This is a genomic window from Flavobacterium sp. RSSB_23 (assembly GCF_051547145.1).
Lineage (GTDB): Bacteria > Bacteroidota > Bacteroidia > Flavobacteriales > Flavobacteriaceae > Flavobacterium.
Map to the genome: position 1 here is coordinate 115,344 of NZ_JBPTTO010000001.1, position 57,552 is coordinate 172,895.

At 35.3% G+C, this 57,552-nt stretch carries 56 protein-coding genes and 1 other RNA gene (2 of these 57 running past the window's edge); 27 read left to right on the plus strand and 30 right to left on the minus strand.

Features of this window, described 5'->3' with window-relative positions; translation table 11 throughout:
• The 4 genes from ACSVH9_RS00560 to ACSVH9_RS00575 form a co-directional block, all read left to right on the plus strand.
• Nucleotides 1-15: the final stretch of a hypothetical protein gene (locus ACSVH9_RS00560; RefSeq protein ID WP_438062013.1), read on the plus strand. 483 nt of this gene lie to the left of the window's left edge; only the last 15 of its 498 coding nucleotides appear in the window; the start codon falls outside the window, past its left edge; it ends in the stop codon at nucleotides 13-15.
• A gap of 60 nt (nucleotides 16-75) precedes the next feature.
• On the plus strand, nucleotides 76-693 hold the full coding sequence (locus ACSVH9_RS00565) for a porin family protein (RefSeq protein ID WP_438062014.1): 618 nt from the start codon (nucleotides 76-78) through the stop codon (nucleotides 691-693).
• Nucleotides 694-770: 77 nt separating this feature from the next.
• The gene (gene xerD / locus ACSVH9_RS00570) at nucleotides 771-1,682 is read left to right on the plus strand and encodes a site-specific tyrosine recombinase XerD (RefSeq protein WP_438062015.1); all 912 of its coding nucleotides are present in this window, start codon (nucleotides 771-773) and stop codon (nucleotides 1,680-1,682) included.
• A 77-nt stretch (nucleotides 1,683-1,759) separates the two neighbouring features.
• A complete protein-coding gene (locus ACSVH9_RS00575) occupies nucleotides 1,760-3,265 on the plus strand; it encodes a PAS domain-containing sensor histidine kinase (RefSeq protein WP_438062016.1) in 1,506 nt (501 codons plus the stop codon).
• 54 nt (nucleotides 3,266-3,319) lie between these two features.
• Here ACSVH9_RS00575 and rny read toward each other — a convergent pair whose 3' ends face one another.
• From rny to ACSVH9_RS00595, 4 genes are all read right to left on the minus strand, one after another.
• Nucleotides 3,320-4,885, minus strand: coding sequence for a ribonuclease Y (rny, locus tag ACSVH9_RS00580; RefSeq protein WP_438062017.1), 1,566 nt, complete (start codon nucleotides 4,883-4,885; stop codon nucleotides 3,320-3,322).
• A gap of 48 nt (nucleotides 4,886-4,933) precedes the next feature.
• Nucleotides 4,934-5,040: non-coding RNA, 6S RNA (ssrS, locus tag ACSVH9_RS00585), on the minus strand.
• Nucleotides 5,041-5,091: 51 nt separating this feature from the next.
• Nucleotides 5,092-5,382: a cell division protein ZapA gene (locus ACSVH9_RS00590; protein ID WP_064714474.1), complete on the minus strand. Its 291-nt coding sequence runs from the start codon at nucleotides 5,380-5,382 to the stop codon at nucleotides 5,092-5,094.
• A 2-nt stretch (nucleotides 5,383-5,384) separates the two neighbouring features.
• A complete protein-coding gene (locus ACSVH9_RS00595; RefSeq protein ID WP_438062018.1) occupies nucleotides 5,385-5,675 on the minus strand; it encodes a hypothetical protein in 291 nt (96 codons plus the stop codon).
• Nucleotides 5,676-5,849: 174 nt separating this feature from the next.
• Here ACSVH9_RS00595 and ACSVH9_RS00600 point away from each other — a divergent pair, with 174 nt between their 5' ends.
• The 3 genes from ACSVH9_RS00600 to ACSVH9_RS00610 all read left to right on the plus strand — a co-directional run bounded on the left by ACSVH9_RS00600 (nucleotide 5,850) and on the right by ACSVH9_RS00610 (nucleotide 10,840).
• On the plus strand, nucleotides 5,850-7,550 hold the full coding sequence (locus tag ACSVH9_RS00600) for a M23 family metallopeptidase (RefSeq protein WP_438062019.1): 1,701 nt from the start codon (nucleotides 5,850-5,852) through the stop codon (nucleotides 7,548-7,550).
• A gap of 62 nt (nucleotides 7,551-7,612) precedes the next feature.
• A complete protein-coding gene (locus ACSVH9_RS00605) occupies nucleotides 7,613-10,024 on the plus strand; it encodes a TonB-dependent receptor (protein WP_438062020.1) in 2,412 nt (803 codons plus the stop codon).
• Between the two features lie 93 nt (nucleotides 10,025-10,117).
• On the plus strand, nucleotides 10,118-10,840 hold the full coding sequence (locus ACSVH9_RS00610) for a hypothetical protein (RefSeq protein ID WP_438062021.1): 723 nt from the start codon (nucleotides 10,118-10,120) through the stop codon (nucleotides 10,838-10,840).
• Here the strand turns inward: ACSVH9_RS00610 and ACSVH9_RS00615 are convergent, their stop codons facing one another.
• The 5 genes from ACSVH9_RS00615 to ACSVH9_RS00635 all read right to left on the minus strand — a co-directional run bounded on the left by ACSVH9_RS00615 (nucleotide 10,841) and on the right by ACSVH9_RS00635 (nucleotide 16,805).
• Nucleotides 10,841-11,542, minus strand: coding sequence for a hypothetical protein (locus ACSVH9_RS00615; protein ID WP_438062022.1), 702 nt, complete (start codon nucleotides 11,540-11,542; stop codon nucleotides 10,841-10,843).
• Nucleotides 11,543-11,596: 54 nt separating this feature from the next.
• Nucleotides 11,597-13,444 (minus strand): ABC transporter ATP-binding protein, encoded by a 1,848-nt coding sequence (locus ACSVH9_RS00620; RefSeq protein WP_438062023.1) that lies wholly within the window; start codon nucleotides 13,442-13,444, stop codon nucleotides 11,597-11,599.
• Nucleotides 13,445-13,521: 77 nt separating this feature from the next.
• Nucleotides 13,522-15,249: a phospho-sugar mutase gene (locus tag ACSVH9_RS00625; RefSeq protein WP_438062024.1), complete on the minus strand. Its 1,728-nt coding sequence runs from the start codon at nucleotides 15,247-15,249 to the stop codon at nucleotides 13,522-13,524.
• 56 nt (nucleotides 15,250-15,305) lie between these two features.
• A complete protein-coding gene (locus tag ACSVH9_RS00630; RefSeq protein WP_438062025.1) occupies nucleotides 15,306-16,262 on the minus strand; it encodes a glycosyltransferase family 2 protein in 957 nt (318 codons plus the stop codon).
• A 9-nt stretch (nucleotides 16,263-16,271) separates the two neighbouring features.
• Nucleotides 16,272-16,805, minus strand: a complete 534-nt coding sequence (locus tag ACSVH9_RS00635) for a DUF4199 domain-containing protein (protein ID WP_438062026.1) — start codon at nucleotides 16,803-16,805, stop codon at nucleotides 16,272-16,274.
• Between the two features lie 242 nt (nucleotides 16,806-17,047).
• Here ACSVH9_RS00635 and ACSVH9_RS00640 point away from each other — a divergent pair, with 242 nt between their 5' ends.
• From ACSVH9_RS00640 to ACSVH9_RS00650, 3 genes are all read left to right on the plus strand, one after another.
• Nucleotides 17,048-17,299 (plus strand): type B 50S ribosomal protein L31, encoded by a 252-nt coding sequence (locus tag ACSVH9_RS00640; protein WP_159682559.1) that lies wholly within the window; start codon nucleotides 17,048-17,050, stop codon nucleotides 17,297-17,299.
• 151 nt (nucleotides 17,300-17,450) lie between these two features.
• Entirely contained in the window at nucleotides 17,451-18,626 is a 1,176-nt protein-coding gene (locus ACSVH9_RS00645) for a GlmU family protein (RefSeq protein ID WP_438062027.1), read from the plus strand.
• Between the two features lie 173 nt (nucleotides 18,627-18,799).
• On the plus strand, nucleotides 18,800-20,437 hold the full coding sequence (locus ACSVH9_RS00650; RefSeq protein ID WP_438062028.1) for an ABC-F family ATP-binding cassette domain-containing protein: 1,638 nt from the start codon (nucleotides 18,800-18,802) through the stop codon (nucleotides 20,435-20,437).
• 54 nt (nucleotides 20,438-20,491) lie between these two features.
• Here the strand turns inward: ACSVH9_RS00650 and ACSVH9_RS00655 are convergent, their stop codons facing one another.
• From ACSVH9_RS00655 to ACSVH9_RS00665, 3 genes are read right to left on the minus strand one after another with little or no spacing between them, the layout of a single operon-like run.
• Entirely contained in the window at nucleotides 20,492-21,649 is a 1,158-nt protein-coding gene (locus ACSVH9_RS00655) for an ABC transporter permease (RefSeq protein WP_438062029.1), read from the minus strand.
• A gap of 2 nt (nucleotides 21,650-21,651) precedes the next feature.
• The gene (locus ACSVH9_RS00660) at nucleotides 21,652-22,605 is read right to left on the minus strand and encodes an HlyD family secretion protein (RefSeq protein WP_438062030.1); all 954 of its coding nucleotides are present in this window, start codon (nucleotides 22,603-22,605) and stop codon (nucleotides 21,652-21,654) included.
• 31 nt (nucleotides 22,606-22,636) lie between these two features.
• A complete protein-coding gene (locus ACSVH9_RS00665) occupies nucleotides 22,637-24,037 on the minus strand; it encodes a TolC family protein (RefSeq protein ID WP_438062031.1) in 1,401 nt (466 codons plus the stop codon).
• A gap of 156 nt (nucleotides 24,038-24,193) precedes the next feature.
• Between ACSVH9_RS00665 and ACSVH9_RS00670 the strand changes: the two genes are divergently transcribed.
• Entirely contained in the window at nucleotides 24,194-25,321 is a 1,128-nt protein-coding gene (locus ACSVH9_RS00670) for a hypothetical protein (protein ID WP_438062032.1), read from the plus strand.
• Between the two features lie 36 nt (nucleotides 25,322-25,357).
• Here ACSVH9_RS00670 and ACSVH9_RS00675 read toward each other — a convergent pair whose 3' ends face one another.
• Nucleotides 25,358-25,642: a GNAT family N-acetyltransferase gene (locus ACSVH9_RS00675; protein WP_438062033.1), complete on the minus strand. Its 285-nt coding sequence runs from the start codon at nucleotides 25,640-25,642 to the stop codon at nucleotides 25,358-25,360.
• A gap of 243 nt (nucleotides 25,643-25,885) precedes the next feature.
• Between ACSVH9_RS00675 and ACSVH9_RS00680 the strand changes: the two genes are divergently transcribed.
• Nucleotides 25,886-26,560: an alpha/beta fold hydrolase gene (locus ACSVH9_RS00680; RefSeq protein WP_438062034.1), complete on the plus strand. Its 675-nt coding sequence runs from the start codon at nucleotides 25,886-25,888 to the stop codon at nucleotides 26,558-26,560.
• Between the two features lie 40 nt (nucleotides 26,561-26,600).
• Here ACSVH9_RS00680 and ACSVH9_RS00685 read toward each other — a convergent pair whose 3' ends face one another.
• Nucleotides 26,601-27,116 carry a DUF2892 domain-containing protein gene (locus ACSVH9_RS00685; RefSeq protein WP_438062035.1) on the minus strand — a complete coding sequence of 172 codons (516 nt, stop codon included), beginning with the start codon at nucleotides 27,114-27,116 and terminating at the stop codon, nucleotides 26,601-26,603.
• Between the two features lie 168 nt (nucleotides 27,117-27,284).
• Here ACSVH9_RS00685 and rpmH point away from each other — a divergent pair, with 168 nt between their 5' ends.
• Nucleotides 27,285-27,446 (plus strand): 50S ribosomal protein L34, encoded by a 162-nt coding sequence (gene rpmH / locus ACSVH9_RS00690; RefSeq protein WP_008464848.1) that lies wholly within the window; start codon nucleotides 27,285-27,287, stop codon nucleotides 27,444-27,446.
• 123 nt (nucleotides 27,447-27,569) lie between these two features.
• Nucleotides 27,570-30,422, plus strand: coding sequence for a carbamoyl-phosphate synthase large subunit (gene carB / locus ACSVH9_RS00695; protein ID WP_438062036.1), 2,853 nt, complete (start codon nucleotides 27,570-27,572; stop codon nucleotides 30,420-30,422).
• Between the two features lie 102 nt (nucleotides 30,423-30,524).
• On the opposite strand, the gene ACSVH9_RS00700 is transcribed toward carB, so the two are convergent.
• Genes ACSVH9_RS00700 through ACSVH9_RS00720 form a run of 5 tightly spaced genes read right to left on the minus strand, consistent with a single transcriptional unit; the run spans nucleotide 30,525 to nucleotide 33,989 of the window.
• Entirely contained in the window at nucleotides 30,525-31,370 is an 846-nt protein-coding gene (locus ACSVH9_RS00700; RefSeq protein ID WP_438062037.1) for a sulfurtransferase, read from the minus strand.
• 9 nt (nucleotides 31,371-31,379) lie between these two features.
• A complete protein-coding gene (locus ACSVH9_RS00705; RefSeq protein WP_438062038.1) occupies nucleotides 31,380-32,033 on the minus strand; it encodes a hypothetical protein in 654 nt (217 codons plus the stop codon).
• Entirely contained in the window at nucleotides 32,023-32,661 is a 639-nt protein-coding gene (locus tag ACSVH9_RS00710) for a CatB-related O-acetyltransferase (RefSeq protein WP_438062039.1), read from the minus strand. The genes ACSVH9_RS00705 and ACSVH9_RS00710 overlap by 11 nt, the downstream gene beginning before the upstream one ends.
• A gap of 34 nt (nucleotides 32,662-32,695) precedes the next feature.
• Complete coding sequence (locus tag ACSVH9_RS00715; RefSeq protein WP_438062040.1) at nucleotides 32,696-33,583, minus strand: dienelactone hydrolase family protein; 888 nt, start codon at nucleotides 33,581-33,583, stop codon at nucleotides 32,696-32,698.
• Nucleotides 33,584-33,611: 28 nt separating this feature from the next.
• Entirely contained in the window at nucleotides 33,612-33,989 is a 378-nt protein-coding gene (locus ACSVH9_RS00720) for a hypothetical protein (RefSeq protein WP_438062041.1), read from the minus strand.
• Between the two features lie 140 nt (nucleotides 33,990-34,129).
• Here ACSVH9_RS00720 and ACSVH9_RS00725 point away from each other — a divergent pair, with 140 nt between their 5' ends.
• The 9 genes from ACSVH9_RS00725 (at nucleotide 34,130) to ACSVH9_RS00765 (ending at nucleotide 43,702) form a co-directional block, all read left to right on the plus strand.
• Entirely contained in the window at nucleotides 34,130-35,089 is a 960-nt protein-coding gene (locus ACSVH9_RS00725) for an ion channel (protein WP_438062042.1), read from the plus strand.
• Between the two features lie 66 nt (nucleotides 35,090-35,155).
• Entirely contained in the window at nucleotides 35,156-36,052 is an 897-nt protein-coding gene (locus tag ACSVH9_RS00730; protein ID WP_300977393.1) for a MerR family transcriptional regulator, read from the plus strand.
• 24 nt (nucleotides 36,053-36,076) lie between these two features.
• A complete protein-coding gene (locus ACSVH9_RS00735) occupies nucleotides 36,077-37,543 on the plus strand; it encodes a phytoene desaturase family protein (protein ID WP_438062043.1) in 1,467 nt (488 codons plus the stop codon).
• Nucleotides 37,544-37,546: 3 nt separating this feature from the next.
• Complete coding sequence (locus ACSVH9_RS00740) at nucleotides 37,547-38,386, plus strand: phytoene/squalene synthase family protein (RefSeq protein WP_298295881.1); 840 nt, start codon at nucleotides 37,547-37,549, stop codon at nucleotides 38,384-38,386.
• A gap of 24 nt (nucleotides 38,387-38,410) precedes the next feature.
• Nucleotides 38,411-38,851, plus strand: coding sequence for a sterol desaturase family protein (locus ACSVH9_RS00745; protein ID WP_438062044.1), 441 nt, complete (start codon nucleotides 38,411-38,413; stop codon nucleotides 38,849-38,851).
• 168 nt (nucleotides 38,852-39,019) lie between these two features.
• On the plus strand, nucleotides 39,020-39,481 hold the full coding sequence (locus ACSVH9_RS00750) for an SRPBCC family protein (RefSeq protein ID WP_024981256.1): 462 nt from the start codon (nucleotides 39,020-39,022) through the stop codon (nucleotides 39,479-39,481).
• On the plus strand, nucleotides 39,481-40,776 hold the full coding sequence (locus tag ACSVH9_RS00755) for a cryptochrome/photolyase family protein (protein ID WP_438062045.1): 1,296 nt from the start codon (nucleotides 39,481-39,483) through the stop codon (nucleotides 40,774-40,776). The genes ACSVH9_RS00750 and ACSVH9_RS00755 overlap by 1 nt, the downstream gene beginning before the upstream one ends.
• A 39-nt stretch (nucleotides 40,777-40,815) precedes the next feature.
• Nucleotides 40,816-41,382, plus strand: a complete 567-nt coding sequence (locus ACSVH9_RS00760) for a helix-turn-helix domain-containing protein (protein ID WP_438062046.1) — start codon at nucleotides 40,816-40,818, stop codon at nucleotides 41,380-41,382.
• Between the two features lie 106 nt (nucleotides 41,383-41,488).
• Nucleotides 41,489-43,702 carry a heavy metal translocating P-type ATPase gene (locus ACSVH9_RS00765; RefSeq protein ID WP_438062047.1) on the plus strand — a complete coding sequence of 738 codons (2,214 nt, stop codon included), beginning with the start codon at nucleotides 41,489-41,491 and terminating at the stop codon, nucleotides 43,700-43,702.
• 107 nt (nucleotides 43,703-43,809) lie between these two features.
• Here ACSVH9_RS00765 and ACSVH9_RS00770 read toward each other — a convergent pair whose 3' ends face one another.
• From ACSVH9_RS00770 to ACSVH9_RS00805, 8 genes are all read right to left on the minus strand, one after another.
• Nucleotides 43,810-45,231 carry an SDR family oxidoreductase gene (locus tag ACSVH9_RS00770; RefSeq protein WP_438062048.1) on the minus strand — a complete coding sequence of 474 codons (1,422 nt, stop codon included), beginning with the start codon at nucleotides 45,229-45,231 and terminating at the stop codon, nucleotides 43,810-43,812.
• Between the two features lie 210 nt (nucleotides 45,232-45,441).
• Complete coding sequence (locus ACSVH9_RS00775; protein WP_438062049.1) at nucleotides 45,442-46,125, minus strand: SDR family NAD(P)-dependent oxidoreductase; 684 nt, start codon at nucleotides 46,123-46,125, stop codon at nucleotides 45,442-45,444.
• A gap of 111 nt (nucleotides 46,126-46,236) precedes the next feature.
• On the minus strand, nucleotides 46,237-46,521 hold the full coding sequence (locus tag ACSVH9_RS00780) for a TIGR03643 family protein (RefSeq protein ID WP_315140257.1): 285 nt from the start codon (nucleotides 46,519-46,521) through the stop codon (nucleotides 46,237-46,239).
• A 38-nt stretch (nucleotides 46,522-46,559) separates the two neighbouring features.
• Nucleotides 46,560-48,044 (minus strand): deoxyribodipyrimidine photo-lyase/cryptochrome family protein, encoded by a 1,485-nt coding sequence (locus ACSVH9_RS00785; protein ID WP_438062050.1) that lies wholly within the window; start codon nucleotides 48,042-48,044, stop codon nucleotides 46,560-46,562.
• 3 nt (nucleotides 48,045-48,047) lie between these two features.
• Entirely contained in the window at nucleotides 48,048-49,352 is a 1,305-nt protein-coding gene (locus tag ACSVH9_RS00790) for a DASH family cryptochrome (protein ID WP_438062051.1), read from the minus strand.
• Nucleotides 49,307-49,462, minus strand: coding sequence for a DUF2256 domain-containing protein (locus tag ACSVH9_RS00795; protein WP_298295851.1), 156 nt, complete (start codon nucleotides 49,460-49,462; stop codon nucleotides 49,307-49,309). Before ACSVH9_RS00795 ends, ACSVH9_RS00790 begins: the two co-directional genes overlap by 46 nt.
• Nucleotides 49,463-49,464: 2 nt before the next feature.
• Nucleotides 49,465-50,772, minus strand: a complete 1,308-nt coding sequence (locus ACSVH9_RS00800) for an ABC1 kinase family protein (protein WP_438062052.1) — start codon at nucleotides 50,770-50,772, stop codon at nucleotides 49,465-49,467.
• Nucleotides 50,773-50,844: 72 nt separating this feature from the next.
• Entirely contained in the window at nucleotides 50,845-51,507 is a 663-nt protein-coding gene (locus ACSVH9_RS00805; protein WP_438062053.1) for a TetR family transcriptional regulator C-terminal domain-containing protein, read from the minus strand.
• A gap of 116 nt (nucleotides 51,508-51,623) precedes the next feature.
• On the opposite strand from ACSVH9_RS00805, the gene ACSVH9_RS00810 reads away from it, so the two are divergent.
• Nucleotides 51,624-52,538, plus strand: a complete 915-nt coding sequence (locus ACSVH9_RS00810) for a TIGR01777 family oxidoreductase (protein ID WP_438062054.1) — start codon at nucleotides 51,624-51,626, stop codon at nucleotides 52,536-52,538.
• Between the two features lie 87 nt (nucleotides 52,539-52,625).
• Here the strand turns inward: ACSVH9_RS00810 and ACSVH9_RS00815 are convergent, their stop codons facing one another.
• Complete coding sequence (locus tag ACSVH9_RS00815) at nucleotides 52,626-52,976, minus strand: iron chaperone (RefSeq protein WP_438062055.1); 351 nt, start codon at nucleotides 52,974-52,976, stop codon at nucleotides 52,626-52,628.
• Between the two features lie 3 nt (nucleotides 52,977-52,979).
• Entirely contained in the window at nucleotides 52,980-53,363 is a 384-nt protein-coding gene (locus tag ACSVH9_RS00820) for a lysozyme inhibitor LprI family protein (protein ID WP_438062056.1), read from the minus strand.
• 152 nt (nucleotides 53,364-53,515) lie between these two features.
• Here ACSVH9_RS00820 and ACSVH9_RS00825 point away from each other — a divergent pair, with 152 nt between their 5' ends.
• From ACSVH9_RS00825 to ACSVH9_RS00835, 3 genes are all read left to right on the plus strand, one after another.
• Nucleotides 53,516-53,659, plus strand: coding sequence for a hypothetical protein (locus ACSVH9_RS00825; RefSeq protein ID WP_438062057.1), 144 nt, complete (start codon nucleotides 53,516-53,518; stop codon nucleotides 53,657-53,659).
• A 568-nt stretch (nucleotides 53,660-54,227) separates the two neighbouring features.
• Nucleotides 54,228-55,505: a dicarboxylate/amino acid:cation symporter gene (locus ACSVH9_RS00830; protein ID WP_438062058.1), complete on the plus strand. Its 1,278-nt coding sequence runs from the start codon at nucleotides 54,228-54,230 to the stop codon at nucleotides 55,503-55,505.
• 148 nt (nucleotides 55,506-55,653) lie between these two features.
• The gene (locus ACSVH9_RS00835; RefSeq protein WP_438062059.1) at nucleotides 55,654-57,072 is read left to right on the plus strand and encodes an APC family permease; all 1,419 of its coding nucleotides are present in this window, start codon (nucleotides 55,654-55,656) and stop codon (nucleotides 57,070-57,072) included.
• A 349-nt stretch (nucleotides 57,073-57,421) separates the two neighbouring features.
• Here the strand turns inward: ACSVH9_RS00835 and ald are convergent, their stop codons facing one another.
• A protein-coding gene (ald, locus tag ACSVH9_RS00840) for an alanine dehydrogenase (protein ID WP_300978446.1) crosses the window boundary here: on the minus strand, nucleotides 57,422-57,552 show its 3' end. 1,000 nt of this gene lie beyond the right edge of the window; the window shows 131 of its 1,131 coding nt (coding positions 1,001-1,131); its start codon lies off the right edge, out of view; it ends in the stop codon at nucleotides 57,422-57,424.

Sequence of the window (57,552 nt, forward strand, 5' to 3'; positions counted from 1 at the left end):
GCTTTTAATTTGTAATTTTTTTATTTTATCATATAAATCTCCCCTAAAAAGGAGGTTTTTTTTAATTTTAAATCTATGAGAAAAATTATTTTAACTGCTGTTGCAGTATTTGGATTTGCATTTGCTAATGCACAAGATACAAGATATGGATTTAAAGGAGGTTTGAATTTGTCCAATTTGAGTGGTGACATCGAAGAGAATTCAACTAAAGTTGGCTTTCATTTAGGTGGTTTTGCTCAAATTAAAGTCTCAGATAAATTTAGTATTCAACCTGAACTTTTGTATTCTGAGCAAGGTACTAGCTTTAATAATGTTGATGCTGATTTTAACGGTTCTATTTATACAGCAAATGTAAAATTGAAGCTTTCTTACATTAATATACCCGTAATGTTTAAATTTTACGTTGATAAATCTTTCCATTTTGAGGCTGGGCCTCAGTTAGGGATACTAACTACTGCAAAAACAGCTACTAAGATTAATGGTTTTGATCAAGAGGTAAAACAAGATGCAAAAGATTTTTTTAAATCAACCGATTTTGGATTAAATTTTGGAGTTGGTTATGATTTTACAAATCATCTATTCGCTAGTTTTAGATATAATTTAGGAATGTCAAATATTGCTAAAACTGTTCAAGGTGATGATTCTAAAGTAAATACTAGTGTTTTTATGTTTTCATTAGGTTACAAAATTTAATAAACTTGTATTTTGTCTTAATGACCTCCCCTAAAAAGGAGGTTTTTTTATGCCTTAAAATTGCCTTTCTTTGTAGTATGAGTTGGAGTAATTATATCAAGCAATATCAGTCGTATCTTAAAATAGAAAGAGGTTTGTCGACCAATACTATTGCGAATTATACTTTGGATATCGAACGTCTTTGTTCTTTTTTGCAGAATCGAAGTATAGTCGTGTCACCTCTTATTATCAATGAAGAAACAGTTCAGCAGTTTATTTATGAGGTTGCTAAAGAAGTTAATGCGAGATCTCAAGCTAGAATTATTTCTGGACTAAAAAGTTTTTTTTCGTATTTGATTTTTGAAGACTATAGAGCAGATAATCCAATGGAGTTGATAGAATCACCAAGGTTGGGGAGGAAATTGCCTGATACTTTATCTATTGACGAGATTGATGACTTGATTTTAGCGATTGATTTAACATCAAACGAAGGAGAACGCAATCGCGCTATGCTCGAAACTTTATATGGTTGTGGACTTCGTGTTTCTGAATTGGTTGGGTTGAAAATTTCGGATCTTTTTTTTGAAGAAGGCTTTATTAAAATTCACGGAAAGGGCAACAAACAACGTTTTGTTCCCATTGGCGAATTGGCTCAAAAATATATTACCATTTATAAAGAGACTATTCGTGTTCATATGCCTATTCAAAAAGGCTTTGAAGATACTTTGTTCTTAAACCGACGAGGGCGACAATTGACCAGAGCGATGATTTTTACAATAATTAACAACTTAGCCGATTTGATTGAGCTAAATAAAAAAATTAGTCCTCATACATTTAGACATTCTTTTGCGACTCATTTGTTGGAGAATGGAGCTGATTTGCGTTCAATTCAGTTGATGTTAGGACATGAATCAATCACCACAACTGAAATATATGTGCATTTAGACCGAAAATTTTTAAAACAGGTCATGCATTCATATCATCCTCGAAAAGATAAATTTATAGATTGATTTTAACTAAATCACTGCAAGATGTTAGTTTAATTAAAACTTTTACTATTTTTAGCAAAAGAAAGTCTATATAACTGATGATATTTACAAAAAATAGAGACCCAGAAGATTTAAATAAACTCTACGAAAGCTTAATTAAGCAACTTCCAAATATTATTTTTCAAATTAGAGTTAACAAGGAACGCCAAATTGCGTTTGATTTCCTGAGTAAACCAATCGATTTTTTTAATGAATTCTCTTTTAATGAGTTTATTGAGGATTCTTATAAGCTGTCTAATTATACGATTTATGAACCAGATTTAAAAGGATTTATAGATTCTTACGAAAATGCAATTGCAAATATTGAGGTTTGGGATATCGAATTTAGATTGTTGTTGCCAGATAGTGGTTATAAATGGATTAAGATTGAAGCTACCCCAAAGAAAAACGACCTTGATGAGATTGTCTTTTATGGTTTAATTTCTGACATAACAGATGTAAAAGAGCAAGAAATTAGAATGCGATTGGCAGACGAACGGTATCATTTTGCTGTACAAGCTTCGGATAGAGGGGTGTGGGATTGGGATTTGGTTACAGGGAAAGTCTATTATTCTTCCGAATCGATGAAGATTTTAGAATTGACAGAATCTGATTTGGTAGCTACCCCGGAAGAATGGGATGAGCGAGTGCATCCTGATGATAGAGGAGAATATTATGGCAATATAAACCTTCATTTCGACAATAAAATACCCTTTTACGAAACTTGTCATCGTGTTTTGTGTAATGGTCGCTACAAATGGATTTTAGATAGAGGAAAAGTGATTGAGCGTGATGCAGAGGGTAAACCATTGCGAATTGTTGGAACGCATACTGATATTTCTGACCAGAAGGAGAAGGAATTGGAGTTGGCTAAAATGCTTGAAATTTTGAATACACAAAATAACAAGCTACTGAATTTTGCCCATATAGTTTCTCATAATTTGCGTACCCATAGTGGAAATATTAAATCTTTATTGGATTTGCACAAAGAAGAATTATTGTCAGATTTAGATACCTTGAGTAATATTCAAATCGTTTCAGATGAGTTGTTTTCAACTATAGAAAACTTAAACGAATTAGTCAGTATTCATACGGTAAAGGATAAAGAAATTGAGGAATTAAACTTGAATGTTTATATCAACAAAGTTTTAGATGTTTTACACGATTCGATTAAGCAAAAAGATATAGTGGTGTTGAATTACATCCAGAGTAGTGTAACCATTGAATGTTTGCCAGCGTATTTAGAAAGTATTTTGCTAAACATAGTCACCAATGCAATTAAATATTCTGATACTAAAAAAGTATCTAAAATTATTTTTACATCAGATGTAAATGATGATTATGTTGTTCTGAACATAAAAGATAATGGTTTAGGTATTGATTTGAATAAATACAAAGATTCCATTTTTGGTTTGTATAAAACGTTTCATAAAAACAATGATGCACGTGGCGTCGGATTGTATTTAACGAAAAATCAAATTGAGAATATGGGAGGAAAAATAGAAGTAGAAAGCACCTTGCATGTGGGGTCGACTTTTAAAATTTATTTTAAGAAATCGAACTAATAATGCATAAAAAAGGCTTCCCTTAGGAAGCCTTTTTTATGTGTTTAATATAAATTATTTAGCAATATTTACTGCTCTAGTTTCTCTAATTACAGTAACTTTTACTTGTCCTGGATAGGTCATTTCAGTTTGAATTTTTTGAGAAATTTCGAAAGATAAAGTTGCTGCATTGTCATCAGAGACTTTTTCACTTTCTACGATTACACGTAATTCTCTACCGGCTTGAATAGCATATGCGTTTTTAACACCGTTAAAGCCATAAGCTACTTCTTCTAAGTCTTTTAAACGTTGTATGTAAGAATCTAATACTTGTCTTCTAGCGCCTGGTCTAGCTCCAGAAATCGCGTCACAAACTTGAATGATTGGTGATAATAATGATTTCATTTCGATTTCATCATGATGTGCGCCAATTGCGTTGCATACCTCTTCTTTTTCACCGTATTTTTCAGCCCATTGCATACCTAATAAAGCGTGTGGTAAATCACTTTCTGCATCAGGCACTTTTCCAATATCATGCAGTAAACCTGCTCTTTTGGCAAGTTTAACATTTAGTCCTAATTCAGCAGCCATAATTCCACAAAGCTTAGAAACTTCACGAGAGTGTTGTAATAAGTTTTGTCCGTAAGAAGAACGGTATTTCATTCTACCTACCACTTTAATCAATTCAGGGTGTAATCCGTGGATTCCTAAATCGATAACAGTACGTTTACCAACTTCAATGATTTCGTCATCAATTTGTTTTGTTGTTTTTGCTACAACTTCTTCAATTCTTGCTGGGTGAATACGTCCATCGGTAACTAATTTGTGTAAGGATAAACGAGCAATTTCTCTTCGAACAGGGTCAAAGCAAGAAAGAATGATAGCTTCTGGAGTATCGTCAACTATGATTTCTACACCTGTAGCTGCTTCTAGCGCTCTGATGTTTCGTCCTTCACGACCAATGATTCTACCTTTAACATCATCAGATTCAATGTTGAAAACAGACACACAGTTCTCAACCGCTTCTTCAGTACCAACACGTTGAATGGTGTTGATGATTATTTTCTTAGCTTCTTGTTGTGCAGTAAGTTTAGCCTCTTCAATCGTTTCTTGAATGTGAGACATCGCTTTTGATTTAGCTTCAGATTTTAATCCTTCTACTAATTGTTCTTTAGCCTCCTCTGCAGACAATCCAGATATTACTTCTAGTTGTTGTAATTGGCTTTTGTGTAATTTCTCAACCTCTAGTTGTTTTTTGTCAAGTACTTCGATTTTTGCTTGGAATTCTGCTTTTTTAGCTTCGAAATCATCATTGATTTTCTTTGCCTTAGACAGTTCACTCGAAACTTGAGATTCTTTATCGCGAACTCTTTTTTCTACTTCAGCTACTTTTTTGTCTCTAGCTAAAATTACTTGTTCGTGCTCAGATTTTAATTCAATGAACTTTTCTTTTGCTTGAAGAATTTTATCTTTTTTAATGTTTTCAGCTTCTAAATTGGCGTCTTTTAAAATTGAAGCAGCTTCTTTTTTAGCGTTCTTAATTAAATTAGAAATGTTACTTTTTTCGATAATCTTGGCGATACCAAAACCAGCCGCAATACCTATTATTCCTGAAACAATTATTAATAATGTACTATCCATTTTGTTTAAATTATATATATAAAAAAACCTACATTAGTGGGATTGTATAAACTCGAAAAGACAAGTTTTGAGCTAACTCGTTGTTCAAGCTTCCAAACTGAATTGGCTTGCTATAGTAACGATGATTCGCTCATTCTAAATTGTTAGTGTTGAGTTTATCAAATAAGAACTAATGTAGGCAGTATCTTAATTTTTGTAAGAACGATTTAATCGAGATATTGGTCCAAAACAGCATTGATTTTTTGCAATCGGTCGATGGTTTCACTACCATTCATTGCATTATCAATTTGTTTTTGTTCCACTTGGGAGGCAAACTGTAAAGCACACATGGCTAAAACATCTTGTTTGTCTCTTACGGCGTAATTTTCTTCAAATTGCTTAATCATCATATCAATTTTTTTTGAAGCACTTCTGAGTCCTTCTTCTTGAGAGGCGTCTACCGTTAAAGGATAAACCCTGTCTGCAATCGATATCTTTATTTTAAGCTTTTCTTCCATTTTTAATCTGATAGCTGCGCTATACAGTAATCAATTTCACGAATTAATGAATTTATTTTAAGCTTTGTATCTCTTTTATTGTCTTCACTGCCTAGCAATGCATTGGCGATTTTGAGTGTTTCATATTGCTTTTTTAGCAATTCAATCTCTTCAGATTGATGGGCTATGATTTGTGTTGCATCAGTTAATTTAGCTCTCAATTCTAGATTGTTTTTTTCTAGAAATTGCATTTTAGAAAAAAGCTTTCCAATCTTATTTTCAAGAGTATCAATTATTTCTGCAATTACACTCATTTTTTAACCAATTCATTTCTTAATCTTACAAAGTTAGTATTCCTTTTTATTATTGCAATATTTTATTGTCTTTTTTGTGCTAAAATATTTAATTGTCTAATAATCAGATTTTTGATGTTTTTATTTCTTTTTTTAATTTTTAACAGTTTTGGTTACCTTAGCAAAAAGATTCGAATGAAGTTATTGTATTTTTTGCTGTTTTTTTGTTGCGTTTTGACTGCGCAAAATCAGTACCCAAAAGATTATTTTCGTTCACCATTAGATATTCCGATGCAATTGTCGGGTAATTTTGGTGAATTGCGCCCCAATCATTTTCACGCTGGGTTTGATTATAAAACACAACAGCGTGAAGGTTTGCCTGTTTATGCAGCTGCAGAAGGTTATGTTTCTAGAATCAAAATCTCAACTTTTGGCAACGGAAAGACCATTTATATTACTCATCCTAATGGTTACACGACTGTTTATGCACATTTACAAAAGGCAGTTGGGCCAATTCAAGAAGTAATAAAAAGACGGCAATACGAAGAAAAATCATTTGAAGTAGAACTTTTCTTTAAACCAAATGAGTTAGTTGTGACCAAAGGACAGCTAATTGCTCTTTCTGGAAATACGGGTGCATCAGAAGGTCCACACCTTCATTTTGAAATACGAGATTCTAAAACCGAATTTATTATCAATCCTTTATTCTTTGGATTTGATTCTTTTTTGAAGGATACCAAAAAACCACAGGTTACTGCGGTTTATGCTTTTCCTTTGGATAGCCAAACTAGCGTGAATCAGTCTTTACGTCCAGTACCAATTAATTTGACCCTACAAAAAGACGGTACTTATCTTGCAGACCCTGTTATGGCGAATGGAAAAATTGGTTTTGGAATCATTGCCACTGATATGGATGATGTTTCCTTTAATAAAAATGGTGTTTTTGGGGTACAAGCATTTTATAATGGAACGCCTACTTATGCCTATCAATTTGGGACTTATTCTTTTGATGAAATGCGTTACATCAATGTTTTAATTGATTATGCAAGATATAAGAAATCTCAACAACGTATTCAGCGATTGTATCGAACCGAACCATTCGATTTAAGTATCATAAAAACCGATAGTAATAATGGTGCGATATCTGTAGTTCCAAATTTGTCGGGTACTTATCGTATTGAGGTTGCTGATTATTTTAATAACAAAACACTTATCACAATTCCTATCGCTTATGATACAAAAGCTACTGTGATTCCAAAAGAAGTTACTCCTTCGAATTATTTTATAAAAGCAAAAAAAGAATATATTTTTGAAAAAGATAATTGGATGGTCACTTTTCCAGCGAATACTTTTTATAATGATTTTGATTTGAATCTTTCTGTAGACAATAAGGTGTTGACCTTGCACGATGATACCGTTCCAGTGCATTCTAATTTTGTTATTCAAGTTCAGGATACTACACATACTGCATCAGAAAAGGAAAAAATGTTTTTGGGTAGAGTAGAAGGTGGACGTATTTCGTACAATTCAACCACTGTAAAAGAAAATACCTTTACAGCTAAGGTAAAAACCTTAGGGAAATATGGTCTTGTATTGGATAATGTAAATCCTGTTATCAAAATTAATAAACCTATAGAAGGAAAATGGATTACTGCTCAAAAAGAGTTGAAACTCTCTATCTATGATGCTTTGTCTGGAATAAAATCGTACAATGCCTATTTAAATGACCAATGGATTTTGATGGAATACGATAATAAAACTAGACAACTCACTCACGATTTTAGTGATGGAATCGTTGCGGAAGGAGCTAATATTCTTAAAGTAATTGTAGTGGACCAAATGGGAAATTCTACTACCTTTGAAACTCGTTTTTTTAGAAGTCAAATAATTAAATAGCTCTTCGCTTGAAAGTATTCCAAATCTGCCTTTTTTTTACCCTTGTTTTTATCGGGTCGCCTATGTTTTCTCAAAAAGGAAAACTACAAGGATTTATTTTAGACGATAAAAAAAATCCTGTCAATGATGTGAATATAACGATTCAAGGACTGACTTCACAATCCAATGCTAAAGGATTTTACTCGTTAGCGATTCCCTCAAATGAAAAAGTAGCGGTTGTTTTTAGTCATATTTCTTTTAAAAAAGCTACATTAATCTTGACTGTAATTCCAAATGAAGTGGTTGATTTTAATTTGGTTTTAAGCGAGAAAGAAGAGCAGATGGGGGAGGTTTTTGTAAATGCCAACAATAAAAAAAGCGTTCAAGGGATTTTGACCATAGAACCAGCCACATTAAAGAATATTCCGGGAGCCAATCCTGGAATAGAAAATGTTTTGAAATCTTTGGCAGGTGTAAATTCTAATAATGAATTGAGCTCACAATACGCAGTTCGTGGCGGAAATTACGATGAAAATTTAGTGTATGTTAATGAAGTAGAAGTGTACCGTCCTTTTTTGATTCGCTCAGGGCAGCAAGAAGGCTTAAGTTTTACGAATACGGATTTGATTCAGAATATCGATTTCTCAGCAGGTGGTTTTCAAAGTAAATTTGGTGACAAGTTATCTTCTGTTTTGGATATAACCTATCGAAAACCTACTCAATTTGGGGCAACGGTAGAAGCTAGTTTTTTAGGAGGAAGCGCTTCTTTGGATGTGATTTCAAAAGACAAACGTTGGACAGCAATTACGGGTGTTCGTTACAGAAATAATAGTTTATTAGTGAATAGTCAAGAAACACAAACTAATTATACCCCATCGTTTGTTGATGTACAAACAGCCATCAATTTCCAAGTTTCTTCAAAATGGCAATGGAGTTTTTTAGGAAATATTTCTCAAAACAAATACAATTATGAACCTCTAACGCGACGAACTAATTTTGGAACGATAGATAATCCTCAAGCGTTATTGATTTTTTATGAAGGGCAAGAACGTGACCAGTATCAAACATTTTTTGGAGCAATAAAAACTACTTTTAGAGCTTCGGATGTGTCAACGTATAAGTTTATTGGTGCTGTTTTCCATACTTTAGAAAAAGAACATTTTGATATTTTGGCTGAATATCGATTGGCGGAAGTAGATACCAACATTGGCTCTGAAACTTTGGGAGATGTTTCGTTTTCAAGAGGAATTGGTTCGCAATTGAATCATGCTCGAAATGATTTGGATGCCTTAATTGCTAATGCAGAGTTTAAAGGTATTCATGATTGGAAAAACAATCTTGTCGAATGGGGAGTAAAATACACTCGAGAATCTATACGAGACAGAATTAGTGAATGGGAAGTAATTGATTCTGCTGGTTTTGCTCTAAATCCTCCGCGTTTTTTACCTAAAAAAGACGAGCCTTATACAATTTACAATGGCCCTTTGGCTCCTTACCAAGATGTTAGAGCAATTAACTTCAATACTATCAATCGTTTTTCAGGATATTTGCAATGGAGTCGTAAGGCCAATTTAGGAACTAGTTTGGTTTGGTATAATTTGGGAGTTAGAATGCACAGTTGGCAAGTTTTAGGGGGCTATGTTTCTGGTGACCAACAATTCACCGTTAGCCCAAGAGCTCAGTTTACTATTAAACCCAATACTAAGGCAAATCTTTTGTTTCGATTGTCTGGAGGAATGTATCATCAACCGCCGTCCTATAGGGAACTTCGTGATAGTGATGGGATAGTTCAACCAAATGTAAAAGCACAGCAATCAATACATGTGGTGTTTGGGAACGATTATGGTTTTAATTTATGGAATCGCCCTTTTAAATTGGTTACAGAACTTTATTATAAATCATTGTCTGATGTCAATACCTATACTATCGACAATGTTAGGATTCGTTATCAAGCCAATAATGATGCAAAAGCATATGCGCAAGGAATTGATGTGAGATGGAATGGAGAATTTGTTCCGGGTACTGAATCATGGATAAGCTTTGGCTATCTAAAAACCGAAGAAAATAGTAGTGGAAAAGGATTTATAGCTCGTCCTACAGATCAACGATTAAAATTTGCAATGCTTTTTCAAGATTATATGCCGAATATTCCGAGTGTTAAATTGTATCTCAATTTGGTATACAACACAGGTTTGCCCGGCGGTTCTCCATCATATGCAGATCCTTATTTGTATCAAAGCCGACTTAGAGATTACCGAAGAGCCGACGTTGGCTTTTCAAAACTTCTGGTTGATAGAAGTAATTCTAGACAATATGGTAAGTGGGCCAATAGTTTTCAAGAATTGGCCATTGGAGTTGAAGTATTTAATATCTTTAATAATCAAAATGCTATTACCAACACTTGGGTGCGTGATGTGTATACCAAAAATCAATATGGGATACCTAATTATATGACGACTAGAGTTTTTAACATCAAGTTGAATGCACGTTTTTAACTACTTTAGGCTTACTATTTACACCCAATTTAAAAACATTAACTATTAGAGTTTAGTAGAATTGTTTACTTTTGAAAATAAATTACAATTAGGATGAATAAAAAATTGATTATTGGAAGTTTGTTTTTTGTTCTTTTGATAGTTAGCTGTCAAAAAGAAGTAGAAAAACCCAAAGTGATATATGACAGTTCGTCAAAAAACACAATGGCACCAAAGCTAGATTCTTCAAAAGTTGAAATTGCCGATTTACCAGTTGTAATGGAAGGAACAGACTATTTGATTCATCCGATAGGAGATTTACGTATTTATGAAAGAGGTACTAAGTCCAAATATGGTTCTTCAGCTGTAAATGATGTTAGCTTTACTATTAGTAATGTAGCTCAATATGAAATAACAGGTTTTTTACAGAACTTAAAATTTCAAAAAATTGATTCAGATTCAATTCATTCCTTAACTGATAAACCTATTTTGATTGAAACCGCGACTTATTTGAAAACAGTTTCTGATCGTATCAAAAAGCAAATTTTGGTCTATACAATGGTTGATGCGGATACCAATAGAGATGGTAAGTTGGATACTAATGATATTAATACGTTGTATTTGAGTACAATTAGCGGAGAGAAGTTTACAAAAGTTGCAACTGATTTAGAAGAATTAATTGATTGGAATTTGGTAGAAGCTTCTAATCGTTTGTATTTCAGGACTATTGAAGATACTAATAAAAACGGACAGTTTGATCAAAAGGACGTACTACATTATAACTATATTGATTTGAATAAAAACGATTGGAAAGTTATTCGTTATTCTCCTATATAATTATATCAGAATGTCACTTTCTAAATCGGACTTTTCGATAGAAATATCAAATCCCAATTTTGCTACCAATTGAATAACTAAATTTTTGTACCAATTCTCTGATTTGGGGTGAATGTATATCTTTTCAATTAATAGATTAACATCTACATTGATTTTTAGGCCATCATTCAGTTTTAAGTTGTTTTGAGTTACATCATTTATAATTCGTACTTCTCTTTCATACTGAAAACTTTTTCTTTTGTATAAAAAAGGGAAAAATAAATCATCAAAAGGGATGTATTCTTTTTTGTAGTCAATATAATTTACCTCACCAATATATTGCTGAAAATGCTCTTCAGGCTGCAATGCCTTTTGCAATCTTCCTATTGTTGATTGAATGGCTAATCCTTCACTGTTTTGGGTGAAAATTTGCCACATCGCAAAGGATTCGTATTCGTTAATATGCCAGCTGCTAATTGCTACCTTTTCACGATGCGTTTTGTAGTAATTTAAAAAGTCAGGATTGTCAATTGAAAGTTTTCTGATTTCCTCAAAAGTAGGTTCGCTAAAAGTGCCTTCGTATTGGTCTTCAAATTTGTCGGACCTAGACATGAATAATTTTTTGGATAATAATAAATCTAAAAATTTAGACAAGTCTAGGTATTTCCAGACAATAGTTTCAGGGTCTTCAGGTAATTTTATATTGGGGTTGTCTAAATACATTTGTGAAATTTAAAAAAGACTAAAATCTAGTTTAAAGATACAAATCATTTTAGACTATTCAAGGGATTGCATGGTTACTAATTTGTTATAAGTGCCTTCAAGAGCAATCAATTCTTCGTGAGTACCTTGCTCAACTATTTTTCCTTTTTTCATTACTACAATGACATCTGCTTTTTGAATAGTAGAAAGTCGATGTGCAATAACAATAGAAGTTCTGTTTTGCATCATGTTTTCTAAGGCAACCTGAACAAATTTTTCGCTTTCAGTATCCAATGCTGATGTTGCTTCATCAAGAATCATGATTGGGGGATTTTTTAGCACTGCTCTTGCGATAGACAAACGTTGCTTTTGTCCTCCAGATAATTTATTACCGCTATCGCCAATATTGGTATGAATTCCATTAGGAAGGTCCTTTACAAATTCATAGGCATTCGCAATTTTAAGAGCTTCAATTATTTCTTCGTCAGTGGCGTTTTGTTTGCCAAGTGCAATATTGGCTTTAATCGTGTCATTGAACAAAATACTGTCTTGGGTAACCAGACCAATCAGACTTCTCAAAGAATGTAAATCAAAATCTTTAATGTCATGATTATCTATAGCAATGGTTCCTTCATTTACATCATAAAAACGAGTGAGTAAATTGGCAATCGTACTTTTTCCACTTCCCGATTGTCCTACCAAGGCCACTGTTTGCCCTTTTTTTACTTCTAAAGTGAAATTTTTCAAAACGTTCTCGTCTTCATATCTGAAGTTGATGTTTTTGATAGCGATACTGCTTTCAAATGTGTGTTTTTGAATAGCATTTTCTTTTGAAGTGATTTCGTTTTCAACTTCTAAAACGTCAAAAACTCTTTGTGCTGCAGCCAATCCACCTTTTACTTGATAGGATGCTTTTGAAATAGCCTTAGCTGGAGTTAGGATGTTGTATGCAAGTCCCATATATGCTAAGAATTTTGCTCCATCTAATAAAGCTTTTCCATTAGGAAGTTTATCGGTTAAAACCATTTGGCCTCCAAACCAAAGCAAAACACAAATTGTGATAATTCCTAGGAATTCACTCAAAGGTGTTGCTAAATTATTTTTCTTTCCTATGCTGTTGGATAAGTTTAAAATACGAGAAACAGAGTTGTTGAATTTGTCTTGAAAACTTTGCTCTGCATTATAGCTTTTAACTACTTTAAGACCAGATAATGATTCTTCTACAATAGAAATTAAATATCCGTTCTCTGCTTGTACTCTTTCAGATTTTGTTCTCAGCGATTTTCCTATTTTAGAAATCAAGATTCCGGCAACAGGAATAAAAATAAATACGAATATTGTTAACTTAAAACTAATAGAAATCATTGCAATCAATGTGAAAATGATTGTCATTGGTTCTTTTACTATAAGTTCTAAGATAGAGAAGAAGGAATTTTGAACCTCGTTTACATCACCAAGCATTCTTGCCATTATATCTCCTTTTCTTTTCTCAGAATAGTAGGATACTGGCAAATTTATAATTTTTACGTACATAGCATTCCTTAGGTCTTTTAGAACGCCATTCTTTAAATGCAATAAATGATTCGAAGCAAGGAAGTTAAATAGGTTTTTGAATAAAAAAGTAATGATTACAATTCCAATAACCAAGATGAGGGCAAACTGAGGTCCGTTTTGTTCCGATAGCAAAGTGATATAGTAATACAGGTATTCCTTCGCATATTTTGTGATTTCAAAGATAGAAGTGTAAACGGGTTTTTGTGTTACTTTTTCAGAAGTGTCAAATAACACATTCATCATTGGTATTAAGGCAATGAACGACAGGGTGCTGAACAATGCGTATAGGATATTAAAAATTACATTCCATATTACATGCGAACGATATGGGGTTGTAAAAGGAATTATTTTTTTGAAATTGTCGTCCATCGGGATAAGTTTTAGGCATCAAGACCCGATTAGGACTATGTCTTATCGGGTCTATCAGAAAAATAGGTGTATTTGTATTAGTTCAATTGCATTGCTGCAATAATGTTTTTTATTTTTTGATTTAAAATGTTTTCTACGGCATCAAAATCGGTAGCTGTTTCTAAATCGGCATTTACACTGATGTAAAATTTAATTTTAGGCTCGGTTCCACTTGGTCTAGCGCAAATTTTTGAACCATCTTCAGTATAATATATAAGTACATTTGATTTTGGAATATCCATAGTCAATTCTTCGCCAGACAACAAATTTTTAGCAACTGAAGATTGATAATCTTCTACCATAATTACACGTTGACCGTTGATTTCTTTTAAAGGATTTTCACGAAGATCAATCATCATTTGATTAATGGCTTGTAAACCGTCCATTCCTTTTTTGGTTAGCGAAACTAAATGTTCTTTGTAAAAACCGTGATCTGCATAAAGATTGATTAACTCTTTGTAAACGGAGCTGCCGCTTGCTTTTGCTTGTGCAGCCACTTCACAAATTAGAAGCGTTGCAGCCACGGCATCTTTATCTCTAACGGCATCGCCTACCATAAAACCAAAACTTTCTTCTCCACCACCAATGAATTGTAGTTCAGGGAAATCTTTAATCATTTTGGCAATCCATTTGAATCCAGTCAAACCTACTTTGCATTCCACACCGTAGGCTGTAGCAAGTTCCATCATCATTGGAGTTGAAACTATAGTTGACCCAACAAATTGTTTGCCGTTAATTTTTCCAGCTTGTTTCCATTTTTCTAATAAGAATGCGGTCATCAAAATCATCGTTTGATTTCCGTTTAACAAGACCATTTTTCCATCGTTATTTCGCACAGCAACACCAAGACGATCACAATCAGGATCTGTACCTACTACGATATCTGCATTTGTTTTGTCAGCTAATGCCAATGCCATTGTTAGCGCTTCTGGTTCTTCTGGATTTGGTGACTTTACGGTTGGGAAATCGCCATTTGGTTCAGCTTGTTCCTCTACAATATGCACATTTGGATATCCTGCTTTGGAAAGTGTTTCAGGAATAACTGTTATAGAAGTTCCGTGTAATGAGGTGAAAACAATGTTTAAATTCTCTTTAGCAGTTGCTGGAGTATTAAAGCTTGCATTTTCTATAGAGGATTGTATGAATGCTTGATCAATTTCTGTATCTATAAAATGAATTAAGTCTTCGTTAGCCGTGAAATTAATTTCATCATATTTCAGATTCTCAATCACATTGATGATTTCTCCGTCTTGAGGAGGAACGATTTGTCCGCCATCTTGCCAATATACTTTGTATCCATTGTATTCTGGAGGATTGTGAGACGCAGTTAGCACAATTCCACAATGACAGTTCAGGTGTTTTAAGGCAAAAGACAATTCTGGTGTAGGACGTAAATCTGAAAAAAGGAACACTTCGATTCCGTTGGCAGAAAATACATCTGCTACAACTTTTGCTAACGTTTTACTATTGTGACGACAGTCAAAAGCAATGGCTGCTTTTATTTGCTCACCTGGAAAAACGCTTTTTAAGTAATTGGACAAACCTTGGGTACTTTTTCCTAAAGTATATTTATTAATTCGGTTGTCGCCAACTCCCATAACACCTCGCATTCCTCCAGTTCCAAACTCTAAGTTCTTGTAGAAACTTTCTTCCAAGTCTTTTGGAGCTGTTGTCATTAATTCTCTTACAGCGTCTTGTGTAGCTGAGTCAAATGTTGGAGTAAGCCATACATTTAATGCGTCTAGGATATTTTGAGGAATGTACATTTTATATTGATTTTATATGAAACAATAAATTGTGTTTAGATTGTAATGATATATAGTTATAAATTGATTTGATTCGAAATTTTATATCGCGCTTCATTGTTTTTTGTCCTTAGTATAATCTCGCCAAGGAAGCCAGCAAGAAACAATTGTGTTCCTAAAACCATTGTTGTTAAGGCGATATAAAACCAAGGATTATTGGTGACCAAAGTGTATTTCATATCGTTATACATATGATACAATTTGGAGATTCCGATGTAAGCTGCAGCTATAAAGCCGATAATAAACATTAAAGAGCCTATTGCGCCAAAAAGATGCATAGGTCTTTTGCCAAAACGAGATAAAAACCAGATGGTAATCAAATCCAGAAAACCATTAATGAAACGGTTCATACCAAATTTGGTTTCTCCGTATTTTCTAGCTTGATGTTGTACAACTTTTTCTCCAATTTTTCCAAAACCAGCATTTTTAGCCAAAACTGGAATATATCGGTGCATTTCGCCAGAAACTTCAATGTTTTTGACTACTACATTTTTATAGGCTTTTAATCCGCAGTTGAAATCATTCAGTTCTACGCCTGATGTTTTTCTAGCGGCCCAATTGAATAATTTGGAAGGAAGATTTTTGGCTACAACCGAGTCGTAGCGTTTCTTTTTCCAACCCGAAACCAAGTCATATTTTTGTTCGGTAATCATGTTGTATAACCCCGGAATTTCGTCAGGACTATCTTGTAAATCGGCATCCATAGTGATGATTACGTCACCTTTGGCTTGAGCAAATCCAGCATGTAACGCTTGTGATTTGCCGAAGTTTTTCATAAAACGAATCCCTTTTACGTTGGGATTTGTTGTAGCGAAATTTTCAATAATGGTCCAAGAATTGTCGGTACTTCCGTCGTCCAAGAAAAGGATTTCATAGGAGTAGTTATTGGATTGCATCACTTTTAGAATCCAAGTGTACAATTCTTGTAAGGATTCCTCTTCGTTAAGAAGCGGTATTAGGATAGTTAAATTCATTTAATTGTTTTATTCTTGAGAAGATCTTCTAGTTTTGAAAAAGGCTGCCATAATAAGACCAAATATGCAACTGATAAGTAGATTGAAAAAATAACCTTTCAATTGTGAATCTATATCAAATTGACTATTTTCTTTCATTCCTTTTATTGTTTCGTTAATTGCAGACGCAGGAGTATTGAATTTTTGCATCATCGAAACAGTATATTTTATAGTAAGTTCGTTCAAAGTTTCTTTTGCGGAAGGATCAATAAAATTCCATAATACAATATTAAATAGTGTAGAAATCAAAAGACCAATTGCTGCATAAATGAAATAAGTTGTAAATGCATCCTTAAACGAAAAATCGGACTGTATTTCTTTTTTTGTTTTTGATAAAAGTATAATGGATAACGTTAATGAAATTACAATAATTACAAGTGTAATCCACCATTTAAGGAATAAATTTAAATCTATTGCATATATGATTGAAATAATCATACATGAAACAATTCCATTAATTACTCCAAAAGTAACTCCATTCTTTTTTATAATTTCATTGATCATATAGGTTCGGTTTTTAATTAATCCACAAATATAAGAATTCTCCAATTTAAAGTGGATTAAAAAATGTTTTTTAGCCAAATGCAAAAAAAAAGCAACAATGGTTTGTATATCTAAAAATAAGTGTAAATTTGCACACTCAAAAATAATAGTGTAAATAAAAAGTTATAAGATGTTTATACCTTTTCATTCAGAAGAAAAGCTGCAAAACAGATTATAATTGAACCAATAAAAAAAGATTTAAGATGAAAAAAGGTATTCACCCAGAAAATTACAGATTAGTTGCTTTTAAAGACATGTCAAATGAGGATGTTTTTATTACTAAATCTACAGCTGAAACAAAAGAAACAATTATTCACGAAGGTGTTGAATATCCAGTAGTGAAAATGGAGATTTCTAGAACTTCTCACCCTTTTTACACAGGTAAATCTAAACTTATCGATACTGCAGGACGTATTGATAAATTCAAAACTAAATACGCAAAACACGTTAAATAATTTTAACTCGTTTTTAAATACAATAAAGCCTTTCTTTTAGAGAGGCTTTTTTTGTTTGCGCTTTGTTTGGATAGAATTTATACCATAAAATGATTTAACTTTGTGCGTGATAACCAAATCGAAAAAGAAACAATAGCCAAATCAATTTTTTATGAATTACATTCTTTTTGACGGTCCCGCTCGAAATGCTTTGTTGCCGTTTACCTTTACCCGACCCGTTGCAGATATTCTGGTGGGTATTATGACCATTCGTCAAAAATGGGAATTGCATCTCGGGTCGACAACTACTACTTTAACCGAAGAATATTTGTCTGATAAATACCCAATGGTGGAATTAGAAGGCAATGTTATGATTAACGCCTCTTTTTTGCCTAATGCAATTTTAGCAGAATTGGTAAGTAACTTAGAGCCCAATCAAGCCATTTTCAAGAAAGACGAAATCATTGCTTTTTACACTTCAGAAAATCAAGAAGAAGTAGATTTTGATACTTATGAAATTATAGAATACAACGACGATTGTATCACTATTGAAAATACTTGGGACATTTTTTCTAAAAATGATGTTGCTATCAGAGAAGATTTTGAGCTTTTAACCCAAGACAGACGTTCTCAACCAATTCCCAAGAGTGTAAACGTAATTGCACCCGAAAATGTATTTATTGAGGAAGGTGCCAAATTAGAATACGTAACCTTAAATGCCTTCTCAGGTCCTATTTATATTGGAAGAGATACCGAGATTATGGAAGGTTCTGTGATTCGTGGTCCTTTTGCGCTTTGCGATAATGCTCAAGTTAAAATGGCTTCCAAAATTTATGGGGCAACCACTGTTGGGCCTTATTCTAGAGTAGGTGGAGAGGTGAAAAATGTAGTGATTTTTGCTTATTCTAATAAAGGACACGATGGTTTTTTAGGAGACTCAGTATTAGGAGAGTGGTGTAACATTGGAGCGGATAGTAACAATTCAAATCTTAAAAACAACTATGAAGAAGTTCGTTTGTGGAGCTATCAAACGGAAGGTTTTGCTAAAACAGGGCTTCAGTTTTGTGGTTTAATGATGGGCGACCATAGTAAGTGTGGTATCAATACTATGTTCAATACCGGAACTGTAGTAGGAGTTAGTGCCAATATTTTTGGCAGTGGGTTTCCTAGAAATTTTGTACCTAGTTTTTCTTGGGGAGGAGCTTCTGGTTTTACCACTTATTTGACTAAAAAGGCTTTTGAAACTGCCAAGTTGGTGATGTCTCGTAGAAATATTGTTTTTGATGAAAAGGAAGCAGCAATTTTGGAGCACGTTTTTGAAGTAACTAAAAAGTATCGCAAAGAATAGACGATGCTTTAGTAATTATAGGATATACCTCTTCGTTTTGAAGAGGTATTTTTTTTGCAGTTAATGGGGTTACCAATTGCGCAATTCTTTATTTAAACTATCTTTGCACCTTCAAAATTTTGGCGTTCGAAATCATCTGATTTTTAACCTCTAACCTTTTATTTTTAAAATTAATGATTACAGTAAACGATATTGCCGTTGAATTTGGTGGCACAACTCTTTTTAGCGAAGTTACATTTGCTATCAATGAAACTGATAAAATTGCCCTTATGGGTAAAAATGGAGCAGGAAAATCTACTTTGTTAAAGATAGTTGCTGGTGCAAACAAACCTACTCGTGGTGTGATTTCAGCTCCAAGTGATGCGGTGGTAGCTTATTTGCCACAACATTTATTGACGGAAGATAATTGTACTGTAATGGAAGAGACATCCAAAGCTTTTGCGGGTGTTTTGAATATGAAAAAAGAAATCGACGATATCAATGAACAATTAACGATTCGCACGGATTATGAAAGTGATGAGTATATGAAGTTGATTGAAAGAGTTTCAGAATTATCGGAGAAGTATTATTCTATTGAAGAGGTTAATTATGAAGCTGAAGTCGAAAAAATATTAAAAGGTTTAGGTTTTGAAAGAGAAGATTTCAATCGTCCAACAAAAGAGTTTTCTGGTGGTTGGAGAATGCGAATTGAATTGGCCAAAATCCTTTTAACAAAACCTGATTTGATTCTACTCGATGAGCCAACCAATCACTTGGATATGGATAGTATCGAATGGTTGGAAGACTTTTTGATTAATCAAGCCAAAGCGGTAATGGTAATTTCCCACGATAGAGCTTTTGTAGATAATATTACAAACCGAACTATCGAAGTGACAATGGGTAGAATTTACGACTACAAAGCCAAATATTCTCACTATTTAGAGTTGCGAAAAGAAAGACGTGTTCACCAGCAAAAAGCATACGATGAGCAACAAAAGTTTATTGCAGATAATCAAGCATTCATTGAGCGTTTTCGTGGTACTTTTTCTAAAACTGATGCGGTACAATCTCGTGTGAGAATGTTAGAAAAAATTGTTCCAATTGAAGTAGATGAAATTGATACTTCGGCTTTACGATTGAAATTCCCACCGTCGGTTCGTTCGGGACAATATCCAGTTATTGTTAAAGATTTGGAAAAATCGTATGGCGATAAGTTGATTTTTAAAGATGCCAATTTAGTAATTGAGCGTGGACAAAAAGTGGCTTTCGTAGGTAAAAATGGTGAAGGTAAATCTACGATGATTAAAGCCATTATGAAAGAAATTGAAATTAATGGAGGTTCTGTAGAAGTTGGACACAATGCTCAAATTGGTTATTTTGCTCAAAATCAAGCCGCAATGTTGGATGAAAACGCAACCATATTTGAAACCATTGATAGGATTGCAGTGGGCGATGTTCGAACTCAAATAAAAAATATTCTTGGCGCGTTTATGTTTCAAGGAGATGATATTCAAAAGAAAGTAAAAGTGCTTTCTGGGGGAGAAAAAACGCGTTTGGCAATGATTAAATTGTTATTAGAACCCGTAAATCTTCTAATTCTGGATGAGCCTTCCAATCACTTGGATATGAAAACTAAAGATATTATTAAAGATGCGTTGCGTGATTTTGACGGAACTTTAATTCTAGTTTCGCACGACAGGGATTTCCTTGACGGATTAGCTACAAAAGTTTTTGAATTTGGAAATAAACGTGTAGTAGAACATTTTGAAGACATCAAAGGTTTCCTTGCTCATAAAAAAATGGACAGTATGCGAGAAATCGAAAAGAAATAATTTACTTTTTCTGGAGTAATCAAAAAGGCAAGTGGTTCATTCACTTGCCTTTTTTTATGCTGATTTTAGTGCTTTTTTACTTTTGAAATACAAGGCTAGATAAGATAATATGGCGCAAATTACTCCGATTAAAATCATATTAAAAATGGGGCTTTTTACCTGAGATAAAGTACCTTCTTCAATAATAAGGACTCGAAAAGCCTTTAAAAAGTGGGTTAAAGGAATAATATTGGCGATTCCTTGAACCCAATTGGGCATTTGACTTAAAGGCCAACTAAAACCACTCAATATGAAACTAGGAGTAGCGATAACCATTAAGATTTCGGTGGCTTTAAGTTGACTAGGAATCAAGATGCTCACTAGAATCCCAATGAATGAGACCGAGAGAATAAAAATTCCCGCTACAAAAGTGAGTTCTGGAAGATTTTCGAAAAAAGGTATTCGGAAATAAAAGGTAAAAAACCAATAGATAAGCCAGACTCCAAAACTCATAACAAAATAGGGAATGATTTTAATGCTCATCATTTGGATAATCGAATTGCTTTTTTGAACCAAATGGGTAAAAGTGCCATTTTCGAATTCTGATGCAAAAGATAAGGCCAGAGCCAATAACATTACTTGTTGCAACACGGCCGATAAAACGCCGGGCCATAAATAATACATATAGTTAGTGCTTCGATTGTATTTTTTTAAGAAAGTTGTTTTGAAAGGTTCGTATTGTGAAGAAATTAATTTTTCAGGAACGCCTTGTTTTCGTAAGGTTTCCATCTGAACTCCCGCTTTTAGGGTGCCTAAACAAACTTGTATGGCGGTCGAGGCATAATTTGCGGTCAAAATATTCGCGGTATTGACTATAGTGGTTATTTCAGGATATTTTTTGGTAAACACCATTTTTTGAAAATCCTTTGGTATGATGACTACCGCGTTTGCTTCTTGGTCAATAGCTATTTTCTCAATATCATTTTGGTCATACAACACCTTGGAAACATAGATTACTTCATCATCATTGAACATTTCGATGGCTTTGGCGCTCATTTCCGTTTGGTCATAATCAATTACTAATATTGGTAATTCGGTTACTTTTCCTTTGCCGTACACATATCCTAATAAAATGGCATACAAGAGAGGTGCGCCAATAAAAAGCATACGCAATACGCTATTTTGCCAAAACAATTGAAATTCTCTTTTTAATAGGGAAAAGAAATTTTGCATAGTTATAAAGATAAAGTTGCAGTCGTTTTAGAAATCAAATCTTTTGTGTCTTGAATTTGGATAGGCGTGATTTTGATTTCAAACAAACTTTCTTGCATTTCATAATCAGGATAAGCAGTGGCGATATTTCCGTACGAACTTAACTGTTTTACAGTGGTGATTTTTCCTTTGATAGATTGTTTGCTGTAAGGAATGTTAACCTCTACTTCTTGTCCTTTTTTGAGTTGGTTTAACTTACTTTCTGCGATTGTAAATCTGAAATAAGTGCTGTTTTTTATAAATCCATTGAATAGAGTATAACCTGGTAGCGCTAATTCTCCTAGATTCAAAGTTATGGTTTCGATACTCATATCTTGAGGTGCAATTACAAATCGCTCTTTGTTGGCTGTTTCTACTTCCTGCAAGGCTCCGTAAGCACGCTCTTGTTGTCCTAATGCCATTTCTTGTTGTTCTTTTCGGGCGCCTTTTTTAGCATCGTCTAATTCGGCTTGAACGGCGTTGTATTGCGCTAAAGCTCCTTGATATTTAGCAAAAGTTTCGTCATAGGTTTGTTGTGGAATCAAAGAGTCTTTTAGCATATTGTTCAAGCGTCGAATTGATTTTTGCGCAAATTGATATTGCTCTTTTAAAGCCATTAGTTTGGCTTCTAGTTGTTTGATTTGATTGTCTGTAGCTCCTTTTACTGCCATATTGTATTGGGCTTTGGCTGAAAAAACAGCTCCTTCGGCCTGACTTTTTTTAGCATCTACTTCAGGAATATCTAGGATGGCTAGGGTATCACCTTTTTGCACAACATCTCCTTCTTTTACCAATAGGCGAATAATTTTGCCTGGTACTTTGCTAACAATAGCAATTTGTTCGTTTTCTACTTTGCCTTGAAGTAGCTCTTTGTTTTTAGGTCGGTTACAACTTGAGCATAATAGTAAGGCGAGGAATAGTATCAGTATATTTTTCATCTTTAGCTATATTTTTTGGATAGAATCTGATTTATTGTTTGTTGAGTTGTTTGGTAAGGTCGCCAGTGGCTATTATAGTTTCTATAGCGGCCAAACGTTGGTCAATTAAAGTATTGATTTTGTTTACTGCACTTTTAAAACAATCATTTTCGGCTTCTAATCGTTCAGAGACAGAGATGAGTCCTTGTGTGTATTGTTTCGAAGCAAGATTTAAATTGTTTTTTGCTATTTTTTCTTGTTGGTAGGCGATTTCTAATTTTTTATTCAAAACTGAGTAATTTACCCAATTGTTTTCTAGCAGTAATGCTAGTTTCTCTTTGGTGTCATCTATTTGATTTTGTAGTTGATGGATGTTTATTTTGGCTTCGTGAATTTTGTGTTGTCTTTCAAAACCAGTAAAAAGTTCCCATTTTACGGCGGCACCAACCATCCAATTGTTGCTAATGGTTAATTCATTGAGTCCTAAGTAAAGCGCTTGATTAACTCCTGTGATTACTGGAGTAGTGGCTCTAGCATCGAATAAACTCGAATAGGAGACTCCGCCAAAAGCACCAATTGTGGGTAGGTAGGTGCCTTTTTCTTTTTTTAATAAAAACTCATAAGCTGTTTTGAAAGATTCAAGAGCTTTGATTTCTTGTTTGTTTTCAGTGTTTAATTGGTTGTTTATGATTAGGTAGGGCTCTAATTCATAAGTGACCATATTAGTTTGAGAGGCCGAGTAGCCAGTTAGATAGGTGATTTTTTTATAAATCAATTCTCTTTTTCCGTCAAGCTCCACTTTTTTTGACTGCAATTCTAAAGCAGCAAGCTTTATTTTGTCTCTGTCATAGGGAACTGCTAGGCCTTGTTCAATTGCTTTTTGCACTCTTTTGGCTTCGTTTTGAAGGCGATTGTTGCTGTCTTTGATTAAGGTGTCAATGGCTTTCAAAAGCGACAATTGGTCAAACGTGTTGATAACCTCTTTGATGATTTGGTCTTTTTCGGAATCTTTTAGGTATTGTGTTCCTTTGGTTTTTTCTTTGATTGCTTTGGCGCCATTAGGGATTTGCATACCACTAAACAAGACTGTTTTTGCCATAATGCTACCGTTGAAAATATTGCCATAATTATCGAAGGGCGTTTTTCCATCAAAAAGCGGATAATTGATTATTGGAATTTGTGTGGTAGGTAAATCGACAGTAAGTTTATTGTCGAAATAGGAATAAATGGCGCTGGCTTCAACAGTTGGAATGTACTTATTCCATATTCCTTTTTCCTGTAAATTCAATTTTTCAATTTCTAGTTCTTTGTTTTTTTGTGAGAGACTTTTTTCTAAAGCTTTATTAATTGCTTCGTCTAAAGTTGTTGAGGTTTTTATTTGTCCCCAAGAAATGGAGATTGTAAAAAGAAAAACTATAAACCAATGTATAGGATAGTGGGTACTTCTTTTCATAGTTAATCGCTAAATAGATTGAAAACTAATTTTCAAAATGTTTGTTGTTTTAAAAGTACAAAAAATTAACTATTTAGCTGTCAATTTTTTATTTGTTATTAAACCTTTTGCAATTTTGTTTATCTTAGAGGTATATTAATGGTAAAAAAAGTATATATGAAAAATGTATTGCCTTATTTGATACTTCTTTTAATAAGTTGTTTTAGTATTTCAACCTATGCGCAATCCAACGATGAGCCTGAAGCATTAGGGCTGCCTGGAGATAATTTGAATTTGTATGCAGTTTTAGATGTTTTTCAAAAATCAAAAACGTTGGAGGATTTTGAGAAAGCGATTAATGATGAAGAGGGCAAAATCAACAATCTTGATTTGAACAACGATAATACTATTGATTATATTCAAGTGGTGAGTGAGAAAAAAGGAGATTCTTACTTTGTTGTTTTGCAAGTAGCAGTCAGTTCATCTGAAAAACAAGATGTGGCAGTTGTTGAGGTAACCAAAGATAAAAAAGGACAAGTATTGGTTCAAATCATTGGTGACGAAGAATTATACGGTAAAGATTATATTGTTGAACCAGCAGAAGTAGCCAAAGTTTCGGGTACTCCGAATCCAGGCTATAAGGGCGAAGGAACGGTTATAATTAACAATAATACGACCAACAATTATAATACGAATAGTGGACCAACGGTTAGTGCTTGGCCAGTAGTAGTGTATTTGTTTTCTCCACTGTTTATTCCTTGGCGTTCTCCTTGGTATTGGGGCTATTATCCGCCTTACTGGAGACCTTGGCGCCCAGTTTATTATCACAGTTATTGGGGCTATCATAGTCATTATTATGGTAACCATTATTATCATAGAACGGTAATTGTTCGTAATCCTGGTCACAGAGTGTATTACTCTAATCGAAGAACTACTTCGGTTGTGGTAAGAAACAATAGAGTAAATGGAAATTATAGAGCGACTTATGATGGAAGAACGTATAGAAAACCTGTTTCTCCATCAGTTAGGCCATCAACGAATCGTCCTGCGACACGACCAACAACAAGGCCGACAACGCGACCTACAAACGCTAACAACAATATGAGTCGTCCGTCTACAAGACCTTCTGATAGATTGCCGTCAACCTCTAGACCTACAACTCCTAATGTTAGACCAAGTACTCCAATGACGCGTCCAAGTGCTCCAGCATCAAGGCCAACAACACGACCTGCAACACGACCTGCTGCTAGACCCGCCGCTAGACCTGCATCGGGAAATATGTCTAATAGAGGGGGAAGAAATTAGTTGAATTATAAAAGCTACCTGAAAAGGTAGCTTTTTTTATAGACGAATACCTGGAGGTAGAAGTTCTTTGTAGGATGGATTTTTTTTAAAAAAGAGAACTATTTTAGGCAAGATTGGTACGGCTTTCAAATTGCGTTCGCTAATATTGTCTAGGATTGCTTTGAAAAATTGCTGAATTATTTCTTCATCAGAAAATGAATCGGGGGCATTGAATTTTGTTAAAAATATCTTTTTCTCTTGAAAGGAATATTCAACGATTAAAAGTCCTTCAGGAACAATGGTTTCAAATTGTCTTGCAAAAATATTGTCTTTAACTTCCATTGATGAGATTGTTTTTCAGAAATTTGGATTGAAACATATGATTATTCTTTTGTGGTTAAAGAATATTATTTCGCAAAGGTAAGGAATTGATAATCAATAAATAGTGAATGTGTGATGTTTCTTGAGGTTCTTTTTTTGTTTTTTAAAGAAACGAAACTAAAGAAAGTTGATTATTATTTTTAAAGGATGACTTGTCTTTGTATTTTTAAAACTAATTTTAGCTTGTATTAGATTTGAAATATAATGAGTAAAATCCCTGTTTATTTTATGCCAGGTTTGGCGGCCAGTTCTGCTATTTTTGAACGAATTGATTTGCCTGAGGAGCAATTTGAAGTCATTTTGTTAGAATGGGAGATTCCCTTGGCCAACGAAACGCTTTCTGAATATGCTAGGCGAATGAGTACCAAAGTTATTCATACAAACCCAGTATTGATTGGGGTTTCTTTTGGGGGTATTTTGGTTCAAGAAATGGCAGCTTTTTTGAATCCATTTCGTTTAATCATCATTTCGAGTGTTAAGAGCAATTTAGAATTTCCTAGACGAATGAAAGTTGCCAAAACTACCAAGGCTTACAAATTGATTCCTACGAGTTTGATTTTGAATGTAGAGAATTTAGCTAAATTTTCTTTTGGTGAAAAAATAAAAAGCCGACTCAAATTGTATGAAAAATTCCTTTCGGTTCGAGATATAAGCTATTTAGATTGGGCTATAGAACAGGTGATTCTTTGGGAACGAACAGAGGTTGATGCAAAAGTGATTCACGTTCACGGGGATGAAGATGATGTGTTCCCTATAAAATATATTTCAAATGCAATTGTAGTACCTGGTGGAAATCACGCGATGATTTTGTTTAGATTCCGATGGTTGAACGAGCATTTACCAGAATTAATTCTTACTGGAACTAAAAAAGGCGATTAACTTTATCAGTCAATCGCCTTTTATAAATAGGATGTAGCAATTAGATTTTTTTCATTTGCTCTTTCATCAAAGTAATTTGTTCTTTCAACATATTTTGTTTGTCTAACTTTTTTGCTTCATTCAATAAGTTAGTGGCTTCTAATTTTCTTCTTCTAGAAAGAGCAATTCCCGCTAGGTTTAATTTGGCTACTGCCAAATCCATATCCATAGAAAGTCCTAATTCGATAGCTTTTTTGAAGAACTTTTCAGCTTGGTTGATATTAGTTTGTGAAACCATAATCCCGTGAAGGTAATTAAAGTATCCTTGTTGTTTTCTAACCAAAGCTGTTTCAGGATTTTTGATATACGCTAACCATTTTTGAGCACCAGGAAAATCTTGTTTTCTTAATTTTAAAAAGGCAAGTAAAATAAATTCATTTTTATAATAAAGAAAAATAGGGAAGGCGCTAAGGAATAATAGGAAAATTCCGTTTCCAATATTAGATTCTGTAAATTGCCAAATTCCTGCAATGATGATTAATGCAGCTAAGATAAGTTTGATATTTCTGTGAAACATAATAGGTGTTAAATTTAGATTGCAAAGATAGTAAAAGGAATTAAAAATATTTTTATAAAACTACTTGCTAGAAAAAAAAGTCTTTGTATATTTGCACTCGGTTTTGGAATAAGGGTTAGTCCAAACAAAATAAAGATACATAAACAAGATTTTTAAAGATACAAAGCAATGAGCAAAAGAACATTTCAACCATCGAAAAGAAAAAGAAGAAATAAACACGGATTTATGGACAGAATGGCGTCTGCGAATGGAAGAAAAGTTCTAGCGCGTAGAAGAGCTAAAGGAAGACATAAATTGACTGTTTCTAGCGAACCTAGACACAAAAAATAATGTTTTCATAAACATCATAAAGGCGTTACTTATTGTTAGTATCGCCTTTTTTTATACCCAAACGCGACTTGCGTAGATTAGTTTCCTCGGAATAAGTACAATAACAACACAATCCCATACAAAATGCCAAAAGACACATCGATAAAATCCGTTTTAATAATAGGTTCAGGACCTATTGTAATTGGTCAAGCTTGCGAATTTGATTATGCAGGTTCGCAATCGGCACGCTCTATTCGTGAAGAAGGAATAGAAGTTATTCTTATCAATTCGAATCCAGCTACAATTATGACGGATCCTTCTATGGCGGATCACGTTTATCTAAAACCTTTAACTACAAAATCTATTATTGAAATTCTTAAAGCACATCCACAAATTGATGCTGTTTTGCCTACAATGGGAGGTCAAACAGCTTTGAATTTATGTTTGGAGGCTGATGAAAAAGGAATATGGGATGATTTTGGGGTAAAAATGATTGGTGTTGATGTAAATGCAATCAACATCACCGAAGATAGAGAGCAGTTCAAACAACTGCTTCAAAAGATTAATGTTCCTACGGCTCCTGCTAAAACAGCAACTTCTTTTCTTGAGGGTAAAGAAATTGCTCAAGAATTTGGCTTTCCGTTAGTAATTCGTCCATCGTTTACTTTAGGAGGAACTGGAGCAGCTTTTGTGCATACTAAAGAAGAATTTGACGAAAAACTAACCTATGGTTTAGAAATGTCACCAATTCACGAAGTATTGATTGATAAAGCGCTGCTAGGTTGGAAAGAATATGAGTTGGAGCTTTTAAGAGATAAAAATGACAACGTAGTAATCATTTGTTCAATCGAGAATATGGATCCAATGGGAATCCATACGGGAGACTCGATTACAGTTGCTCCAGCGATGACTTTATCGGATACTACTTTCCAAAAAATGCGTGATATGGCCATCTTAATGATGCGTTCTATCGGAAATTTTGCTGGAGGTTGTAACGTACAGTTTGCGGTTTCTCCTGATGAAAAAGAAGATATCGTTGCTATCGAAATCAACCCTCGTGTATCTCGTTCTTCTGCTTTAGCTTCTAAGGCTACAGGATATCCAATTGCTAAAATTGCTTCGAAATTGGCTTTGGGCTACAACTTAGATGAATTGCAAAATCAAATTACAAAATCTACATCAGCTTTATTTGAGCCAACTTTGGATTATGTAATTGTAAAAATACCACGTTGGAATTTTGATAAATTCGAAGGTTCTGATAGAACGTTAGGACTTCAAATGAAATCTGTAGGTGAGGTAATGGGAATTGGACGTTCGTTTCAAGAAGCCTTACACAAAGCCACCCAGTCATTAGAAATCAAACGTAATGGATTAGGTGCTGACGGAAAAGGGTATACGAATTACGAGCAAATTATCGAGAAATTAACCTTTGCTAGTTGGGACCGTGTTTTCGTAATTTATGATGCTATTGCAATGGGAATTCCGTTGAGTCGTATTCACGAAATTACCAAAATCGATATGTGGTTCTTAAAACAATACGAAGAACTTTATAGCTTAGAAAAAGAGATTTCTAATTATAAAGTAGACACTTTGTCAAGAGAATTGCTTCTTGAAGCGAAGCAAAAAGGCTTTGCCGACAGACAAATTGCCCATATGATGGGTTGCTTAGAGAGTCAAGTACACGAGTTGAGAGAAAAAATGAACATTAATCGTGTGTTCAAATTGGTTGATACTTGTGCGGCTGAGTTTAAAGCACAAACACCATATTACTATTCTACTTTTGAGGCCGAAATAGAAAAAGCCAATGGAGAGCGTTATGTTGATAATGAAAGTATAGTTACAGATAAAAAGAAGATTGTTGTTCTTGGGTCAGGACCAAACCGAATTGGTCAAGGAATTGAGTTTGATTACTCTTGTGTACACGGTGTTTTAGCAGCCAAAGAATGTGGTTACGAAACGATTATGATTAATTGTAATCCAGAAACGGTTTCTACCGATTTTGATACTGCGGATAAATTGTATTTCGAACCTGTTTTCTGGGAACATATTTATGATATCATCAAACACGAAAAACCAGAAGGTGTTATCGTGCAGTTAGGAGGGCAAACAGCTTTGAAATTAGCTGAAAAACTTTCTAAATATGGTATAAAAATTATTGGAACTAGTTTTGAAGCTTTGGATTTAGCAGAAGATAGAGGACGTTTCTCTGATCTTTTGACTGAATTAGAAATTCCTTTCCCTCAGTTTGGAATTGCAGAGACTGCTGATGAAGCTTCGGCTTTAGCGGATAAATTAGATTTTCCATTGTTGATTCGTCCATCTTATGTATTGGGTGGTCAAGGAATGAAAATTGTAATCAACAAACAAGAGTTAGAAGAACACGTAATCAACTTGTTGAAGTCTATTCCAGGTAATAAATTACTGTTAGACCATTACCTAGCAGGAGCTATTGAAGCTGAGGCAGATGCGATTTGTGATGGTGAAAATGTGTACATCATTGGAATTATGGAACACATTGAGCCTTGTGGAGTACACTCTGGTGATAGTAATGCTACTTTGCCTCCTTTTAATTTAGGGGAATTTGTAATGCAACAAATTAAAGACCATACTAAGAAAATTGCCTTGGCATTGAAAACGGTAGGATTAATCAATATTCAGTTTGCGATAAAAGATGATATGGTTTACATAATCGAAGCAAATCCTAGAGCTTCTAGAACGGTACCATTTATTGCAAAAGCTTATGGTGAACCTTACGTGAATTATGCTACTAAGGTGATGCTTGGAGTAAATAAAGTAACTGATTTTGATTTTAATCCACAGTTAAAAGGATATGCTATCAAACAACCAGTTTTCTCATTTAGTAAGTTCAAAAATGTAAACAAAGCTTTAGGGCCAGAAATGAAATCTACTGGTGAGAGCATTTTGTTTATTGATGACTTGAAAGACGACCAATTCTATGAATTATATTCTAGAAGAAAAATGTACTTGAGTAAATAAACTCAAACTAATTGATAGAAAAAGCCCCTATTTGGGGCTTTTTTCGTGTTTGATAATTATTATAGAGGGTTTTGTTTTTGTTTCAAATGAAATACCCAGCTTTTATTGGTTCGTAGCTATTGGTTTGTTGTTTCTGCTCCATTCACTCCAAGAACCTACATACAATTTGGGTATAGTAAAACCAGCAGAATACATTGTTAGTAAAGTATGGCAGGCTGTAATTCCCGACCCACAATGAACAATGGTATCCTCTGTAGAAGATTTATCCAGGATGGCATTGTATTTTTCTTTTACTACCTCTGGAGCTAAAAACAAACCATTCTCATTTAGGTTTTCAGTAAAAGGAAAGTTGATGGCACCTGGAATATGACCTGCAATTAAGTCAATGGGCTCGCTTTCTCCGTTATAGCGATAAGCTTCTCTAACATCTATTATTTTATGTGAAGGAAGTTGTGCTGCATTTTCAACTTCATCAATCGAAGCCAAAGGCCATTGCCAGGTTGTACAAGGGTATTTTTCTGTTTTTGCTATAGAAACGGGTTCTGAATTTACAGGGATACCTATTTTTTCTGCTGCTTGAATTCCGCCATTAAGGACTTGTACTTTTTCGTGACCAATAGCACGTAGCATCCACCAAAAACGAGCGGCTGCATTAGCTCCATTTTTATCGTCATAAACTACTACCCAAGTTTGAGGAGTTATTCCTAAATCTCCTAAAGTTTTTGAAAAATCTTCAATGCTAGGTAATGGGTGTCTACCTCCAATGGCGACATCAGTTTCGATAGTGGCCAATTGTGTATTAGCATCTGCAAAAATGGCTCCTTCCAAATGTTTGCTTTCATAATTAAGTCTAGTGTTTGGACCGTTGCTAGCATCAACCAAAAGGATGTTTTCGGTTTTGTAAATAGTTAGTAGCTCTGTGGCATTTATAATTGGGGATATTGACATATTCAATTTTTAGTTGGTTTCAAAAGATTTTTTCAAACTATAGTATAATAACATTCCCGTAATTTCATTGGTGTAGTTTATGGAGGCACTAAACAAATGATTATTGATGAAAGTGTTATAGATTTCTTGTGTTAATACAAGCCTGTCATTTTTAGCATTGTAGAGTCTAATCGTTATTTTGTAGAATTGGCGAGGTCCTAACTTTAGATTTGAAGCCTTTATTTCGGATTTGAGTTCTTTTATTTTAGTATAGGTATTGGTTAATAATTGCACCGAAAAATCCTTGTGTTCTTCCAAAGTTACTTTTTTATCTCCTTTAAGTGATTCGTAACTTGAACTGAAATAGTTGTATTTATTTCTTTCAAAACCAATCAAGATAGGAGGTTTGGAATGGATAACTGTGCTTTCTGGAGCATTGTTTTTGATAAAAGTATAGCCTTTATTTTGAAGTTCATCTGCTGTTTTGAGTTCGGTTACTTTGAATCCTTCAGGTATAGCAATTTTCCAATCGAATAGATTACAAATGAATACGTTGTTTTCTATTTTTCCATTGGTGACTTCTTCTATAATGATACCCTCTGGGTCAATAGTTACCACCTTTTCTTGTGAGTAAAAAAAGGAAGTAAAGCAAATAAAAAATACAAGAAGGAGTCTATTTCTCATTTGCAATAGCTTTTAAATTAGTGATACTATCTCCTGTTAGCTCAGTAACATGGGCTGTGATTTTTTCGATATCCCAATCCCACCACTTAAGTTCTAAAAGTGTTTCAATTTGTTCATCTGAGAATCTTTTTTTAATCACTTTTGAGGGGTTACCACCAACAATTGAGTAGGGAGGAATATTTTTGGTTACTGTTGTATTGGCGGCAATTATGGCACCGTCACCAATTGTTATTCCTGGTAAAATTGTAACGTTGTAACCAATCCAAACATCGTTGCCCACTATTGTATTTCCTTTGTTGGGATATGTTTTGTCTTCCATAGCATTTTGCCAATCGTGACCAAAGATTGCAAATGGATACGAACTAATGCTTTGGGTTAGATGGTTGGCTCCATTCATAATAAAAGTTACGTCAGAGGCAATCATGCAAAACTTACCAATAATCAATTTATCGCCTATAAAATCAAAGTGGTATTTAACGTTTTTTTCAAAATTAGCCACATCTTCAAAATCATCATAATAGGTGTAATCTCCAACGATAATGTTGGGATTGGTGATGATGTTTTTTAAAAAGCATAATCTTGTGTAGTTTTCGAGTGGAAATTTTTGATTTTTATTGGGGTATTGCATAGTGCTCTTGTGGTATGTCTTTTATAAATACGACTTATTTTAGATTTTTTTTGAAAAAGTCAATGGTTCTTGTCCAAGCCAATGTTGCTGCTTTTTCATCATATCTTGGCGTAGTATTGTTGTGAAAACCGTGATTGACATCTGGATAGATAAAGGCTGTATAATCAACTTTGTTTTGTTTTAAAATGGTTTCATAGGCGGGCCAACCTTCATTTACTCGAGTGTCCAAGGCTGCATATTGTATCAAAAGAGGTGCTTTTATTTTAGCAGCATCATCTGCACTTGGTTGTCCTCCGTAAAACGGAACAGCTGCACCTAATTTTGGAATGCGAACGGCCATCATGTTGGCAATCCATCCGCCAAAACAAAATCCTACCACACCTACATGACCATTACAATCTTTATGATTTTTTAAAAAGTCGTAAGCAGCAATAAAATCTTCAAGCATTTCCTCACGGGTACGTTTTTTTTGTAATTCACGACCAGCATCATCATTTCCTGGATATCCACCAAGCGGACTCAAAGCATCAGGAGCTAATGTGATAAAACCTTCTAGCGCTCCTCTTCTTCCAACGTCTTCAATGTAAGGATTTAGGCCTCTGTTTTCATGAACGACAATAATACCGGGTAGTTTTTTCTTTTTGTCAGTTGGTTTAGAAAGCAATCCTTTAATTGTTCCGCCTCCTTTTGGGGACGGATAGCTAATCATTTCTGACTGTAATCTAGGGTCATCGGCTGCTATAGTTAGAGTGTCCTTGTAATTTGGTGTCATGAAATTGAGTAGGGTAGGAACAGTCAAACTGCCCACTGCAAAAAGCGATAATTTTTCAATAAATTGCCTTCTTTCAATTTTGTTATGAGCATAATCATCGTATAAATCAAAAACTTCTTGGCTTATGTCTGCTTTGGTGATTTCTTTCATAGTTGGTTGTTTTTTGGTTATTGATGTTTTATTTGTTAAGTATCAAATCTATGACTCCTAGTGCTAAGGCGGCTCCAATATTATTGGTTCCATAAGGATTGAAGGAATCTATTTTTGTACCGCTGAAATTCATTCTGTTTTCAGGAATGTAAAATGACTTACTGTATTTTGCTTCTTGATTTTTTAAATAAAAACTATCGTTCAAACCGCTGGCGGGATTATACACATTCAACGAATAGGGTCTACTATGCGTTTTGAAACTAAAATTTGGATAAGTAAATTGGATGCTGTTGTAATTTGAAAATGCCAATTTAGGTTGAAAAGTTGCTACAGGAACGGGCATTTTGAGCTGCTGAGCATTCATTTGAGAAGTAGCAAATGCAATTATGAAAAATAATGTTCTCATAGGTAGAAGGTTTTAGCACATAAAAATAACTTTTTTTTCGTTTACATAATGAGTCATTACAAATTCTGGCGTTATTTAGTTATTTTTATTGCATTAAAATTAACTAAAATATTGTTTTTGGTATATAATCATCAAATTTTATGGCACTTTTTCAACGATTGAATTCCAAATTAACACCCATTATCAATACTGGATTTGGGACTAATGCCACTGTGAACGGAAAACGCTTTTTGGACAAGGAGGGTAGTTCTAGGGTGAAACGCTTAGGCTTAACTTTTTTTGAAAGAAATAGTTGGTACCATACGCTTTTGGATTTGCCTACTTGGAAGTTTTTAGGTTTGTTGTTGTTGTTTTACATAGGGATTAATTTTGTTTTTGCTTGTTTGTATTTCGCTATTGGCATTGAGCACTTGAATGGGATAGCGACTACTCAAAGTCAATGGGAACAGTTTGGGCAAGCTTATTTTTTTAGTGCACAAACCTTTACAACTGTAGGATATGGTCATATAAGTCCTGTTGGTTTTTTAACCAGTTCGCTCTCTGCAGCCGAAGCTTTAATTGGTCTACTAAGTTTTGCAATTGCTACAGGTTTGTTTTTCGGACGTTTTAGTAAGCCTAGAGTATATCTGAAGTTTTCGGAAAATGCGATTATAGCGCCTTATCAAGGTGGAACTGCATTAATGTTCAGAATGGCACCCTACAAAAACACTAATTATTTGGATACAGAAGTCAACGCTACATTTGGTTTGAGCATCGAAGAAAACGGCGTATTTACGAATAAGTTTTATACGTTAGATTTAGAGATTAGTAAAGTGAATACCTTAATGCTTAGTTGGACAATTGTGCATCCAATTACCGAAAAAAGCCCATTTTATCAATTTACGGCCCAAGATTTTGAAACCTTACAGGGTGAAATATTAGTTTTTATTAAAACTTTTGATGATATGTACAGCACAACTGTTGCCACAAGAACTTCTTATATTTTTAAAGAAGTTGTCTATGGCGCTAAGTTTAAACCAATGTTTGAAAGCAGTACTAAACACACGCATACTTTAATACATTTAAATCAGCTCAATGATTTTGAAAAAGTAACATTATAATTACTATTTTTTTTATTGTTTATCGAAAAAAATATTTTACTTTTGTTTAATAAATTTGAAAAAACAATGAACAATATTAAAAATGTATTTAGCATCAAAGACCTAGAAAATCTCTCAGGGATTAAAGCACATACGATTCGTATTTGGGAAAAACGATACAATGTTTTGCAACCTATGCGAACAGATACTAATATTCGTTTATATGACCTTCATAGTCTTCAAAAGTTACTAAATATAACTTTGCTTCATGATTATGGGTATAAAATATCCAAGATTGCTACCTACTCAGAAGAAAAAATTCCTTCATTAGTGCGTGAGATTATCACCACCAAAAATGCCAATAATCACGCAATTAGTGATTTTAAAATGGCAATGATGAATTTTGACCAAGATTTGTTTTTTAAAACGTACGATTGGTTAATTGCAAAAAAAACATTCAAAGAGGTTTTTTTACAAGTGTTTGTTCCTTTGATGAATGAATTGGGTTTGTTATGGCAAACCGACACTATTACACCAGCACATGAGCATTTTGTGAGCTATTTGATTAAACAAAAATTACTAATTAATATTGAGCAATTACAAACGCAGCCTGTACAACATCATGATAAAGTATTTGTATTGTCTTTGCCAATGAATGAAATTCATGAGCTAGGTTTGATGTATTTGCATTACGAAATTTTGTTGCAAGGCTACAAAACGGTTTATTTGGGCGAAAGCATGCCAATTGACAATCTGAAGGTGTTGAAAAACAATTTTGGACCTATTGTATACATTACTTACATGACTGTTCAGCCAGACCGCGAAGCGATTGATAATTATATTTCGACTATGGAGTCGGAGTTGTTGGGCGATGGAACGCAATTGTGGTTTATTGGTCGATTGGTTGAGAACATTGATAGAGATAAAATTGCCTCTGAAACGCATATTTTTCAATCCATAACAGAATTAGTAGACGCAATTTAAATCCCAAATAATGCCCCTCTTATAATGAAAAAAATCACAATTATTGGTTCCGGTTTTTCTGCTTTGTCCGCCTCTTGTTATTTGGCCCAAAGTGGCCACGATGTTACTATTTTTGAGAAAAATGCAACAATTGGCGGAAGAGCAAGGCAGATGAAAGCTGCTGGTTTTACTTTTGATATGGGCCCGAGTTGGTATTGGATGCCCGATATTTTCGAACGTTTTTTTGCCGATTTTGGTAAAAAAACTACCGATTACTATGAGCTAATCAAACTATCACCAGCCTATCGAGTGTATTTTGGAATCAATGATTTTATAGCTATAGCTGATAATTTAGACGAAATAGCCCAAACTTTCGAAGCAATAGAAAAAGGAAGTGGTAAAGTCCTCAGAGCTTTTATGGCAGAAGCCCAAAGCAATTATGATATTGCCATCAAGGATTTGGTGTACCGCCCAGGAGTATCACCATTAGAGTTAGTAACTACTAAAACAGCCAAAAAAGTTGGACAATTTTTTAGCAACATCAGCAGAGATGTTCGTAAAAAGTTTACCAATCCAAGACTGATTCAAATTCTAGAGTTTCCGGTTCTTTTTTTAGGGGCTAAACCTTCCGATACGCCTTCGTTTTATAGTTTTATGAATTATGCCGATTTTGGTTTAGGAACTTGGCATCCCAAAACAGGAATGTTTGATGTGGTTTTAGCTATGGAAAGCTTGGCTAGAGAGTTGGGAGTTAAATTTGTTACCAATGCAGCCATCGAAAAAATAGTAGTCGAAAACAAAACAGCCAAAGCTGTTGTTATCAACGGACAAACGATTACTTCTGATGTAGTGCTAAGTGGTGCTGATTATCATCATACAGAAACTTTATTGGACAAAGAGCATCGGGCTTACTCAGAAGCGTATTGGGAAAGTCGTGTCTTTGCACCTTCCTCATTATTGTTCTATGTAGGTTTTGATAAAAAAATAGAAAATATTTCGCATCACGCTTTATTCTTTGATGTTGATTTTTACCAACACGCAAAAGATATTTACGATGAACCACAATGGCCAAAAGAGCCTTTGTTTTATGCCAATTTCCCTTCTCTTACAGACCCGACAGCGGCACCAGAAGGTATGGAATCTGCTTTCTTTTTGGTACCCTTAGCACCCGGAATTAATGACTCTGAGGAATTGAGAGAACAATATTTTGATAAAATAATTGCTCGTTTTGAGCAACTTACGCAACAAACTGTAAAAAATAATATTATATTTAAACAATCATTTTGTAAAAATGATTTTGTTTCAGAGTATAATTCATACAAAGGAAATGCTTACGGTATGGCCAATACGCTACTCCAAACAGCTTTTTTGAGACCAAAATTGAAAAGTAAAAAAGTAAACAATTTATATTTCACTGGACAATTAACAGTGCCAGGACCAGGTGTTCCACCTGCATTAATTTCAGGAAAGTTAGTATCAGAGTTAATTAATAAAAAAAATTCAGAAGCGTAAATTATGAAGCAATTATTTGATGATGTATCTTTTAAGTGTAGTAAGTTAGTTACCAAAAGCTATAGTACTTCTTTCTCCTTGGCCGTAAAAATGCTAGCGCCAAGTATTCGAGAAGATATCTATAATATATATGGTTTTGTCCGTTTTGCTGACGAAATTGTTGACTCTTTTCACGGATATCAAAAAGAACAATTGATTCAAGATTTTGAGACCGATTATTACAAAGCATTGGAATCAGGAATTAGTTTGAATCCTATTCTGAATGCCTTTCAAATCACTGTAAAAAAGAACAATATTTCTGATGATTTGGTACAAGCTTTTCTAAAAAGTATGAAAATGGACCTAGTAAAATCAGAGTATAATACTAAGGCCGAATACGATGATTACATTTACGGTTCAGCAGATGTGGTGGGTTTAATGTGTCTTAAGGTTTTTGTTCAAGGCAATCAAGAAAAATACGATGCTCTCAAAGACGAAGCAATGCGCTTAGGTTCTGCTTTTCAAAAAGTAAATTTCTTAAGAGATTTAAAAGACGATAATCTGGTTTTGAATCGTAATTATTTTCCAGGAGTAGACCTTCGTTCTTTTGATGATGAAGCAAAAAAAGCAATTATTGCTGAAATTGATGAGGATTTTAAAGCAGCAAGAGAAGGCATCAAGAAATTACCGCTTGAAGCAAAATTTGGTGTTTTTACAGCTTATGTCTATTATAAAAAACTATTGAACAAGTTAGAGCGTACTCCTTCACACAAAATCGGTACATCAAGAATACGCGTTTCCAATTATTCCAAAGCGGGATTATTGGCGCAATCATTCGTAACCTACAAGTTGCGATTAGTCTAATTTTCATTTCAAATTCATTCAAAAATGCTTAATTTTTTCATATTTCTAGGAGTTTTTCTTTTTATGGAGTGCGTCACTTGGTGTACACATAAGTTCGTGATGCACGGTTTTATGTGGTATTTTCACGCCGACCACCATCAGCCAAAATATACTAATATCTTTGAACGCAACGATATTTTCTTTGTCATTTTTGCCATTCCTAGCATCATTCTTTTTTACTATGGCGTAGAGGGCGGCCTCAATTACAAGTTTTTCATCGGGCTTGGCATACTTTTTTACGGCATTTGCTACTTTTTAATCCACGATGTATTGATTCATCAACGTTTCAAGTGGTTCAAAAATACCAATAACAAATACCTAATCGGACTCAGAAAAGCCCACAAAGTACATCACAAACATTTAGGCAAAGAACACGGCGAATGTTTCGGAATGCTATTCGTACCCTTCAAATATTATAAAATGTAGTTTTTTGGGCGTGCCCCCCGAAACACGAGTATACTACCGACACCATTCTCCAATCGGGGGTCGGGTCATCCATTCCCGCTTTGTTGTAGTGGCCTTTATCGCCACTACAACAAGAGCTCCATTACTAACCCTCACGCAGGGAAATCAACATCATTTATTGCAAATATTATGAAAGTATATAAATTAGAAACCGTTCAACACGTAAACGCTACATTGGACGAATGTTGGGCTTTTTTCTCTAGTCCACAAAATCTGCAAAAAATTACGCCTCTGGATATGGGGTTTCAAATCGTAGATTTCGACGGAAGAACCGCTTATCCTGGTCAAGTGATACAATACAAAGTATCGCCATTGGCAGGAATAAAACTCAGTTGGATGACCATCATTACAGCCGTAAAAGACAAAAGCTATTTTATAGACGAGCAACGATTTGGACCGTATACTTTATGGCATCACAAACATTTCTTTGAAGCCACTGAAAACGGAGTAAAAATGACGGATGTTGTTCATTACGCTCTTCCTCTTGGTTTTTTGGGTCGCATTATGAACACACTTGTGGTCAAAAGCAAGTTAAAAGAAATATTCTCTTATCGAGAAAAAGCCGTAGATGAACTTTTTAATACCAAATAATGACTGCGCAGCCTATTACTTTTTTTTGGTTCCGTCGCGATTTGCGCTTAGAAGATAATGTAGGTTTGTATCAGGCGTTACAAAGTGTCTATCCGGTACTGCCTCTTTTCATTTTTGATGATGCCATTTTGGAGCATTTGCCTAAAGACGATGCTAGAGTCACTTTTATCTACGAATCACTTTCGAAAATCAACGAAAAATTAGTCGAATTTGGGAGTTCTCTTATAGTAAAAAAAGGAAAAACACACGAAGTTTGGAAACAATTGATATCTGAATTTGATATCAAAGAAGTCTTTTACAATAAAGATTACGAACCCTATGCTATAAAAAGAGACCAAGAAATTACCGAATTGTTAGCTCAAAATGGGGTAAAAGTTCAGGCATTCAAAGACCAAGTAATTTTTGAAGAAGCCGAAATCACCAAGGCCGATGGTTTACCTTACACCGTTTACACGCCCTATAAAAACAAATGGTTAGAAAAATATCGTACACTAGCTCCCGTTGTGGAATACGATACTGCTATTTTTTCTAAGAATTGGTTGGTAAGTACTTTTGTATTTCCTGCTTTGTCTGCTATTGGTTTTGAAAGGAGTGCCATCAAAGTCAAACCCCACAATTTGACTAAAATTGTTACCTATCACGAAACGCGTGATTTTCCCGCATTAGATACGACCTCTTATTTGTCGCCACATTTGCGATTTGGTACCGTTAGTGTTCGAAAATTAGTGAATTGGGCCGCACGAAAAAATGATGTTTTCTTGAGCGAACTCATTTGGAGAGAATTTTTTATGCAAATCCTGTATCATTTCCCCAAAGTAGTGCAAAACAATTTTAAATCGGCCTACGACGGCATAGAATGGCGCAATGACCAAGCCGATTTTCAACGTTGGTGTTCAGGGACTACAGGTTATCCAATGGTCGATGCTGGTATGCGTGAACTCAATGCGACGGGCTATATGCACAATCGAGTGCGTATGGTAGTAGCTAGTTTTTTGTGCAAACATTTGTTATTGCCTTGGCAATGGGGCGAAGCCTATTTCGCTCAAAAGCTTTTAGACTATGATTTGTCTGCCAATGTTGGTAATTGGCAGTGGGCTGCAGGTACAGGTTGTGATGCAGCTCCTTATTTTAGAGTCTTTAACCCTGATATTCAATTGCAAAAGTTTGATGCCAAAGGACTCTACATCCGAAAATGGATACCTGAATTTGACTTAGGTTACGGCGCACCTATGGTGGAACACGCTATGGCAAGAGACCGCGCAATCGCTACGTACAAAGCAGGGATTTTGAAATAAGCAATTGCATATTTTGTACTTTTACAAAAAACTTCAAAAATGAAAATCTATATCAAAAATATGGTGTGCCATCGTTGCATTATGGTGGTACAATCCGAGTTGGAAAAGAGCGGATTTACGCCACTTTCCGTATCTCTTGGTGAAGTAGTTTTTGAAAAGGAACTTGCTGTAAGTGACCAAGAAATTATAGCTAAAACACTTCAAAATGTTGGTTTTGAAATCATTGAAGACCAAAAAAAGCAAAGTGTTGAAAAAGTGAAAAACTTGATTATTGATTTGGTTCAAAATCAAAATTCGGCACTCAAAAACACTCTTTCTGACTATTTGAGTACCCAATTGGATTGTGATTATAAATACATTACTACTTTATTTACGGAACTCGAAGGCACTACGATTGAGAAATATTTCATCGCTCAAAAAATCGAAAAAGTCAAAGAATTGTTGGTGTACAACGAATTGACTTTGAGTGAAATCGCCTTCCAGTTGCAGTATTCCAGCGTGGCACATTTGAGCAATCAATTCAAAAGTGTGACAGGTTTAACACCAAGTTATTTCAAAAATCTTGGCGCTGACCGTCGCATCCCCCTAGACCAAGTGAAAGCATAATTTTTATTGTTCACCTTTCGAAATTGTTGTAATTCTTTAGGATAATTGTGTAATACTTCTCAGTTTGATTCCAAGTAATTTTGTACTGTAATTTAAACAGTTCATTATGAAAACTACTATAAAGAGACAAATTCCTGTTTTACAAATGGGATGTGCGTCTTGCGCCAATAGTATCGCTTCTTCAGTTCAAGCCTTAAATGGGATTGTTTCTGCCGAAGTCAACTATGCTTCTGCGATGCTTTCTCTTGAGTTCTTACCAAAAATTATTACCCTATCCGAAGTCCAAAAAGCAGTGCAAGATGCAGGCTATGATTTGTTTATTGAAGAAGATGAAATCAACGAAAACAAAACCTTGGCTTCGATACAAGAAGAAAAAATGACCACTTTAAAAACCAAAACCATTTGGGCTTTGCTATTGGCTTTGCCCATTGTAATTATTGGTATGTTTTTTATGGAAATGCCCTATGCTAACGAAATTATGTGGGTGTTAGCAACTCCAGTTATTTTCGGATTTGGAAGTAGTTTTTTTGTAAATGCTTGGAAGCAAGCCCAACATCGTTCGGCCAATATGGACACACTCGTAGCGCTGAGTACGGGTGTCGCTTATGTGTTTAGTGTTTTCAATACATTGTTTCCGGAGTATTGGCATCAAAAAGGACTACACGGACACGTCTATTTTGAAGCAGCAGCTGTTGTGATTGCTTTTATTTTATTGGGTAAATGGTTGGAAGAAAATGCCAAATCCAATACGTCCACTGCCATAAAAAAGTTGATGGCGTTGCAACCTAATGAAGTCACTTTGTGGCTAGACAACGAGCAACAAAAAGTAATTCCTATTTCCCAAGTCAAAGTAGGGGATAAATTGTTGGTAAAACCTGGCGAGCGAATTGCGGTCGATGGTGTCGTGATAAGTGGCGATTCCTATGTAGATGAAAGTATGTTAAGCGGCGAACCCATTCCTGTACTCAAAATGGCAAATGAAAAAGTTTGGGCGGGAACACTCAACCAAAAAGGGAGTTTGGTATTCCAAGCAGTTCAAATTGGCTCCGAAACCCTTTTGGCACACATCGTCAAAACAGTCCAAGACGCACAAGGAAGTAAAGCCCCAGTTCAAAAAAAGGTCGATTTTATCGCTAGTATTTTTGTGCCTGTGGTTATGGCGATTGCGGTTGTAGCTTTTGTTTTGTGGTGGAGCTTTGGAGGAGAAAATGGTTTTACACAAGGAATTTTAGCTTTAGTTACTGTTTTGGTGATTGCTTGTCCGTGTGCCTTGGGATTGGCAACTCCCACCGCCATTATGGTTGGAGTAGGCAAGGGTGCCGAGAATGGAATACTCATCAAAGATGCACTGAGTTTAGAATTGGCACAAAAGATAGACACCATCGTTCTAGATAAAACAGGCACGATAACCGAAGGAAAACCTAAAGTAACCGAGGAATTGTGGAATAGCAAGGATTCCAATTTACGTTCTATTTTGTTGAGTATCGAATCGAAATCGGAACATCCTTTGGCGGAAGCCGTGGTACAACATTTACAAGGAGTTCCAACGGTTCCAATTACGAATTTCGAGAGTGTAACGGGGCAAGGGGTTAGAGCCAAAGTGAACGGTGAGGATTATTTTGTAGGGAATCCTTCTTTTTTAAAAGCCAACCATATCGAAATAAACGAAGACTTTCTCCAAAAGATTACCGCTTGGGAAGCCGAAGCCAAAACCGTAATTGGCTTTGCTAATGCAACTAGCGTTTTAGCGTTCTTGGCCATTTCGGATGCGGTAAAACCCACTTCGGTGGCTGCGATTCGTGAGTTGGAAGAAATGGGCATTGCTGTCTATATGCTAACGGGTGATGCTGAAAAAGCAGCCCAAGCGATGGCCGTCCAAACGGGAATTACTAATTACAAAGGCGGAGTGTTGCCTCAACAAAAAGCCGATTTCATCAAGGAATTACAAGCTCAAGGCAAAAAAGTAGCGATGGTGGGTGATGGGATTAACGATAGCACTGCTTTGGCTCAAGCCGATGTTAGCATTGCTATGGGAAAAGGAAGCGCCATTGCGATGGAAGTGGCCAATATGACGCTAATGACCTCGGATTTGCATAAGATTCCACAAGCGATTCGCTTGTCTAAAGCTACTGTTGCTACGATACACCAAAACTTATTTTGGGCCTTTATTTACAATGTAATTGGCATTCCTATCGCGGCAGGTATTTTATTTCCTTTCAATGGTTTCTTACTTAACCCAATGCTGGCCGGTGCAGCTATGGCTTTAAGCAGCGTGAGCGTGGTAAGCAACAGTTTGCGATTGAAATTGAAAAAGTTGTAGGGAAGTAAACTTTAAAAAAAAATAAATTCCAAATTCCAAGTTGTCGCAAAAGCCTTGGAATTTGGAATTTAAATTTTGGAATTTGAAATTTCTTTTAAGAATTAAATCTATTTTTTAATCAATTTATTAATCATGCCTTCAAAGATAAAGCCATGAAAGGGCAGAACGGAGTACCAATACAATTTGCCCCAAAAACCATGCGGTTTGAAAGTGGCTGCTTGGTATAGTGTATTGTGTATGATTTTGAATTCTAGCCAAGCTTCTCCTGGGAGTTTCATTTCGGCATACAAAACGAGCTTGCCTTCTTTTTTGTTGGCATACAATACCCGCCAAAAATCCAAAACGTCACCTGAATGAATGTCGTGTTTGTTAGTACGTCCTCTACGAAGCCCCACACCTCCAACTAATTTGTCAAGAAAACCGCGTATTTCCCACAGCCAGTCGCCATAGTACCAACCTGTTTCACCGCCAATAGACCAAATGCGTTCCGTGGTATAGGAGCGGTTGAGGATTTCTTTTTTGCGACGATCGATAAAGCAATTTTTTTTAGGTACTTTGAGGTAATCGGCAACACTCCCAGTGAATTGACCGCTAATCATAGCGTCTTTCCAACTTGACACAATGTCGTCTTTGTCTATTTTGACAAGCGCTCTTGCAACCGCTTCGTTGTACGTCATAGGTACAACTCCTAGTAATGCGTTAATTCGGTTGTCTTTGCAAACTACTTCTACTTTCATACTGCTTACCAAAGCAGCAGCGAGTTTGTAAGTTGTTGAAGTAACAAAATACAACCAATACGATGACAATTTGGGTGTCATTACTGGAACTGTATAGATGTAGCGTTTCAATCCTGCTGCTTGTGCAAATCCCAAGAGCATTTCTTTGTAAGTTAAAATATCAGGTCCACCTATGTCAAAGTTTTGATCGTAAGTCTCCGGTTGATGTAAACTTTTTATCAAAAAGGCTAAAACATCCGTTATTGCTATCGGTTGGCATTTGGTATTGAGCCATTTTGGAGTAATCATAACAGGAAGTTTGTTGACCAAATCACGGATGATTTCAAAAGAAGCACTTCCAGAACCTACAATGATGCCCGCTCTTAAAGTTGTGATAGCAAAAAGGCCTGTTTTAAGAACATCTTCAACTGCTTTTCTTGAGGCCAAATGCTTCGATAAAATAACATCATTAACGATACCACTCAAATAAATTACTTGTTTTACTCGAGTAAGGTTCATTCGGTCTACAAAATTCAAAGCAGAGGCATACTCCAGCTCATCATAGTTCTTGGCCGAACCTGACATCGAATGAATCAAATAATAAGCGGCATCAATTTCATTGGGAATGCTACTTAAGCTTTCTTGATTCAAAAAATCGACTTCTATTACACGTACTTGATTTACATATTCCTCGGGAAGCGTAAAACGGTCTTTGTCTCTTACACAACAAATCACATGATGCCCTTGGGCCACTAGCAAAGGCAGTAGTCGCTTTCCAATATATCCTGTGGCTCCTGTTAAAAGAATATTCATTTGGTTTGTTAATTGATTGATAACAATATAGTTAAAAAAATTGTATAATCTTAGAAATAACCGATAGAATTGCTAAAATTATCGATAAAATTGTCTGAATCATGTTTTTTTGATTACTAATTCTTATATTTTTTCTGGTCAATTACTGTTGGTAATCTAGAATTCTATTTGATTATTTTTTCGTTTTTCTTTAATTTGAATCAAATGGTTTTATATTTTAAAACTAACCATACCATAATCCATGGCAAAAATTTGTCCTGAAATGGATTTGGCTTCTTCTGAAATTAGAAAATTTGCCATCTGTGCTACTTCATCTGGTTTTAGATACCCTTTCATCGGATGGCGTTCAATCATGTTTTCTTTCATTCGGTCATTTCTTAAAATACCCGCTGCTAATGAAGTTTCGGTAATTGTGGGTGCAATTGCGTTTACGCGTACAACTGAAGCCAGTTCCGCTCCTAATGATTTTACTAAACCCTCTACTCCAGCTTTGGCAGTTGCAATACTTGCGTGAAAAGGCATTCCTAATTTTGCAGCAACAGTGCTAAATAATAGAATAGAGGGTTGTTTGCCTTTTCGTAAGGCTGGTAAATATTTTTGTATGGCTTTTACAGCCCCAATGACATTGATTTCAAAATCGTTTTTAAAATCGGATATGCTGAGGTTTCCGATTGGTTTTAAGTTAATCGAACCCGGACAATAAATTAAAGTATCAACGTCTTCAATGTCTGGAAGTGGGTCTTGTAAAACATCAACGGCATAGTGCGTTAAATTGGGATGCGATACATCTGGCGCTGTTCTACTGATGTTGATTACTTGATTCGATTGCAATTGTTGCATTAGTATCGCGCTACCAATTCCTTTGCTACCGCCAATAATTACGATGTTTTTCATATATGTAAAAGTTATTTGTTAGTGGTCATATATGGTATCGCCTTTATTTATCGGTGTTTGTTTGCAACAAGCCTATTGTTAATGGCGATTTCATAATGTGTTGAGTTTGATTTATCGTTTAGATATTTTGTTATGGGTGATTTGTCGCTGTAAAGTACATTTGAATCTTCCTTCGGTAAAATTTCGAAGTTTCTCGTGCTTGGTTTTTCGACCTTGCACGCGGGCACGCCAAAGTCTGAAACTCGAAGGCTTCATTTCGGTGCGCATCAAGTCGATGACTTCTTGTTCTTTTAATCCAAATTGCAATTGAATGGCTTCGAAGGTGGTTCGGTCTTCCCAAGCCATTTCTATAATTCGGTCGATTTCTAATTCGGTAAGGGCTATTTTGTTGGGCATAGCTATGGTTTTTTTGATAGATGTTCTAGGTTTATTTTTTAATCGCTATCGCCAATATCGGCTAGGGTATGTAATTTTAAAATCCGATTGCTTTCTTCTTTAACCAATGGGTTTTTCTTCATTTTCCATAAATAATCTGAAGCAAATTTTCTAGTCCTGTCAATATTGACAATCGGTTTTGGATAGTCTTTTCCTAGCTCGAAGTTGTTGAATTTTTGGTCCAAAAATGTCATTTTACTAGGTTGATGAACGAAAGGCAATGGCAAATTTCGTAACTCGGGTACCCATTGTTTGATAAATTCTCCTTGTGGGTCGTGTTCCAAACTATTTTTTATCGGATTGTAAATGCGCAATAAGTTGACACCTGTTTCACCTGCTTGCATTTGCAATTGCGGGTAGTGAATGCCCGGCTCAAAATCCAAAAACATTTGCGATAAATGTTGTGTAGCTTCTTGCCAAGGTTGCCAAAGGTTATGGGTAAAAAACGACACCAAAAGTGCTCGCATTCTAAAGTTGAGGTAGCCCGTTTCGTTCAAACATCTCATGGCTGCATCAACGAGAGGTACACCAGTTTGTCCTTTTTTCCATGCTTCGACATAATTGGAATTGATTTTCTTTTTTAAATCGTGATAGCCTTTGTTGATGCTTTCAAACTCCATAATTTCTTCCATTTCAAATTTTTGAATGAAATGGGCTTGCCAAGTGAGTCGTGATACAAAAGAATCAATTTGCTTTTTATTGGTACAAATCAATCGAAAAGTAGCGGCTCGCTGCAGTACTTCTCGGGTAGATAAATTTCCCCAAGCAATATAAGGTGAGATTCTGCTGCAACTTTTTCTCGCCAGTAAAGGTTTCGAAATATGATTGCTGTAATTGAAATAACGGTTTTTAAAAAAGGAGTCTAAATATTTCTGTCCCATTTCTGTACCTCCTTTTTGAAAAATAGCATCGGGAATGGTTACTAAATTTGTCTTTTCTAACAAGCGTTCTAGCTGTTCAATTTGGGGCAATTCTAAAAAGCTATTGTCATTTGGTAAGAATGCAAATTGCGGTTCATTCATATATTTTTCCCATTGCACCACCCAATTACTTCGGTTTTTTAGCCCTCTAAAAATGCCATTATTGATGTTTTCGACCCAATTAATTTGGTTGTTTTTGCAAAATCTTTTGAAGGCTTTGTCTCTATCGTACGTAATTCTTATTCCGGTTTCTTGATGCGAGTAGACATTTTTGATGGTGTATAGTTCGAGTATGCTATTAATGGTGCTAATGACTTCGCCATTTACAGCTAACACTTTTGTTTGATACGGTTGCAGTTCTGCGTTGAGGGCTACGATAGATTGCTTGATAAAATTCCAATGCCTTGCGCTGTAGTGCGTATCGTTTTGCAGTGATTTTTCAAAAACATACAGTAAAAGTGTAGGCTGACCAGATTGGATTGCATTATGGATAGCCTCGTTGTCCTGCAAACGAAGGTCTCTCTTGAACCAAACGATATTAATATGTTTTTTATTTGAATTCATCTTTTAAAAAAGTTGTTGTTGAAGCCAGCGTTGTTGAAATTTCGACTGTTTGTCATAGTTTTGGGCTTGCAAGGCGACATTGAATTTTCGGTCTCGAGGGTCGTTGCCTACACCTGAAACATACATCCAATTGCCATAATTGCTGTGTACATCATAATCCAATAACATCGATTCAAAATAGGCAGCTCCAATTCTCCAATCCAAGAGTAACGTTTTGGCAAAGTAAGAAGCTACGTTTTGTCGTCCACGGTTGCTCATCCAACCTGTTTGTTGCAGTTCCAGCATATTTGCATTCACAAAAGGTTCTGCCGTAGTACCGTTAATCCATTGTTGAATGGCTTTTTTGTCTTGCGACCATTGATACTCTCTGTTTTGAATGCCTCCAATTTTAAAAATTGCATTGCCATTTTGCAGCGAAATGTATTTGAAGTAATCCCTCCAGAGCAATTCGAAAACCAACCAATACGTAGACTCATTGACTTCTACTTCTTTTTCGTAGCGCTTGATTTCCCAATAAATGGTTTTAGGCGAAAGGCATCCATTGGCCAACCAAGGCGAAAATTTTGAGCTATAATCTTTACCAATCAATCCGTTGCGGGTTTGTTTGTACTGACTGATTTTTTTGGTGTCCCAAAGGTATTCTTTCAGTCTTGCCAAAGCCTGATTTTCGCCACCACGAAAAGGGAAAGCGGTTCTCCTATCTTCTTGAAAGGTTGTAAATCCTAAATCTTCCAAAGTAGGAATTGCGGTTTGTATGTCATTTATATTGGACTCGGGTAGAGCGGTTAGCTTGCCTATTTTCGGAACGACTGCTTTTTTTTCACAAGCATTTCTGAATTGTGTAAAAACAGCTGGTATTTCGGCTATCGCAAACGGAATGACTTCTGGCGGGTATAAAAATTGATGATAAGTAGCGACAAATTCTACAGTTGGAACGCAATTTTTTTTCACGCTTTCGATTTCTTCTTTTTCCTCGCTCGTCCATTCGTTTTGAAAGTAAATCGTAGTTTGGATAGAAGAATCAATCAAAGTCGGAATGATTTGTGCAGCCGAATCGTGATACACCAAAAGCGTAATGCCAATTGTCGCCAAATTTGCCCTTAATTCTTGAACCGAATCTATGGTGAACTGAGTTCTAAAATGCGCCGTTTTTTTGAACCCATAAACCGTGGTTGCATACTGTTTTGGGTCAAAACAATACACTCCAACTACGCTTTCATTTTCGGCAATAGCCTGTTGTAGCGCTGGATTATCCGCGACTCTTAGGTCATTTTTGAACCAAACGATTCCTTTTTGTTTCTTTTGCATTTTTCGCTACAATATTTTACTTCGTCCCAAACTTTTTCCCATTTTTTTCTCCAATCAAAAGGGCGATTACAGACCACGCATATTTTGGAAGGCAAGTGCGTTTTTTTCAATTTTATAAATAGTTTTGGTATTGATTTACGGCGATGGAAGCCTTAAGGTCAAACATCAAATTATACAAGCCAAAGAATGTTCTATTCATATAAATAAAATGCTTGGAACCGCGATTACCATTCATCTTGCGCAGGTTAGTATCTTTGGCAAATCGCTCACCCAATTGCGCAATATTGTTAAAGAAGACTTCATCCGAAAAATCGAAATGCGTATCTTGAAACGGCAAAGTGAATAGGGACAGCAAGTCATAAAACATACTGGTGAAATACGCAATTTCCTCTGGAGTATCTTCTTTTCTTAAAATCTCAAGTTCAAATAATTTGGCATTAAAAAGCTGTTTGTTGTCAATGATTTCTTTGTTGATTAATTCAAAGTACGGAACGTAAAAGTCATTCGGAATGCTTTTCATACATCCAAAATCCAATGCGACCAATTGCTGGTTGTTATCTACCAAAAAGTTGCCAGGATGTGGGTCGGCGTGCACTTTTCGCAAGACGTGAATTTGGTACATATAAAAATCCCAAAGCGCTTGTCCCACTTTATTGGCGGTTTCTTGATTGGTGTTTTCGGCAGTGAACTCAGATAAATGTTTGCCTGTCATCCAATCCATCGTCAGGATTTTTTCGGATGAAAATTCAGGATAGTAAGCAGGAAAAACCAAGTTGTCAATCTTTTGGCAAGCGGCTACTACTTCTTGACTTTGTTTTAGTTCAAGAGTATAATTGGTTTCTTCAATCAATTTGTCTTCTACTTCTTTAAAGTATTTATCAGAATCTTTGCCTTGTAGATTAAACATTCGAATCGCCATTGGTTTTACCAAAGCCAAATCCGACGAAATGCTATTGGCAACACCTGGATATTGAATCTTTACGGCCAATTTTTTTCCGTTTTTCTTGGCCAAATGCACTTGACCAATACTTGCTGCGTTTACCGATTCGGCATTGAATTCGTCAAAAATCTCATAAGGGGTTTTGCCAAAATTCGATTTGAAGGTTTTGAGTACCAAAGGAGCCGAAAGCGGTGGAACAGAAAACTGCGACAGAGAAAATTTTTCTACATAAGCTTGCGGTAGAAAATTTTTGTCCATACTCAGCATTTGTGCTACTTTCAGCGCACTTCCTTTCAAGCTTTTTAGTCCGTCATAAATATCTTCGGCATTGTCTTCGTTGAGTTTATCTCTTGTTAAGTCTGAGTTGACTATTTTTTCGCCGTAATATTTTAGGTAATTCACGCCTACTTTTGCACCCGTTTGCACCAATTTGGTCGCTCTTTCAATCTTTGAAGTAGGAATATAGTCTATAGTTTTCATTTATATTTTTTTTACTGTAATAAAGGGTTTGTGAGCTGTTGTTGGTTACAACAAGCAGATAGTCACGCATTTTTAGTCTTGTTTTTGTATTTTTTCTTTGAAAATAAATTTGCCAAAATCGATTAAACTTTCAATAGGAGTGATGTTCATTAATTCGAAAGCAGCTTTCACAGATTTTTCGATATAGATGTCTGTTTTTTCAAATCCAGCAGAACTGTCGTCCATCCAAAACTTTAAGGTGAGTAAAAACTGAATCCATAATGACTCGGTTGTCGCTTTTTCTTGGTATTCTTGAAAACGCTCTATTTGAATGCGGAAATCATCTGTGGTAATTTCACCTATATAATTTTTGAATTTTTTACGAACATCAGCCAAAATCATTACATTTTTTAACTGATTTTTATGCTGTTGCAAGGCATATAAAACATAACTTCGATTCGCAGTAAGCAATTCAAAGAAAGTAAAATAGAAGCTCAACAGTTTGGAACGCATTTCATAACTAGCATATGCTGGGTTTTTTTCTAGCAATTCGATGGTTTTATCAAAGAATTGAATGAAGATTTCCTTCTCGATAGCTTCAAGTGTTCCAAAAAAAGTATAAAACTCGGCTTCGCTAAATCCGTTTTGCTGAGCAAATTGATAAATCGATTTTGGTTTTTCATTGTTTTCCAATACGTGATTCATATAGGATGATATGATTTTGTCTTTGGTAAGTACTGTTTTTTTAGTTGCCATTTTAGTTCCGTTTAAATTAGAGTATAAAGATACTATTGTTTAACTTATTATTAATAATGTTAAACAAAATTTTAACCTATGTTTGCATAAGTTATTTTGATAACACAAAAAATAAGATGAAAAAGACAGTTTTAATAACAGGTGGTACAGGCTTTATTGGTCGTTATTTGATAAAAATATTGACCGAAAGAGGGTTTGCAATAAACGTATTGACTCGGACTCCTAAAAAAAATACTTCAACAGTATCCTATTATACTTGGGATATTGCAACAGGTTGTATTGAAGAAAAAGCCGTTTTGGATGCCGATTATATTATTCATCTTGCTGGAGAATCTATTGCAGAGAAACGCTGGACAGCAGAACGCAAAAAAGCGATTTTAGATAGTAGAGTACAATCTACTGCTTTATTGGCATCGGTTTTACAGTCAAACAAGAATAATGTTAAAGCTTTTATTTCTGCATCTGGAATCGGAATTTACGGCGCGTTGAATGGCGAAGGAATTTGTACTGAAACTTCACCAGCTGCGCACGATTTTTTGGGTAAAGTATGCCTAGAATGGGAAAAAGCTGTAGATGCAATTGCGCCACTTGGTATCCGAACTGTCAAAGTGAGAACTGGTTTAGTTTTGGGCGAAAGTGCTGGTTTTTTACAAAAAATGGCACCTGTTTTTCGATACGGATTCGGTTCGGCATTGGGTTCGGGGAATCAATATATGCCTTGGATTCATATTCACGATTTGTGTGCCATTTATTTAGAAGCACTAGAAAATGAAGCAATGCAAGGCGCCTACAATGCGGCAATAGAAGACAGTACAACCAATACGCTTTTCTCCAAAACCTTAGCTCATATTTATGGATATTCGGTTTGGTTGCCCAAAGTTCCTGCTTTTGTGTTGCAATTAGCTTTAGGTGAAATGGCACTTTTGTTGCTCACGGGGCGTCGGGTTTCTAATGATAAATTACTCGATTTGGGCTTTCGCTTTCAATTTAAAAATCTCGATTTCGCTTTGCGCGATTGCTTAAAAAAATAGAAGAATTTGTTTTAATAGTTTAATTTGTTACTTGTAGTTTGTTGTAATAACCTCATTTTGCTGCTGCCATAGCGAAATGAGGTTTTTTTATTTCGCTTTAGTTGCATTTTCTTCCACCCTGAAAGCTATAATTTCAGCAATTAAATCAAGCGGCAGCGGCTGTTCATTCGGAAACTGCACGGAGCCTTTGCCTTGTTTGTAGGAAGAAAGTGCTTCAGCGAAATGCGAATGACCAGAAGGCGTGGCATACAAGCCAATGTGATTTTTGAAAGCCGCAAAGTAAATCAACGGCTTCCCATTGGTTTTGTAGGCGGGCATTCCGTAGCTAATACTTTCTTGAGCCTCGGGCGCTTTTTCCAAAATGAGCGCTCTAATTTGCTGCATTCTTTTCTGACTCGCTTCGGGAAATTTCGCTAAATAAGAGGCTACGTTTTCCATAATTTATTGGTTTATATTTTTGAGACTTTCTTTCAAATGCTTGGTTCTTTCTTTGGTGATTTCCTCCAAACAAGTCAACAAAATTAAAGGTTTTATGCTTCCACCCGTATAAGGGTCGGCTTCATATTTACAATGGGAGTCTCTGTATTTTATCCAGTCTTTTTGCGCTTGAATGAGTAACACTTTTTCATTTTTGTCCAAAAGCGAAACCAACTTTTTATAGACTTTGTTGAGTTCTGTATCGGCTTTTTTGTAGTCTAGCGAGGCTTTTTCGTTCATCTCTAACTGCGTTTGTGCAGTAGCAGCAGAAACGGTAAATACCAAAAAGAATAGGGATAGGAGTAGTTTTTTCATTGGAGAATTAGGCGTAAATTGTTTGATTTTCAAATGTAACAATGTTTTCTTTTAAGGCTTTGTAATTGGAAAACGTTCTATAAATACTTAAAAGCAATAAGAGGATTAAAGGGAGTATGAAATAGTTCCAATACGGTAATGCCCCATCCATAAAAGATTGTAATAAGCCACCCACAACTATTAAAATGGCTAGTAATATAAGAGGAATCCCTCTTTTAACGTCTGATATCTTAACAAGAATGGCTTCTAAATTCGCATTAATGTTTGTAAAGTTAGTACAGTTTGTATTCTCAATACTACTCAAATGGCGTAATAAAATGCTTTTGTAAATCTCCGTTTTAAAGTTTATGAAAAATGAAAAAAGAAGTAAGAGTATACCTGAACTTTTATTCCATTTTGGAAGATAACTGCTAGCAAAGTACTCATTGATGATTGCTAAAAAACAAACAGAAAACAGAATCCAACTAATACGGCATTAAATATTAATTGTCGTTTACTCTTTCTGTACCTCACAAAAGTGTCAGTGCCTGAATCTCCTTTTAAGGGATTAAAATTGTTGATGATGTCGATGCGTTCTAACATTTTAAAATTTTAATTGGTTGATTTTTAGGAGCAGTAACAAGAGGCTTTTTGGCCATCAAAGTCCCGTGATACGCTATATCTTTGTCTTTTTAAAGAAAAAAGACAAAGGATGCCGCTCCTCCCGGGGCTAAAAGTCATCATAGTGCCCTTTTGGAGACATCTTCAAAAATACTAAAAAAAGTTTCACTCTCTTTTGAGTTTATAGGATTATTTGTGCATTTTTCTATATCCATTCGAATCCTATTCTTTTTTCGAGACGTTCAGATTTTAGCAAAAAAGTATATCTTTAGCCAACTAAAACCAAAAAATACCCTTATGCAAGTTGAAATTCACACCACCGAAATGCAGCCAAAACCTTGGTATAAAGCGTTGTATTTTCAAGTACTTATAGCCATAGTTTTCGGAGTGTTATTAGGGCATTTTGTTCCCGAAAAAGCGGTGCAGTTGAAAGTACTTGGAGATGGTTTTATTGCTTTGGTAAAAATGATTATCGCTCCAGTCATCTTTATCACGGTTTCCACAGGAATTGCCTCTATGGCTGATTTAAAAACAATGGGAAGAATTACTGGCAAGGCGTTTTTGTATTTTATGACCTTTTCAACCTTAGCTTTGGTAATTGGAATGCTGGTTGGCAATCTTATTCAGCCAGGGGCAGGGCTACACATTGACCCAAAATCGTTAGACCCAAAATCCATTCAAGAGTATGTAGATGCTACCCAAGACCATAATTTGTCCAAATTTGTTTTAGATATTATTCCAAAGTCGTTGATGAGTTCACTCACAGGCGATAGTATTTTACAAGTCCTTTTCGTCTCGATTATGTTTGGTATTGGGATTACGTTGACCATTGATAAAAGCAAACCCGTCTTGGATTTTCTACACGCTTTATCTCATCCTATTTTTAAGATTGTTGAAATTCTGATGAAATTAGCACCTATTGGCGCATTTGGTGCTATGGGTTTTACGGTAGGCAAATTTGGATTGAGTGTGCTATTGAATTTGGCGGGTTTAGTTGGCACTTTTTACCTTACTTCTGCATTTTTTGTCCTCGTCGTGTTGGGTGCGGTGTCGTGGTATAATAAATTCAATATTTTCAAACTACTCCGATACATTAAGGAAGAATTGGTTTTGGTATTGGGAACAAGCTCTTCTGAATCAGCCTTACCCAACGTGATGAAAAAACTAGAAAAAGCGGGCTGTGCGAAACAAGTCGTTGGATTGGTAATTCCAACAGGCTATTCTTTCAATTTAGATGGTACGAATATTTATATGACTTTGGCAGCACTCTTTATTGCTCAAGCCTGTGATGTAAATTTACCTATCGAAAAGCAACTACTTTTATTATTAGTGGCTATGCTAAGTTCAAAAGGAGCTGCGGGCGTTTCGGGAGCTGGATTTATTACTTTGGCGGCAACATTAGCAGTCGTTCCTGATGTTCCAGTGGTTGGAATGACGCTCATTCTTGGTATTGATAAATTTATGTCGGAATGCCGTGCACTTACTAATTTTATTGGCAATGCGGTAGCTACGATTGTTGTGGCGAATTGGGAAAATCAATTGGATTTCGAAAAATTGAAAAAAGCCTTGAAGTAATTTTTTTTCAATAGATTGCATTGCTGAGGTCTAAGGCTACATTTTGTCAAAAAAAGCACTTTGAATGGAAGTATTTTTCATTCCTACTTTTTTTAATAGCAACTAATCAAAAAATATACGTTTATTTATAAAAAATTAAATTTTACCTATGCAAGAAAACAAACCCGAAGATTTTAAACGCGAACTCGGACTTTTAGACGGTACGATGCTCGTTGTTGGTTCTATGATTGGTTCAGGAATTTTTATTGTTAGTGCCGATATTGCGCGACAAGTAGGTTCTGCCGCTTGGCTTACCTTAATTTGGTTAATCTCTGGCCTCATTACTATGATTGCTGCGGTGAGTTATGGCGAATTGAGTGCTATGATGCCCAATGCAGGCGGTCAATATGTGTATCTAAAAGAAGCTTACAACAAATTGATTGCGTTTCTATACGGATGGAGTTTTTTTGCAGTGATTCAAACCGGAACTATTGCTGCGGTGGGTGTAGGTTTTTCTAAGTTTGCTGCTTATTTGATACCATCGTTGAGTGATGAAAATATTTTGCTCGATTTGGGTGCTTTTCAACTCAACGCGGCTCAAATTGTTTCGATTATTACGATTGTTTTCTTAACCTATCTCAACAGTCGCGGGGTGAAAGACAGCAAAACGTTGCAAACCGTGCTTACGATTATTAAAATTTTGTCGCTTTTTGGATTGATTGTTTTTGGATTCATCCTTGCGGCAAAAGCCGAAGTTTGGGACGTGAATTGGACGGATGTATGGGAAACCAAGTCCTATAATTTAGATACAAAACAATGGACACCAATTGCTGGTACGGCTTTATTGGCTGGAATTTCGGCAGCTATGGTGGGGTCGTTGTTCTCTAGTGATGCTTGGAACGGGGTTACTTTTATTGCGGCCGAATTGAAAAATCCAAAACGCAATGTGGGCTTGAGTTTGTTTCTAGGGACTTTCATTGTGACGATTATTTATGTGTTGACCAATTTGATGTATTTAGCGGTTATTCCGATAGAAGAAATTGCCACAGCCAAATCCGATAGGGTAGCGGTGGTTGCTTCTCAATATACGTTTGGTGACTACGGTACCGTGATTATTGCAGTGATGATTATGATTTCGACTTTTGCCTGCAACAACGGATTGATTATGGCGGGCTCCCGAGTGTATTATACAATGGCCAAAGATGGTTTGTTTTTCAAACAAGCTGCACAACTGAATGAGAAAAGTGTTCCTGGATGGGCGCTTTGGGCACAGTGTTTTTGGGCTTCGGCATTGTGTTTGACAGGTAAATACGGCGATTTATTGGATTTTGTAATCATCATTGTATTGATTTTTTACATTTTAACCATCTACGGTATTTTTATTCTGCGTAAAAAAATGCCCGACGCTGAGCGTCCTTACAAAGCGTTTGGCTATCCTTTTTTGCCAGGTTTGTATATTGTAATTGCTTCGGCAATTTGTATTTCGTTATTGTTTACCAAATTCTCTACTTGCGGTTGGGGTGTATTGATTATGCTTACGGGTATTCCAGTGTATTATGTTACGCAGCGTAAAGCAGATAACAGATAATTACCGATGTAATTATTGTTTTAGGAAAAACAAGAAAGCCAATTCTCAGCTTTTAGCCCTGATCGCAGCGGCATCCTTTGCTTTTTGGGTTAAAAAGCAAAGATATAGCGGAGAGCAGGACGATGACCACAAAAAAGCCTATTCTTTCCGCTCCAAAATAAGCATAAAAAAATCCGTCTGGTTTTGCAACGAGACGGATTTTGTATGTTATAACAAATACTATTTCAATATAGTTCAATTGTATTCTTGTCATATCGAGCGCAGTCGAGATGTAACGAGGGTTCTCGACTGCGCTCGAACTGACAAAATGGACTATTTTAAATAAGTTATTGGTATTAACTCTAAGGAATTAGCAAACAGCTTCTTCTGCTAGAACGCTTTCTACTTCGTGCAAAGGTAAATCCCAAGCTTCGGCAACGCCACGGTATACTACTTTTCCGTTGGCTACGTTCAATCCTAATTTTAATTCTTTGTTTTCTT

Excerpts from the sequence above, each read along its gene's own strand:
- ACSVH9_RS00565 (WP_438062014.1), top strand. The coding sequence starts at position 76 with ATGAGAAAAATTATTTTAACTGCTGTTGCAGTATTTGGATTTGCATTT.
- xerD (WP_438062015.1), top strand. The coding sequence starts at position 771 with ATGAGTTGGAGTAATTATATCAAGCAATATCAGTCGTATCTTAAAATA.
- ACSVH9_RS00575 (WP_438062016.1), top strand. The coding sequence starts at position 1,760 with ATGATATTTACAAAAAATAGAGACCCAGAAGATTTAAATAAACTCTAC.
- rny (WP_438062017.1), bottom strand. The coding sequence starts at position 4,885 with ATGGATAGTACATTATTAATAATTGTTTCAGGAATAATAGGTATTGCG.
- ACSVH9_RS00590 (WP_064714474.1), bottom strand. The coding sequence starts at position 5,382 with ATGGAAGAAAAGCTTAAAATAAAGATATCGATTGCAGACAGGGTTTAT.
- ACSVH9_RS00595 (WP_438062018.1), bottom strand. The coding sequence starts at position 5,675 with ATGAGTGTAATTGCAGAAATAATTGATACTCTTGAAAATAAGATTGGA.
- ACSVH9_RS00600 (WP_438062019.1), top strand. The coding sequence starts at position 5,850 with ATGAAGTTATTGTATTTTTTGCTGTTTTTTTGTTGCGTTTTGACTGCG.
- ACSVH9_RS00605 (WP_438062020.1), top strand. The coding sequence starts at position 7,613 with ATGTTTTCTCAAAAAGGAAAACTACAAGGATTTATTTTAGACGATAAA.
- ACSVH9_RS00610 (WP_438062021.1), top strand. The coding sequence starts at position 10,118 with ATGAATAAAAAATTGATTATTGGAAGTTTGTTTTTTGTTCTTTTGATA.
- ACSVH9_RS00615 (WP_438062022.1), bottom strand. The coding sequence starts at position 11,542 with ATGTATTTAGACAACCCCAATATAAAATTACCTGAAGACCCTGAAACT.
- ACSVH9_RS00620 (WP_438062023.1), bottom strand. The coding sequence starts at position 13,444 with ATGGACGACAATTTCAAAAAAATAATTCCTTTTACAACCCCATATCGT.
- ACSVH9_RS00625 (WP_438062024.1), bottom strand. The coding sequence starts at position 15,249 with ATGTACATTCCTCAAAATATCCTAGACGCATTAAATGTATGGCTTACT.
- ACSVH9_RS00630 (WP_438062025.1), bottom strand. The coding sequence starts at position 16,262 with ATGAATTTAACTATCCTAATACCGCTTCTTAACGAAGAGGAATCCTTA.
- ACSVH9_RS00635 (WP_438062026.1), bottom strand. The coding sequence starts at position 16,805 with ATGATCAATGAAATTATAAAAAAGAATGGAGTTACTTTTGGAGTAATT.
- ACSVH9_RS00640 (WP_159682559.1), top strand. The coding sequence starts at position 17,048 with ATGAAAAAAGGTATTCACCCAGAAAATTACAGATTAGTTGCTTTTAAA.
- ACSVH9_RS00645 (WP_438062027.1), top strand. The coding sequence starts at position 17,451 with ATGAATTACATTCTTTTTGACGGTCCCGCTCGAAATGCTTTGTTGCCG.
- ACSVH9_RS00650 (WP_438062028.1), top strand. The coding sequence starts at position 18,800 with ATGATTACAGTAAACGATATTGCCGTTGAATTTGGTGGCACAACTCTT.
- ACSVH9_RS00655 (WP_438062029.1), bottom strand. The coding sequence starts at position 21,649 with ATGCAAAATTTCTTTTCCCTATTAAAAAGAGAATTTCAATTGTTTTGG.
- ACSVH9_RS00660 (WP_438062030.1), bottom strand. The coding sequence starts at position 22,605 with ATGAAAAATATACTGATACTATTCCTCGCCTTACTATTATGCTCAAGT.
- ACSVH9_RS00665 (WP_438062031.1), bottom strand. The coding sequence starts at position 24,037 with ATGAAAAGAAGTACCCACTATCCTATACATTGGTTTATAGTTTTTCTT.
- ACSVH9_RS00670 (WP_438062032.1), top strand. The coding sequence starts at position 24,194 with ATGAAAAATGTATTGCCTTATTTGATACTTCTTTTAATAAGTTGTTTT.
- ACSVH9_RS00675 (WP_438062033.1), bottom strand. The coding sequence starts at position 25,642 with ATGGAAGTTAAAGACAATATTTTTGCAAGACAATTTGAAACCATTGTT.
- ACSVH9_RS00680 (WP_438062034.1), top strand. The coding sequence starts at position 25,886 with ATGAGTAAAATCCCTGTTTATTTTATGCCAGGTTTGGCGGCCAGTTCT.
- ACSVH9_RS00685 (WP_438062035.1), bottom strand. The coding sequence starts at position 27,116 with ATGTTTCACAGAAATATCAAACTTATCTTAGCTGCATTAATCATCATT.
- rpmH (WP_008464848.1), top strand. The coding sequence starts at position 27,285 with ATGAGCAAAAGAACATTTCAACCATCGAAAAGAAAAAGAAGAAATAAA.
- carB (WP_438062036.1), top strand. The coding sequence starts at position 27,570 with ATGCCAAAAGACACATCGATAAAATCCGTTTTAATAATAGGTTCAGGA.
- ACSVH9_RS00700 (WP_438062037.1), bottom strand. The coding sequence starts at position 31,370 with ATGTCAATATCCCCAATTATAAATGCCACAGAGCTACTAACTATTTAC.
- ACSVH9_RS00705 (WP_438062038.1), bottom strand. The coding sequence starts at position 32,033 with ATGAGAAATAGACTCCTTCTTGTATTTTTTATTTGCTTTACTTCCTTT.
- ACSVH9_RS00710 (WP_438062039.1), bottom strand. The coding sequence starts at position 32,661 with ATGCAATACCCCAATAAAAATCAAAAATTTCCACTCGAAAACTACACA.
- ACSVH9_RS00715 (WP_438062040.1), bottom strand. The coding sequence starts at position 33,583 with ATGAAAGAAATCACCAAAGCAGACATAAGCCAAGAAGTTTTTGATTTA.
- ACSVH9_RS00720 (WP_438062041.1), bottom strand. The coding sequence starts at position 33,989 with ATGAGAACATTATTTTTCATAATTGCATTTGCTACTTCTCAAATGAAT.
- ACSVH9_RS00725 (WP_438062042.1), top strand. The coding sequence starts at position 34,130 with ATGGCACTTTTTCAACGATTGAATTCCAAATTAACACCCATTATCAAT.
- ACSVH9_RS00730 (WP_300977393.1), top strand. The coding sequence starts at position 35,156 with ATGAACAATATTAAAAATGTATTTAGCATCAAAGACCTAGAAAATCTC.
- ACSVH9_RS00735 (WP_438062043.1), top strand. The coding sequence starts at position 36,077 with ATGAAAAAAATCACAATTATTGGTTCCGGTTTTTCTGCTTTGTCCGCC.
- ACSVH9_RS00740 (WP_298295881.1), top strand. The coding sequence starts at position 37,547 with ATGAAGCAATTATTTGATGATGTATCTTTTAAGTGTAGTAAGTTAGTT.
- ACSVH9_RS00745 (WP_438062044.1), top strand. The coding sequence starts at position 38,411 with ATGCTTAATTTTTTCATATTTCTAGGAGTTTTTCTTTTTATGGAGTGC.
- ACSVH9_RS00750 (WP_024981256.1), top strand. The coding sequence starts at position 39,020 with ATGAAAGTATATAAATTAGAAACCGTTCAACACGTAAACGCTACATTG.
- ACSVH9_RS00755 (WP_438062045.1), top strand. The coding sequence starts at position 39,481 with ATGACTGCGCAGCCTATTACTTTTTTTTGGTTCCGTCGCGATTTGCGC.
- ACSVH9_RS00760 (WP_438062046.1), top strand. The coding sequence starts at position 40,816 with ATGAAAATCTATATCAAAAATATGGTGTGCCATCGTTGCATTATGGTG.
- ACSVH9_RS00765 (WP_438062047.1), top strand. The coding sequence starts at position 41,489 with ATGAAAACTACTATAAAGAGACAAATTCCTGTTTTACAAATGGGATGT.
- ACSVH9_RS00770 (WP_438062048.1), bottom strand. The coding sequence starts at position 45,231 with ATGAATATTCTTTTAACAGGAGCCACAGGATATATTGGAAAGCGACTA.
- ACSVH9_RS00775 (WP_438062049.1), bottom strand. The coding sequence starts at position 46,125 with ATGAAAAACATCGTAATTATTGGCGGTAGCAAAGGAATTGGTAGCGCG.
- ACSVH9_RS00780 (WP_315140257.1), bottom strand. The coding sequence starts at position 46,521 with ATGCCCAACAAAATAGCCCTTACCGAATTAGAAATCGACCGAATTATA.
- ACSVH9_RS00785 (WP_438062050.1), bottom strand. The coding sequence starts at position 48,044 with ATGAATTCAAATAAAAAACATATTAATATCGTTTGGTTCAAGAGAGAC.
- ACSVH9_RS00790 (WP_438062051.1), bottom strand. The coding sequence starts at position 49,352 with ATGCAAAAGAAACAAAAAGGAATCGTTTGGTTCAAAAATGACCTAAGA.
- ACSVH9_RS00800 (WP_438062052.1), bottom strand. The coding sequence starts at position 50,772 with ATGAAAACTATAGACTATATTCCTACTTCAAAGATTGAAAGAGCGACC.
- ACSVH9_RS00805 (WP_438062053.1), bottom strand. The coding sequence starts at position 51,507 with ATGGCAACTAAAAAAACAGTACTTACCAAAGACAAAATCATATCATCC.
- ACSVH9_RS00810 (WP_438062054.1), top strand. The coding sequence starts at position 51,624 with ATGAAAAAGACAGTTTTAATAACAGGTGGTACAGGCTTTATTGGTCGT.
- ACSVH9_RS00815 (WP_438062055.1), bottom strand. The coding sequence starts at position 52,976 with ATGGAAAACGTAGCCTCTTATTTAGCGAAATTTCCCGAAGCGAGTCAG.
- ACSVH9_RS00825 (WP_438062057.1), top strand. The coding sequence starts at position 53,516 with ATGGCTAGTAATATAAGAGGAATCCCTCTTTTAACGTCTGATATCTTA.
- ACSVH9_RS00830 (WP_438062058.1), top strand. The coding sequence starts at position 54,228 with ATGCAAGTTGAAATTCACACCACCGAAATGCAGCCAAAACCTTGGTAT.
- ACSVH9_RS00835 (WP_438062059.1), top strand. The coding sequence starts at position 55,654 with ATGCAAGAAAACAAACCCGAAGATTTTAAACGCGAACTCGGACTTTTA.